This window comes from Microtetraspora sp. AC03309 (genome assembly GCF_020826795.1).
GTDB classification, from domain to species: domain Bacteria; phylum Actinomycetota; class Actinomycetes; order Streptosporangiales; family Streptosporangiaceae; genus Microtetraspora; species Microtetraspora glauca.
This window is the reverse complement of record NZ_JADDIL010000005.1, coordinates 1-54250: the sequence shown is the minus strand read 5'-3', so window position 1 is coordinate 54250 and position 54250 is coordinate 1. Positions and strand designations below refer to the sequence as shown.

61 protein-coding genes and 1 pseudogene (1 of these 62 cut by a window edge) are annotated in these 54250 nt (G+C 70.5%); 35 read left to right on the top strand and 27 right to left on the bottom strand.

The window, feature by feature from the left end:
- Positions 1 to 1213 carry the 5' portion of an APC family permease gene (locus tag IMZ11_RS04195; RefSeq protein WP_228637633.1) on the bottom strand. It extends 53 nt beyond the left edge of the window, so 1213 of the gene's 1266 nt are visible here — the first part of the coding sequence; it begins with the start codon at positions 1211 to 1213; its stop codon lies off the left edge, out of view.
- Positions 1214 to 1423: 210 nt separating this feature from the next.
- Here IMZ11_RS04195 and IMZ11_RS04190 point away from each other — a divergent pair, with 210 nt between their 5' ends.
- Positions 1424 to 2185, top strand: coding sequence for a hemerythrin domain-containing protein (locus tag IMZ11_RS04190; protein WP_228637631.1), 762 nt, complete (start codon positions 1424 to 1426; stop codon positions 2183 to 2185).
- A 208-nt stretch (positions 2186 to 2393) separates the two neighbouring features.
- On the opposite strand, the gene IMZ11_RS04185 is transcribed toward IMZ11_RS04190, so the two are convergent.
- Positions 2394 to 2768, bottom strand: coding sequence for a DoxX family protein (locus IMZ11_RS04185; protein WP_228637629.1), 375 nt, complete (start codon positions 2766 to 2768; stop codon positions 2394 to 2396).
- A 118-nt stretch (positions 2769 to 2886) separates the two neighbouring features.
- Between IMZ11_RS04185 and IMZ11_RS04180 the strand changes: the two genes are divergently transcribed.
- Entirely contained in the window at positions 2887 to 3369 is a 483-nt protein-coding gene (locus IMZ11_RS04180; protein WP_228637627.1) for a MarR family winged helix-turn-helix transcriptional regulator, read from the top strand.
- A 69-nt stretch (positions 3370 to 3438) separates the two neighbouring features.
- Positions 3439 to 4323, top strand: a complete 885-nt coding sequence (locus IMZ11_RS04175) for a dioxygenase (RefSeq protein WP_228637625.1) — start codon at positions 3439 to 3441, stop codon at positions 4321 to 4323.
- A 293-nt stretch (positions 4324 to 4616) separates the two neighbouring features.
- Here IMZ11_RS04175 and IMZ11_RS04170 read toward each other — a convergent pair whose 3' ends face one another.
- On the bottom strand, positions 4617 to 4922 hold the full coding sequence (locus IMZ11_RS04170) for a hypothetical protein (protein ID WP_228637623.1): 306 nt from the start codon (positions 4920 to 4922) through the stop codon (positions 4617 to 4619).
- A 132-nt stretch (positions 4923 to 5054) separates the two neighbouring features.
- Between IMZ11_RS04170 and IMZ11_RS04165 the strand changes: the two genes are divergently transcribed.
- The gene (locus IMZ11_RS04165; protein ID WP_228637621.1) at positions 5055 to 6179 is read left to right on the top strand and encodes an LLM class flavin-dependent oxidoreductase; all 1125 of its coding nucleotides are present in this window, start codon (positions 5055 to 5057) and stop codon (positions 6177 to 6179) included.
- A 56-nt stretch (positions 6180 to 6235) separates the two neighbouring features.
- On the opposite strand, the gene IMZ11_RS04160 is transcribed toward IMZ11_RS04165, so the two are convergent.
- The gene (locus tag IMZ11_RS04160) at positions 6236 to 6802 is read right to left on the bottom strand and encodes a dihydrofolate reductase family protein (protein WP_228637619.1); all 567 of its coding nucleotides are present in this window, start codon (positions 6800 to 6802) and stop codon (positions 6236 to 6238) included.
- Positions 6803 to 6870: 68 nt separating this feature from the next.
- Here IMZ11_RS04160 and IMZ11_RS04155 point away from each other — a divergent pair, with 68 nt between their 5' ends.
- The 5 genes from IMZ11_RS04155 (at position 6871) to IMZ11_RS04135 (ending at position 11789) form a co-directional block, all read left to right on the top strand.
- The gene (locus tag IMZ11_RS04155) at positions 6871 to 7818 is read left to right on the top strand and encodes a sigma-70 family RNA polymerase sigma factor (RefSeq protein ID WP_228637617.1); all 948 of its coding nucleotides are present in this window, start codon (positions 6871 to 6873) and stop codon (positions 7816 to 7818) included.
- Between the two features lie 186 nt (positions 7819 to 8004).
- On the top strand, positions 8005 to 8655 hold the full coding sequence (locus tag IMZ11_RS04150; RefSeq protein ID WP_228637615.1) for a hypothetical protein: 651 nt from the start codon (positions 8005 to 8007) through the stop codon (positions 8653 to 8655).
- A 104-nt stretch (positions 8656 to 8759) separates the two neighbouring features.
- The gene (locus IMZ11_RS04145) at positions 8760 to 9491 is read left to right on the top strand and encodes an HAD family hydrolase (RefSeq protein ID WP_228637613.1); all 732 of its coding nucleotides are present in this window, start codon (positions 8760 to 8762) and stop codon (positions 9489 to 9491) included.
- Between the two features lie 537 nt (positions 9492 to 10028).
- Positions 10029 to 10775: a class I SAM-dependent methyltransferase gene (locus IMZ11_RS04140; RefSeq protein ID WP_228637611.1), complete on the top strand. Its 747-nt coding sequence runs from the start codon at positions 10029 to 10031 to the stop codon at positions 10773 to 10775.
- Between the two features lie 618 nt (positions 10776 to 11393).
- Positions 11394 to 11789, top strand: coding sequence for a hypothetical protein (locus IMZ11_RS04135; protein WP_228637609.1), 396 nt, complete (start codon positions 11394 to 11396; stop codon positions 11787 to 11789).
- A gap of 150 nt (positions 11790 to 11939) precedes the next feature.
- Here the strand turns inward: IMZ11_RS04135 and IMZ11_RS04130 are convergent, their stop codons facing one another.
- Both IMZ11_RS04130 and IMZ11_RS46075 read right to left on the bottom strand, forming a co-directional pair.
- Positions 11940 to 12650: a VOC family protein gene (locus IMZ11_RS04130; RefSeq protein ID WP_228637820.1), complete on the bottom strand. Its 711-nt coding sequence runs from the start codon at positions 12648 to 12650 to the stop codon at positions 11940 to 11942.
- Positions 12651 to 12982: 332 nt separating this feature from the next.
- Positions 12983 to 13366 (bottom strand): helix-turn-helix transcriptional regulator, encoded by a 384-nt coding sequence (locus tag IMZ11_RS46075; RefSeq protein ID WP_308066751.1) that lies wholly within the window; start codon positions 13364 to 13366, stop codon positions 12983 to 12985.
- Positions 13367 to 13418: 52 nt separating this feature from the next.
- Here IMZ11_RS46075 and map point away from each other — a divergent pair, with 52 nt between their 5' ends.
- The 3 genes from map (at position 13419) to IMZ11_RS04110 (ending at position 15336) form a co-directional block, all read left to right on the top strand.
- On the top strand, positions 13419 to 14186 hold the full coding sequence (map, locus tag IMZ11_RS04120) for a type I methionyl aminopeptidase (protein WP_228637607.1): 768 nt from the start codon (positions 13419 to 13421) through the stop codon (positions 14184 to 14186).
- 145 nt (positions 14187 to 14331) lie between these two features.
- Positions 14332 to 14982 carry a CBS domain-containing protein gene (locus tag IMZ11_RS04115; protein ID WP_228637818.1) on the top strand — a complete coding sequence of 217 codons (651 nt, stop codon included), beginning with the start codon at positions 14332 to 14334 and terminating at the stop codon, positions 14980 to 14982.
- 102 nt (positions 14983 to 15084) lie between these two features.
- Positions 15085 to 15336, top strand: coding sequence for a DUF1876 domain-containing protein (locus IMZ11_RS04110; protein ID WP_228637605.1), 252 nt, complete (start codon positions 15085 to 15087; stop codon positions 15334 to 15336).
- Positions 15337 to 15460: 124 nt separating this feature from the next.
- Here IMZ11_RS04110 and polX read toward each other — a convergent pair whose 3' ends face one another.
- Entirely contained in the window at positions 15461 to 17185 is a 1725-nt protein-coding gene (gene polX, locus IMZ11_RS04105) for a DNA polymerase/3'-5' exonuclease PolX (protein WP_228637603.1), read from the bottom strand.
- Positions 17186 to 17565: 380 nt separating this feature from the next.
- On the opposite strand from polX, the gene IMZ11_RS04100 reads away from it, so the two are divergent.
- Positions 17566 to 17781 carry a DUF1918 domain-containing protein gene (locus IMZ11_RS04100; RefSeq protein WP_228637601.1) on the top strand — a complete coding sequence of 72 codons (216 nt, stop codon included), beginning with the start codon at positions 17566 to 17568 and terminating at the stop codon, positions 17779 to 17781.
- 133 nt (positions 17782 to 17914) lie between these two features.
- On the opposite strand, the gene IMZ11_RS04095 is transcribed toward IMZ11_RS04100, so the two are convergent.
- Positions 17915 to 18217, bottom strand: a complete 303-nt coding sequence (locus IMZ11_RS04095; protein WP_228637599.1) for a hypothetical protein — start codon at positions 18215 to 18217, stop codon at positions 17915 to 17917.
- 334 nt (positions 18218 to 18551) lie between these two features.
- Here IMZ11_RS04095 and IMZ11_RS04090 point away from each other — a divergent pair, with 334 nt between their 5' ends.
- Positions 18552 to 18836, top strand: a complete 285-nt coding sequence (locus IMZ11_RS04090) for a DUF1540 domain-containing protein (protein ID WP_228637597.1) — start codon at positions 18552 to 18554, stop codon at positions 18834 to 18836.
- Between the two features lie 64 nt (positions 18837 to 18900).
- On the opposite strand, the gene IMZ11_RS04085 is transcribed toward IMZ11_RS04090, so the two are convergent.
- The 10 genes from IMZ11_RS04085 to IMZ11_RS04040 all read right to left on the bottom strand — a co-directional run bounded on the left by IMZ11_RS04085 (position 18901) and on the right by IMZ11_RS04040 (position 27408).
- On the bottom strand, positions 18901 to 19536 hold the full coding sequence (locus tag IMZ11_RS04085; protein ID WP_228637596.1) for a V-type ATP synthase subunit D: 636 nt from the start codon (positions 19534 to 19536) through the stop codon (positions 18901 to 18903).
- Positions 19533 to 20906 (bottom strand): V-type ATP synthase subunit B, encoded by a 1374-nt coding sequence (locus IMZ11_RS04080; RefSeq protein ID WP_228637595.1) that lies wholly within the window; start codon positions 20904 to 20906, stop codon positions 19533 to 19535. Before IMZ11_RS04080 ends, IMZ11_RS04085 begins: the two co-directional genes overlap by 4 nt.
- On the bottom strand, positions 20903 to 22579 hold the full coding sequence (locus tag IMZ11_RS04075; RefSeq protein ID WP_228637594.1) for a V-type ATP synthase subunit A: 1677 nt from the start codon (positions 22577 to 22579) through the stop codon (positions 20903 to 20905). The genes IMZ11_RS04080 and IMZ11_RS04075 overlap by 4 nt, the downstream gene beginning before the upstream one ends.
- Entirely contained in the window at positions 22567 to 23079 is a 513-nt protein-coding gene (locus tag IMZ11_RS04070; RefSeq protein ID WP_228637593.1) for a V-type ATP synthase subunit E family protein, read from the bottom strand. Before IMZ11_RS04070 ends, IMZ11_RS04075 begins: the two co-directional genes overlap by 13 nt.
- The gene (locus IMZ11_RS04065; RefSeq protein WP_228637591.1) at positions 23076 to 23288 is read right to left on the bottom strand and encodes a hypothetical protein; all 213 of its coding nucleotides are present in this window, start codon (positions 23286 to 23288) and stop codon (positions 23076 to 23078) included. Before IMZ11_RS04065 ends, IMZ11_RS04070 begins: the two co-directional genes overlap by 4 nt.
- Before the next feature lie 6 nt (positions 23289 to 23294).
- Complete coding sequence (locus IMZ11_RS04060; RefSeq protein ID WP_228637589.1) at positions 23295 to 23639, bottom strand: ATP synthase subunit C; 345 nt, start codon at positions 23637 to 23639, stop codon at positions 23295 to 23297.
- Positions 23603 to 24889: a V-type ATPase 116kDa subunit family protein gene (locus IMZ11_RS04055; RefSeq protein WP_228637587.1), complete on the bottom strand. Its 1287-nt coding sequence runs from the start codon at positions 24887 to 24889 to the stop codon at positions 23603 to 23605. Before IMZ11_RS04055 ends, IMZ11_RS04060 begins: the two co-directional genes overlap by 37 nt.
- A gap of 39 nt (positions 24890 to 24928) precedes the next feature.
- Positions 24929 to 25840 carry a hypothetical protein gene (locus IMZ11_RS04050; RefSeq protein ID WP_228637586.1) on the bottom strand — a complete coding sequence of 304 codons (912 nt, stop codon included), beginning with the start codon at positions 25838 to 25840 and terminating at the stop codon, positions 24929 to 24931.
- Positions 25837 to 26262, bottom strand: a complete 426-nt coding sequence (locus tag IMZ11_RS04045; RefSeq protein ID WP_228637584.1) for a hypothetical protein — start codon at positions 26260 to 26262, stop codon at positions 25837 to 25839. The genes IMZ11_RS04050 and IMZ11_RS04045 overlap by 4 nt, the downstream gene beginning before the upstream one ends.
- Before the next feature lie 489 nt (positions 26263 to 26751).
- Positions 26752 to 27408 carry a heme oxygenase (biliverdin-producing) gene (locus IMZ11_RS04040; RefSeq protein WP_228637582.1) on the bottom strand — a complete coding sequence of 219 codons (657 nt, stop codon included), beginning with the start codon at positions 27406 to 27408 and terminating at the stop codon, positions 26752 to 26754.
- Between the two features lie 271 nt (positions 27409 to 27679).
- Between IMZ11_RS04040 and IMZ11_RS04035 the strand changes: the two genes are divergently transcribed.
- From IMZ11_RS04035 to IMZ11_RS04015, 5 genes are read left to right on the top strand one after another with little or no spacing between them, the layout of a single operon-like run.
- Positions 27680 to 28759: an ABC transporter permease gene (locus tag IMZ11_RS04035; protein ID WP_308066750.1), complete on the top strand. Its 1080-nt coding sequence runs from the start codon at positions 27680 to 27682 to the stop codon at positions 28757 to 28759.
- Positions 28756 to 29652 (top strand): ABC transporter permease, encoded by an 897-nt coding sequence (locus tag IMZ11_RS04030; RefSeq protein ID WP_228637577.1) that lies wholly within the window; start codon positions 28756 to 28758, stop codon positions 29650 to 29652. The genes IMZ11_RS04035 and IMZ11_RS04030 overlap by 4 nt, the downstream gene beginning before the upstream one ends.
- The gene (locus tag IMZ11_RS04025) at positions 29649 to 31184 is read left to right on the top strand and encodes an ABC transporter substrate-binding protein (protein WP_228637575.1); all 1536 of its coding nucleotides are present in this window, start codon (positions 29649 to 29651) and stop codon (positions 31182 to 31184) included. Before IMZ11_RS04030 ends, IMZ11_RS04025 begins: the two co-directional genes overlap by 4 nt.
- Positions 31177 to 32196, top strand: coding sequence for an ABC transporter ATP-binding protein (locus tag IMZ11_RS04020; RefSeq protein WP_228637573.1), 1020 nt, complete (start codon positions 31177 to 31179; stop codon positions 32194 to 32196). The genes IMZ11_RS04025 and IMZ11_RS04020 overlap by 8 nt, the downstream gene beginning before the upstream one ends.
- Entirely contained in the window at positions 32193 to 33158 is a 966-nt protein-coding gene (locus IMZ11_RS04015) for an oligopeptide/dipeptide ABC transporter ATP-binding protein (RefSeq protein WP_228637571.1), read from the top strand. The genes IMZ11_RS04020 and IMZ11_RS04015 overlap by 4 nt, the downstream gene beginning before the upstream one ends.
- 66 nt (positions 33159 to 33224) lie before the next feature.
- Here the strand turns inward: IMZ11_RS04015 and IMZ11_RS04010 are convergent, their stop codons facing one another.
- Positions 33225 to 33845, bottom strand: a complete 621-nt coding sequence (locus tag IMZ11_RS04010; protein WP_228637569.1) for a neocarzinostatin apoprotein domain-containing protein — start codon at positions 33843 to 33845, stop codon at positions 33225 to 33227.
- Between the two features lie 174 nt (positions 33846 to 34019).
- On the opposite strand from IMZ11_RS04010, the gene IMZ11_RS04005 reads away from it, so the two are divergent.
- The 9 genes from IMZ11_RS04005 to IMZ11_RS03965 all read left to right on the top strand — a co-directional run bounded on the left by IMZ11_RS04005 (position 34020) and on the right by IMZ11_RS03965 (position 40875).
- Positions 34020 to 34739 (top strand): VIT1/CCC1 transporter family protein, encoded by a 720-nt coding sequence (locus tag IMZ11_RS04005; protein ID WP_228637567.1) that lies wholly within the window; start codon positions 34020 to 34022, stop codon positions 34737 to 34739.
- 23 nt (positions 34740 to 34762) lie between these two features.
- On the top strand, positions 34763 to 35218 hold the full coding sequence (locus IMZ11_RS04000; RefSeq protein ID WP_228637564.1) for a DUF3598 family protein: 456 nt from the start codon (positions 34763 to 34765) through the stop codon (positions 35216 to 35218).
- Positions 35215 to 35448, top strand: coding sequence for an AMP-binding protein (locus IMZ11_RS03995; RefSeq protein WP_228637563.1), 234 nt, complete (start codon positions 35215 to 35217; stop codon positions 35446 to 35448). Before IMZ11_RS04000 ends, IMZ11_RS03995 begins: the two co-directional genes overlap by 4 nt.
- Positions 35449 to 35458: 10 nt before the next feature.
- Positions 35459 to 35770, top strand: coding sequence for a hypothetical protein (locus IMZ11_RS03990; protein WP_308066752.1), 312 nt, complete (start codon positions 35459 to 35461; stop codon positions 35768 to 35770).
- Complete coding sequence (locus IMZ11_RS03985) at positions 35771 to 37054, top strand: DUF4437 domain-containing protein (protein WP_228637561.1); 1284 nt, start codon at positions 35771 to 35773, stop codon at positions 37052 to 37054.
- 81 nt (positions 37055 to 37135) lie between these two features.
- On the top strand, positions 37136 to 37480 hold the full coding sequence (locus IMZ11_RS03980) for a hypothetical protein (RefSeq protein ID WP_228637558.1): 345 nt from the start codon (positions 37136 to 37138) through the stop codon (positions 37478 to 37480).
- Between the two features lie 33 nt (positions 37481 to 37513).
- The gene (locus IMZ11_RS03975) at positions 37514 to 38329 is read left to right on the top strand and encodes an IclR family transcriptional regulator (protein WP_228637556.1); all 816 of its coding nucleotides are present in this window, start codon (positions 37514 to 37516) and stop codon (positions 38327 to 38329) included.
- 192 nt (positions 38330 to 38521) lie between these two features.
- Positions 38522 to 39463, top strand: coding sequence for a nitrilase-related carbon-nitrogen hydrolase (locus IMZ11_RS03970; protein WP_228637554.1), 942 nt, complete (start codon positions 38522 to 38524; stop codon positions 39461 to 39463).
- Complete coding sequence (locus IMZ11_RS03965; protein ID WP_228637552.1) at positions 39460 to 40875, top strand: aldehyde dehydrogenase family protein; 1416 nt, start codon at positions 39460 to 39462, stop codon at positions 40873 to 40875. Before IMZ11_RS03970 ends, IMZ11_RS03965 begins: the two co-directional genes overlap by 4 nt.
- A gap of 158 nt (positions 40876 to 41033) precedes the next feature.
- Here the strand turns inward: IMZ11_RS03965 and IMZ11_RS03960 are convergent, their stop codons facing one another.
- Entirely contained in the window at positions 41034 to 41483 is a 450-nt protein-coding gene (locus tag IMZ11_RS03960) for a DUF2871 domain-containing protein (protein ID WP_228637550.1), read from the bottom strand.
- 248 nt (positions 41484 to 41731) lie between these two features.
- Between IMZ11_RS03960 and IMZ11_RS03955 the strand changes: the two genes are divergently transcribed.
- A complete protein-coding gene (locus IMZ11_RS03955; RefSeq protein WP_228637548.1) occupies positions 41732 to 43402 on the top strand; it encodes an NADH-ubiquinone oxidoreductase-F iron-sulfur binding region domain-containing protein in 1671 nt (556 codons plus the stop codon).
- The gene (fdhF, locus tag IMZ11_RS03950) at positions 43399 to 46086 is read left to right on the top strand and encodes a formate dehydrogenase subunit alpha (RefSeq protein ID WP_228637546.1); all 2688 of its coding nucleotides are present in this window, start codon (positions 43399 to 43401) and stop codon (positions 46084 to 46086) included. The genes IMZ11_RS03955 and fdhF overlap by 4 nt, the downstream gene beginning before the upstream one ends.
- A gap of 26 nt (positions 46087 to 46112) precedes the next feature.
- Here the strand turns inward: fdhF and IMZ11_RS03945 are convergent, their stop codons facing one another.
- From IMZ11_RS03945 to IMZ11_RS44985, 4 genes are all read right to left on the bottom strand, one after another.
- Positions 46113 to 47528 carry a carboxylesterase/lipase family protein gene (locus tag IMZ11_RS03945; protein WP_228637545.1) on the bottom strand — a complete coding sequence of 472 codons (1416 nt, stop codon included), beginning with the start codon at positions 47526 to 47528 and terminating at the stop codon, positions 46113 to 46115.
- A 68-nt stretch (positions 47529 to 47596) separates the two neighbouring features.
- The gene (locus IMZ11_RS03940; RefSeq protein ID WP_228637543.1) at positions 47597 to 48082 is read right to left on the bottom strand and encodes a MarR family winged helix-turn-helix transcriptional regulator; all 486 of its coding nucleotides are present in this window, start codon (positions 48080 to 48082) and stop codon (positions 47597 to 47599) included.
- 221 nt (positions 48083 to 48303) lie between these two features.
- Entirely contained in the window at positions 48304 to 48678 is a 375-nt protein-coding gene (locus tag IMZ11_RS03935) for a cyclic nucleotide-binding/CBS domain-containing protein (RefSeq protein ID WP_228637542.1), read from the bottom strand.
- 19 nt (positions 48679 to 48697) lie between these two features.
- Entirely contained in the window at positions 48698 to 48826 is a 129-nt protein-coding gene (locus tag IMZ11_RS44985; protein ID WP_255705989.1) for a hypothetical protein, read from the bottom strand.
- A gap of 570 nt (positions 48827 to 49396) precedes the next feature.
- Between IMZ11_RS44985 and IMZ11_RS03930 the strand changes: the two genes are divergently transcribed.
- The 4 genes and pseudogenes from IMZ11_RS03930 (at position 49397) to IMZ11_RS03920 (ending at position 50551) form a co-directional block, all read left to right on the top strand.
- Complete coding sequence (locus tag IMZ11_RS03930) at positions 49397 to 49678, top strand: iron-sulfur cluster assembly accessory protein (protein ID WP_228637540.1); 282 nt, start codon at positions 49397 to 49399, stop codon at positions 49676 to 49678.
- Between the two features lie 59 nt (positions 49679 to 49737).
- Positions 49738 to 49932 carry a hypothetical protein gene (locus IMZ11_RS03925; RefSeq protein WP_228637538.1) on the top strand — a complete coding sequence of 65 codons (195 nt, stop codon included), beginning with the start codon at positions 49738 to 49740 and terminating at the stop codon, positions 49930 to 49932.
- Positions 49932 to 50009, top strand: a pseudogene (locus IMZ11_RS46070) (hypothetical protein); the annotation flags it as partial. The gene IMZ11_RS03925 and the pseudogene IMZ11_RS46070, both read left to right, overlap by 1 nt.
- Before the next feature lie 74 nt (positions 50010 to 50083).
- Positions 50084 to 50551: a universal stress protein gene (locus IMZ11_RS03920; RefSeq protein ID WP_308066746.1), complete on the top strand. Its 468-nt coding sequence runs from the start codon at positions 50084 to 50086 to the stop codon at positions 50549 to 50551.
- Between the two features lie 660 nt (positions 50552 to 51211).
- Here the strand turns inward: IMZ11_RS03920 and IMZ11_RS03915 are convergent.
- The 3 genes from IMZ11_RS03915 to IMZ11_RS03905 form a co-directional block, all read right to left on the bottom strand.
- Complete coding sequence (locus IMZ11_RS03915) at positions 51212 to 51895, bottom strand: CBS domain-containing protein (RefSeq protein WP_228637536.1); 684 nt, start codon at positions 51893 to 51895, stop codon at positions 51212 to 51214.
- A gap of 297 nt (positions 51896 to 52192) precedes the next feature.
- Positions 52193 to 52747: a hypothetical protein gene (locus IMZ11_RS03910; protein WP_228637534.1), complete on the bottom strand. Its 555-nt coding sequence runs from the start codon at positions 52745 to 52747 to the stop codon at positions 52193 to 52195.
- Positions 52744 to 52977: a hypothetical protein gene (locus IMZ11_RS03905; RefSeq protein ID WP_228637532.1), complete on the bottom strand. Its 234-nt coding sequence runs from the start codon at positions 52975 to 52977 to the stop codon at positions 52744 to 52746. The genes IMZ11_RS03910 and IMZ11_RS03905 overlap by 4 nt, the downstream gene beginning before the upstream one ends.
- A 297-nt stretch (positions 52978 to 53274) precedes the next feature.
- On the opposite strand from IMZ11_RS03905, the gene IMZ11_RS03900 reads away from it, so the two are divergent.
- Positions 53275 to 54156: a universal stress protein gene (locus IMZ11_RS03900; RefSeq protein ID WP_228637530.1), complete on the top strand. Its 882-nt coding sequence runs from the start codon at positions 53275 to 53277 to the stop codon at positions 54154 to 54156.
- The last annotated feature ends 94 nt before the right edge of the window (positions 54157 to 54250 follow it).

The window sequence follows — 54250 nt, the reverse complement described above, 5'->3', positions numbered from 1 at the left end:
GGACCGCGCTGCCGGAGAGCACCGCGACCGGCGGGAGGCTGAAGGCAAGAGCGGCACAGCCGGCCAGGCCGAGGACGGGGACGATCCGGGGCGGGCGTCCTTCGCCGGGAGGCAACGTCCAGGCGGCGGCGTTGGCGATGGCGTAGTACACCAGCACGCCGAAGGATGAGAAGCTGATCGCGCCGCGCAGGTCACTGGTCAGCACCAGCACGATGACGACGGTGCCGACGGCGAGTTCGGCCCGGTGCGGCACCTTGAAGCGCGGGTGCACCGCGGCCAGAGCGGGCGGCAGGTACCGGTCCCTGGCCATCGCCAGGGTGGTACGGGACACCCCGAGGATCAACGCGAGCAACGATCCGAGGGCGGCGATCGCGGCGCCCGCCTGGATGGCCGGGGCCAGGGCGGGCAGGCCCGCGGCAGTGACCGCCTCGGCCAGCGAGGCGGTCGATCGGGCCAGTCGCTGAGGACCCAGGACGGCCAGGACGGTGACCGCCACGGCCGTGTAGACCACCAGGGTGATGCCGAGCGCGATGGGGATCGCGCGCCGGATGGTGTGGGCGGGGTCACGCACCTCCTCGCCCAGGGTGGCGATGCGGGCGTAGCCGGCGAACGCGAAGAAGAGCAGGCCCGCCGCCTGCAGCACGCCGCGCACGCCGCCCTCGGAGATGGCGGCGAGCCGGGCCGGCTGGGCGTGGCCGCTGACGGAGATCGTCGCCACCAGGGCGGCCAGTACGATCAGCACCACCGCGACGATGAGGCGGGTCAGCCACGCCGCCTTTCGTACTCCGGTGTAGTTCAGTGCGGTCAGGGCCACCACCGCGGCCACGGCCACCTCCCGGTAGTGCCCCGGCCACAGGTAGGCGCCCACGGTAAGCGCCATCGCCGCGCAGGAGGCGATCTTGCCGACCACGAAGCTCCACCCGGCCAGATATCCCCACAACGGGCCCAGACGTTCGCGGCCGTAGAGGTAGGCGCCGCCGGAGGCGGGGTAGCGCGCCGCCAGCCGTGCCGATGAGATGGCGTTGCAATAGGCGACCACCGCCGCGAGCGCCAGCCCCACCAGCAGGCCGGAGCCGGCCGCGGCCGCGGCAGGGGCCAGCGCGGAGAAGACCCCGGCGCCGATCATCGATCCGAGGCCGATGACCACGGCGTCGGTCAGGCCCAGGCGACGCTCCAGCAGCGGCTGGCGGGCTCCGGCCGAGGCGCGGGCCATAGCGACTCTCCATCGACGTAGAACGCGATCCCGATATCGGGTTCACGATACTGATTCGCGGCGTACGGAAATCGGCCGGTCCGGTCGCGGTGGCCGGGTCGCTCGGCTGGCCGGAGCATTACCCGGAAGGTCGCGTGGGGTCGTGGGACCGGGGAATGTCCCGGACGCACCCAATGCCCGAGCGCGCAGACGATGAAATGGAGAGGTGTCGTGGGGGACCTGAACTCTCCGGCGGTGCGCCGACGCGATCTGCTGGGCTTGTCCACCGTCGCGATGGCGGGGGGAGTCGCCCTCGCCGCCTGCGGCGCCCCGGCGCGTACGGCCACGGCCGGGGCCGGGGCCGGGGCGACCTCCCCGGCGCCGTCCTCGCCGGGTAGGGAGTCCGAGGTGCCGGTGACCCCGCCGGAAGACCTCATGCGCGAGCACGGCGTACTCAAACGGATCCTGTTGATCTACCGGAACGGGATCCGCCGGATCGACGGTGGCGAGCAGGTCCCGGCGCAGCCGCTCAACGCGGGGGCGCGCATCATCCGTGACTTCATCGAGGAGTACCACGAGCACCTCGAAGAGCAGTACGTCTTCCCGCGGCTGCGCAAGGCCGGAAAGCTCACCGACACGGTCTCCGTCCTCCAGCTCCAACACCGGCGAGGACGCGTTCTGACCAGCCGCATCCTGGAGGCCACCGCTCCCTCCAAGGTCCCCGACGCGCGGGGCCGCCGCGCCCTGGTCACCGACATGGCCGCGTTCATCCGCATGTACGAGCCACACGAGGCCCGGGAGGACACCGTGGTCTTCCCCGCCTTCCGCGACGTCGTCCCGCCCAAGGAGTTCCTCGAACTGGGCGAGGTCTTCGAGGACGAGGAGCACCGCCGCTTCGGCGCGAACGGGTTCGCCGGCGTGGTCGACCATGTCGCCGACATCGAGAAGACCCTCGGGATCTACGACCTGGCTCAGTTCACTCCACGGGTGTGACGCCGTGCCAGGGGGGGGCGCCTCTCGTCCCGCGGCGACGGCGTAGTCCAGCGTTGTACGGCCCGCCCGCCGCGGACGTCCGCGGTATCGGACCTGACACGCCCGCGCCAGGGCTGAAGCGCACCGGCACCGCCGGACGGCCGGCGATACGCAGCGGTACGTCCGCTCATGCGGCTCATGCGGCTCATGTCCCGCGAACCGCTGGGGGTCAGAAGGCGTACGGGCCGAAACGGCCCCAGGCCACCACGGCGGCCAGCAGCAGGAGCACCACGTTGACCACGATCGTCGGTGACTCCTTGCGGCGGGCGTGTGTGACGGCGGCACCGGCCATGACCACGGCCAGGCCGAGCGCGGCCAGCGGCGTGAGCACCGGCGCGATGTCCAGGGCGGCGGGGAGGATCAGGCCGATCGCGCCCAGGACCTCCAGAGCGCCGATGCCCTTGACCGTTCCGGCGGAGAAGTCCTCGGTCCAGGGCATGCCGGACGCGGCGAGTCTGTCCTTCGGCTGCGTCAGCTTCATCAGGCCGGCGCCGATGAAGACGAGGGCGAGCAGGCCGGCGATGATCCAGAGAACCACGTTCATCGGCAGTCCATTCCGTACGGTTGACTTGAATATTCAAACGAACAGTAGATATAAGGACTTGAAGCGTCAACTCTTGATGCGGCCTAGATTAGTTGAGGCATCAAGTAAAATCAGAGCTATGGACACACCGCGCGAACCTCGCTGGCTGACCGAGGAGGAGATGCAGACGTGGCTGGCGCTGGTCAGCGTTCTGATCAGACTGCCCGCCGCTCTGGACGGGCAGTTGCAGCGCGACGCGGGCATCAGCCACTTCGAGTACCAGGTCCTGGCGGGGCTGTCGATGAGTCCCGAGCGCACGATGCGGATGAGTGAGCTGGCGTCCTTCTCCGACGGGTCGCTGTCGCGCCTGTCGCATGTGGTCGGCCGGCTGGAGAAGCGCGGCTGGGTACGGCGCACGCCCGACCCGGCCGACGGCCGCTACACCCTGGCCGTCCTCACCGAGGACGGCTGGGACAAGGTCGTCGCGACCGCTCCGGGGCACGTGGAGGCGGTCCGCGGCTTCGTCCTCGACCCCCTCACCAAGGGGCAGACCCGGCAGCTCCGCGACATAGGGCGCCGCATCATGCGCGCCATCGACCCCGACGACACCTGTCTCGGCTGACCCTCCGGAGCGACGACCCGATCGCTCCGCCGACGGCCGACCCGCCCGCTGCGCCACCAGGAGAATTCCATGGCCTCCATCCTCAACCCGGAGATCCCCGCCGGGGCCTACGACGAGTTCCTGCCCGGAGCGCTGCCCGCCGCCCGCGCCCAGCACGACTGGACGCCCGCCGACGGGCCGCTACCCGCCTTGTACATCAGCCACGGCGCGCCCCCGTTGTTCGACGACGGCCCCTGGCTCCGTGAGCTGTTCGGCTGGGCGCAGTCGCTGCCCAAGCCCAAGAGCGTCCTGATCGTCTCCGCGCACTGGGAGGCCGCGCCGCCGGCGCTGTCCGCGTCCGCCGCGCACACTCCGCTGGTGTACGACTTCGGGGGCTTCCACCGCCGCTACTACACGATGCGGTACGACACCCCCGACGCGAGCGCTCTCGCCCGACGGGTGGCCGCGATGATGCCCGACAGGGAACCGGTTCACCAGCACCGCAGCCGTGGGCTCGACCACGGGGCCTGGGTGCCATTGATGGCCATGTACCCGCTGGCCGACATCCCGGTGCTCCAGCTCAGCCTGCCCTCGCACGACCCCGACCTGCTCCTGCGCCTGGGGGCCAGGCTGGCGCCGTTGCGCGAGGAGGGCGTGCTGGTGATCGGCTCGGGGTTCATGACGCACGGGCTGCCGTTCGTCACTCCCGAGATGATCCACAAGGGCGTCGTCCCCGCCTGGTCGTCCGAGTTCGACGCATGGGCGGCCGACGCGCTGGCCCGAGGGGACGTGGGGGAGCTGGCGGCCTACCGGACGAGGGCGCCGGGCATGCCGTACGCGCACCCGACGGTGGACCACTACATCCCGCTGTTCATCACGCTCGGCGCGGGAGGCCGCGCGGACCAGCCGGTCACGACCGTCATAGAGGGGTACATGATCGGCTTCTCCAAGCGCTCCTTCCAGACCCCGGCATGAGGGTCTCGAGCCGGAGAGCGTGCGGAGGCGATCGGCCAGGATGTGGTCCCGCAGGTCCCGCCGAAAGTTGTGGCGGCTTCGCTGCCTTCGCCGAACAAGCCTGCCACGAAGTGGGGCGCGTAATGCCGGGAACAGGAATCGGCTCGGCCCGGGAACTCGGACAGGTGTCGCCACCGTTTCCCGGCTCTTCGCCGGGATGGCATCTTCAGAGAAGAAACCGTGCTGCCCGTGAATGGCCAAGGGGTACGAGTAGCTCGCCCGCCAAAGGCGGAGCACCGCTCACCATGAATTGATCAGCGGGGTGGAGACCAGTGACCACATCTGCCGAACACCGTCAGCATCCCGATCACGACCACGTCCATGGAGCCGGTTGCGGGCATGTCGCCGTACCGCATGCTGATCACGTCGACTACGTACACGACGGGTGCTTGCATCGGGTGCACGGTGATCACGTCGATGAGTGTGAGCCCGCGGGCCACATGCCTCACGATGATCACGGTCACCGGCATGGGCCCGGCTGCGGACACGTGGCCGTACCGCATGGGGATCACGTCGACTACATCCACGACGGTCACCGCCATGCCGGCCACGACGGGCACTGGGACGAGCACTGAGCGGCGGCGCGATGTCCGGCTGAGATGCCGTTTCCTGCGGGCGCGTGGTTCACCGGTGTGTTCGACAGGCGGACTCGCTGGTGGACCTCGCCGACGGACGTGGTCTAGAACTGAAGAATGCGCCTGGGCGTTTTCCTGATTGCCCCGTGCCGTCCGGGGTGCTCGCCCGGAGAGGTCCTTTCCCAGACCATCGACGCCATCTCGGCGGCCGAGGCAGCCGGATTCGACGATGCCTGGATCGCCGAGCACCATTTCATGACGTACGGCGTATGCCCTTCGGCCACCACGCTGGCGGGCGTCGCGCTGGGTCGGACCACCAAGATCGCGGTTGGTACGGCGGTTGCCACTCTGTCCACCCGGCATCCGGTCGCCCTCGCCGAGGAGGCGGCGGTCTTGCACCATGCTTCCGGCGGCCGGTTCCTGCTCGGCGTGGGTCGGGGCGGCCCCTGGCGTGACCTGGAGGTGTTCGGCACGGGCTTGTCCCGGTTCGAACGCGGATTCGCCGAAGGCCTCGACCTGCTGTGCGCGGCCCTCTCCCGGAACGAGGTGGCCGCGGACGGCGAGTTCTTCAGGTTTCGCCGGGTGCCGATGATGCCGCCCGCCCGGCTGCGGCCGTTGGTGGCCTGTACCTCCGCGAATACGGTGCGGCTCGCCGCCGAGCGCGGACTGCCCATGCTGCTGGGCATGCACATCGACGACGCGGAGAAAGCCGCCATGATCGCGCAATACGAGCGGTACGCGGCCGCGGCCCCGACGGTGCCGGGGGCGGCCACAGCGGGAGCTGTCCCGAACGCCGCTGTTCATGGCGGGCATGGAGTGAACGGCCACGTGGCCGCCGTGGTGGGGCACGTGGCCGACTCCACGGCGGCAGCCGTGCGGGAGTTGCGTACCGAAATGCCCCGGTGGCTGGAGCCGGGGCTGGCCGGATACGTACGGGTGGACGGCCAGGGCTCCTCCCGCACGGACGCGGCCCGCTATGTCGAGCGGCTCTGCGCGATCCACCCGGTCGGTTCGCCGGAGCACTGTGTCGATGTGATCCGGGCCACGGTCGCCGCGACCGGTCTGCGGCATCTGATCCTCATGGCGGAGGGCACGGCCCGCCCTGACCGGACCCGGGAGAACATCGCCCGGTTGGGCGCCGAGGTGCTTCCCCGCCTTCGTGAACATGGCCTGCGCGGGCGCGAAGCCACGATCACCGGTACGGCGGAGCAGCAGTCGGCGGGACCTGGCCGCGGGTCATAGAAGCGGGACACGCGGCCGTCGGCCGAGCCGGTCAGGGTCCGGCCCGCCCGACCCGGTCAGGGTCCGGCCCGCCCGACCCGGTACGTCACATGGGTGGCGTCCGGGGTGTCCACGGTGTCCAGGTGTTCCAGCTCCGGGCCGGCACCGTCGAACAGGACGGTGCCGGAGCCCAGCAGTAACGGGGCGATGTGCAGCCGCAGACGATCGACCAGGCCGGTCCGCAGCGCCTGCTGGACGATCGACGCACCACCCATCACGTGGACCCGCTTGTCGCCGGCGGTGGTCGCGGCCGCTTCGATCGCGGCGGCGACCCCGCCGGTCACGAACGTGAACGTGGTGTCGCCCTTGCGCACCACCCTGTGCGGCCGGTGGGTCACGACGAATACCGGCATCCGGTAGAAGCCGTCGTCACCCCAACCGCCGGTCGCCTCGTACACCGACCGGCTCGTCACGACGGCGCCGGACGCGGCGAACGTCGCCTCGCTCAGCCGCCGCCCCTCGTCGTGCCCGAGCCACGCGTGCAACCGCTCGCCGCGCTCGCCCAGACCGGGCCATGTGTCCAGGTCGGGCCCGGTGACGAACCCGTCCACCGACATCGAGATGTCCACTTCAACAATCGCCATACCCGAGTAGACGTACTCCGGCCGGAATCTCTCCGATGATCCGGCCGTCTTCTTTCGTCGGTACGGGTATGAACGTTGCCGTGGACGCCGCGAGGTTCGCGGACCTGACCCGCCGGTACCACCGCGAACTGCAGGTCCATTGTTACCGGATGCTCGGGTCGTTCGACGCGGCCGAGGACCACGTGCAGGAGGTGTTCCTTCGGGCGTGGCGGTCCAGGGACGCGTTCGAGGAGCGTGCCAGTGCCCGAACCTGGCTGTACCGCATCGCCACGAACGCCTGCCTGGACACCCTGCGGCGCACGACACCGGCGCTGCAGCCGTACCCGGACCAGTTGCTCGACGAGCGCCCCGGCCCCGACATGATGGCCGTCGGCCGCGAGACGATCTCCCTGGCGTTCCTTGCCGCGATCCAGCTGCTGCCGCCCCGCCAGCGGGCCGTGCTCATCCTGCGCGACGTGCTGTCCTGGTCGGCGAGTGAGGCGGCCGCCCTGCTCGGCACGACCGTACCGGCGGTCAACAGCGCCCTGCAGCGCGCCAGGACGACGCTGCGCGAGCGGTGGCCGGGCGGTCGCCTGGAGTGGTCGTCCGCCGGCGAACCTGACCCCGCACAGCGCGAACTGCTGGCGCGGTACATCGCCGCGCACGAACGGGCCGATCCGGAGGCCCTCGTCGACCTGCTCCGTGAGGACATCCGGCTGACCATCGAGCCCGGCGTCGGGGAGTGGACCGGCAAGGCCGCGGTCGCGCGGGCGCTGCGCCGGGACATGAACACCCCCGGCCGGTGGTGGATGCTGCCGACGGCCGCGAACCGCCAGCCGGCGGTCGCCGCCTACGTCCGCGGCGCCGGTGACACCGCGTTCCGTTCCTTCGCGCTGATCGTGCTGCGCCCGAGGGCGGGCCTCCTCGCCGCGGTGGACGTGTTCGAGGCACCCGGCCTGTTCGCCGCGTTCGGCCTCCCGGCGAGCCTGGGCCAAAGATCGTTTGAGGACGTTGTGCCCACGCGGGCACAACGATGATCTTGTTGGATGAAGGTTCACATCAGTGGGCGTCGCTCATTCGCTTGTGCGCTCGCGTGTGTCCCCGGCCGTCGTCGTACGCTACTGATTGAGCCTGTGACACAGCGGCAGTCGCCGACCGAGCCATGGCCGAAGGCGGTTGCCGCGTGACGGGTCGGCCTCATCTCCCCGAGGAGGTGGTGGACGATGAACACCCGTCCAGCAGAAGAGATCAGCCACGCCGTTCACGTCGCCGTGGAGGCCGCGATCTGGGCGCCCTCCATACACAACACCCAGCCGTGGTCGTTCGCCGTCTCCGGTGACGAGATCAGCCTGCGGGCTGATCCCGATCGGTTGCTGCGGCTGGGCGATCCAGAGGGCCGTCAGATGCTCATCAGCTGCGGCGCGGCGCTCTTCAACGCGCGGCTCGCCCTGCACGCGCTGGGTTACGAACCGGTGGTGCGCGTCCTTCCCGAGCCCGACCGCCGGGCGCTGCTCGCGACGATCAGGCTGGGCGCGAGCGTCCAGGTCGACGAGGACACGCGGCTGCTGCACGCGCAGATCGAGCGCCGCCGAACCCACCGCGCGGGCTTCACCGATACCCCCGTCCCGGAGCGACTGGTCGAGACGCTTGTCCGGAAGGCCGCCGCCGAAGGGGCGCGGCTGACGCCCATCCGGTCCGAGGCGGCGGTGAGGGTCATCGCCGCTCTGACCAGCGCGGCCCAGGACGTCCAGTCGCAGGCCCGAGCGTTCACTCTGGAGTTGCTCCGCTGGTCCCGCCCGCCCGGCAGCGCCCGGCGGGACGGTGTTCCGGCGGAGGGGTACCCGCGCACCGCGCGGCATAACGGGTGCGCGTAGAAGCGGCGGATTGAGCACTTCAGGCGGCGTGGTCCGCCAGACCGGGCGCCACGGTGCCGCGCCCCCTCTGGCGTCAGGGACAAGCGCCACGAAATGATCACCCTGTGGCGAATGTGATTTTCTTCGATCTGGACGGCACCCTGGTCGATCATCGAAGCGCGGTCTGGGAAGCGATCGGCCAGATCGTCAAGGCCGCGCCGAACGCGACGGCTCCACCGGAGGAACTGGTGACGTTGTGGTGGACGCTGGAGGGGCGCCACATGCGGGAATATCTGGCCGGTCAGTGCTCCTTCGCTGAGCACCACCGGCGCAGGCTCCGTTCCTTCCTGCCGATGCTCGGCGAGCCGGTTCCGGAAAGTCCCGGCCTTCTGGACGCCTGGATCGCCGAGCGCTACCTCACCGTGTTCGAGGAGTCCTGGCGGTGCTATCCCGATGTCCAGCCCTGCCTGGAGTCCCTGAAACGGCTCCCCCGAGGACCGCGTCTGGCCGTTCTCACCAACGGGGACCCCGAGCAGCAGCGCGCCAAGCTCGCCCGCTTCGGCCTCCTGGAATACTTCGAAGCCGTCCTGACCCCGACCGAGCTCGGTGTGGCCAAGCCCGTCGCCTACGCCACCGCCTGCCGGTGGATGTGGACGGACCCCGCGCAGGCGGTCAACGTGGGCGACATGCTGGAGAGCGACGTGAACGCTGCCACCCTCGCCGGGCTCACCGGCATCTGGCTGGACCGTGGCGTCGACTTCGTCACCGGTGGACCGTCGCCGACGGCAGAGGAGACGGTACTTCGCATCGAACGCCTCACCGACCTCCCCGACCACCTGTCACGGACGAACGCCTGACCGGCTCTCACCGAACCTCGGCGTGGTTTGAAGGCGGGAGTTCGGTCGTCTCCTCGATGGCCTTGGCTTTGGCCTTGGAGCCCGCAAACCCCCCGAATCCGCATCAATACTGGCCGCACCCGATCAGCGGCGTCCGACTCATCGCAGACTTCTAAACGGCACCCGAATACGACGGATGTGGGCCGCTGCCTTCCCGGACGGAGGATTCCAGGACGGTGTTCGCCCAGACGAGCGTTCGGCAACTGGACGCTCAACCTCACTCCGGCCGACCACGTCCCCACCACCCGGCTCGATCTGGAGCCCCGCGTCCTGTTCGCCCCCGACCACCTGATCGAAGGGCGCAAGCGGCAAGACATGCCCGCGGCCAGGGGGTCCGGCTTGCCGTTGCAGGACATGAGCGCCACTCTGTGACAGCCCTCGTATGCCGATCAATATGGTGAAGTAGCGATCAAGCGACATCCCACGCAGCGGCACGTCACCCAGGCCACAGCTACGGTGAGGGGACGACGGGTGACAGCCGGAAAGGCAGTGTTGTCAATGTCCAGCGCGCAGTTGTACGACACCATCGGAGCCACCTACACCGTGACACGGCGCACTGAACCGCGCATCGCTGCGCGGATCTGGGCTGCGCTCGGCGACGCCCGAACCATATTGAACATAGGGGCGGGCACCGGGTCCTATGAGCCCCCCGACCGCCACGTCCTCGCGGTGGAGCCGTCGGCGCTCATGCGTTCGCAGCGCCCTCCGGACGCGGCGCCGTGCCTGGCTGGATCTGCCGAGAACCTGCCGTTCGATGACCAGTCCTTCGACGCCGCGATGAGTGTTTCCTCCATTCACCACTGGCAGGACCCGATCGCCGGCCTGCGTGAGATGCGGCGGGTTGCTCGCCGCGTGGTGGTGTTCACGCACGACACCAGTGACACCGGATGGCTTCATCGGTTCTGGCTTACTCGCGACTATCTGCCTGAGGTCGCGGACCTCCTTGTCGGCCGGCCTTCGGTGACCGAGCAGGCCCGCGCGATCGGAGCCCGGATGGAACCGGTGCTCATCCCGTGGGACTGCGCTGACGGCCTCTTCGAGGCCTACTGGCGTCGGCCGGAGGCGTACCTGGAGGAGAATGTCCGTCGCGGTATGTCGGTCTGGGCCAGAGTCGGGCCGGAGGCCGAGCAGCGCGCAGTGCACAGCCTCCGGGATGACCTCGCATCCGGTCGGTGGGCCGAACGCAACCGGGACCTCGTCGATCTCGACGCGGCAGAGCTCGGCCTTCGCCTGCTGATCGCCTGAACCCGCGCCGCCCTCGGCGTCTGGAACATCCACTACAACTATTACGGGCCCACGGTGCAGCGGGAGGCCAACCGCCGGCCTGGCGACTACGCGCAGGCGTGACCGACGTCGCGTCGTCCACGTCCTGGCCTCATGCAGCCAACCGTCCCGGGACCCCCGGTCCTCCCGCTGGGCTTCGGCCAGGGGCTTGTGGATGACGCCGGCGGCGATGGTGCGGATGGACTCCTCACGCCGGCGGCGGGCCACGATCGCGGCAGCTTGTCGTCATCGACCACGGGGGGCCGCCCGCCAACTCGGCCGCGGAGGCGGGAACACCGTGGCCGAAAATGAACGGTAAAACGAACGCCCGAACCAGACGCAGTGAGACCCCTGGTGCGGACCCGGCGCGCGTTCATCAAACGATTGTTAGACAAACGCCCGGACGCCCGGACGCCCGAGCAGGTCACGCTGCGGTTTCTCTCTGCCGTATCCCGGCCGCGCCCTTGGGTGACCCTCGCGAACTGCGGTACTAGGGTGGAATTGATGAGCACGCCGTTTCGGCGTCTTCTATGCACCGAATCGACGCTCCGTAGCCAGGCAGCGCTGGCGCACAATCGTCACAACACGGAGTGATCGCTCATGCTGAGACATTCTCTCGCGGCAGGGGTGATGGCGGCCTCCGCCCTCGTCGTCCCTGTGACACTGCCCGCGCAACCCGCCACCGCGGCGACACCGACCGCGGTCGCCACCACGTCGATCCCGCCCACGTCGATCACGACGACCTCCGCCACGAACTGGGGGCCCTGCTGGCATGGTCGTTGCCACTGGCAGCACCACTGGCGCTGGGACGGGGGCTGGCGCCACTTCCACCATTGGGATGGGGGCTGGCGCCACGTCCACCACTGGGATGGGGGCTGGCACCACGCCCACCACTGGGATGGGGGCTGGCACCACGCCCGTCACTGGGACGGGGGTTGGCACCACGCCCGTCACTGGGACGGGAGCTGGCACCACTTCCGCCACTGGAAGTGGTAATCGCGCATGACACCGGACGGTGACGCGTGACATCCGTCGCCGTCTCGTCCGGATGCCGGGCCGTCGTCCCCGTGGAAATGTCCGCGGAGCGGCGGCCCCACCTCGTTGGCGGGGAGTCGTTGTACCGCGCGCGGACGAAGAGGTTCCGTGTCAGCGCGGGGTGAGGACGCAGAACTCGTTGCCCTCCGGGTCGGCGAGGACCGTCCACGGAACGTCGCCCTGGCCGAGGTCGACATCGGTGGCGCCGATAGCCCGCAGCCGGGCCACCTCCGCCGCTTGATCGTCGCCGGGGTACGGCCGGAGGTCGAGATGGATGCGGTTCTTCACGGTCTTCACGCCGGGTGTACGGAGGAACTCCAGATACGGCCCTACCCCCTTGGAGGAGCGCAGCACCGCATGATCGTCGCTTACCTCGTGCAGGGTCCAGTCCATCGCCTCGCTCCAGAACTCGGCCATGGCCCGCGGATCCGCGCAGTCGACCACCACCGCGGCGATCGGCCCGGTGTCCTGGTAGTTCGATCGAGGCTCCAGCACGCAGAACTCGTTGCCCTCCGGGTCGGCGAGGACCGTCCACGGGACGTCGCCCTGGCCCACGTCGGCGGGCGTCGCGCCGAGATCCTCAAGGCGCGCGACCAGGTCCGCCTGATGGGCCGCGGAAGTGGTCGCGAGATCGATGTGCACGCGGTTCTTCACCGTTTTAGGTTCCGGAACGGCAATGACGTCGATGCAGACAGCGACGGGATCCGGATAGGCGAAGTCCTCCGGTTCGACGTTGGTCACGCCGGGCCCCTCGCTGGAAATACCCCATCCGAGCGCCTCCGCCCAGAACCGACCCACTGCGGAGTCGTCCCGAGCATTCATCGCAATCTGAACAAGTCGCGTCGCCATGCCGCCAACCCTATGCCCGCGTGGCCGGCCCTCGCCGGTGCTGAGTCCCTCGGCCTGAAGATCGGCGAGATGGCGTTCCACCAACCGCCGATCGAATTGAGCCAGCCCCCAATCGGCTGGATCGGGCCGTCGCAGTCGCCCGGCACGGTCCATGACTCCGGTCCTGTGACGGGCGGCAAGACTCGCCGCACCTGCATGCTTCCTCCGGTGATCTGCGTGATGGGCGGCGGCGGATGACCACATCCAGCAGGCGGATCACCGGGCGACGTCGTTTGTCATGGACGTCGTGGACGACACCTCACGCGCTACAGGTAACGAGGACCTGCGAAACGCGGGTGCGGGAGGTTCTGGCGGCCGGGCCGCTGGTCATCCTGCCGGACCATCATCCTGCGGCTCTGCGCGCGCCGTCGGCCGGAGTGTTCGCCCGTGGCTTCGGCGGCCGTTTCGGACAGGTTGATCTGAGCCAGCAGTCCGTCGAGTGACAGTTCCAGAGCCCCGGCGACGGCGACGACCGTGAAGAAGGCCGGTGTGGGGATACGGCCCCTCTCGATCTTCCGCAGCGTCTCGGGGGAGATCCCGGCCCGGAGTGCCACGTCGGTGATGCTGCGTGAACCCCTGGCCTCGCGCAGCAGGTCACCCAGCCGTTCCCCGCGCAGGCGGTCGGCGATCGACAACGGTTCGCGTACCATGGGCCCAATACTAATACCGGTATAGTTATCGGAATCCAGAAGGAGGCAGGAGTTGATCGAGCTCAAGACCGCCGGCGAGATCGAGGTGATGCGTGCGGCCGGCCGGGTCGTCGCGGCGGTACACACGCAGGTCCGCTCGCACGCGACCGCCGGGGTGTCTCTGCGCGAGCTCGACGAGCTGGCCCGCCAGATCATGCACGAGGCCGGGGCCGGATCGTCCTTTCTCGGCTACCACCCGGCGTTCGGTGCCACTCCCTACCCTGGCGTGATCTGCACCTCGGTGAACGAGGTGATGCTGCACGGTCTGCCCACCGGCTACCGGCTCCGTGACGGCGACCTGCTGAGCATCGACTGCGGCGCCCACATCGACGGCTGGCATGCCGACGCCGCTGTCAGCTTCTGCGTCGGCCGGGCCCGCCAGGGCGACGGCGACCTGATCGCGACGGCCGAGCGCATGCTGGCCGCCGGAATCACGCAGGCCGTGCCGGGCGCGCGGCTGGGCGATATCGGCCAGGCCATGTCCCGCATCGGCCGCGCGGCCGGTTACGGCATGCAGAACGACTTCGCCGGCCACGGCATCGGGCGGGCCATGCACGAGGACCCGTGGGTACCCAACGAGGGCCGTCAGGGGCGCGGCCTGAGGCTCCGCCCCGGCATGGTCATCGCCATCGAGCCCAGCCTGATGGCCGGAGGCGGGGACGACTACGCGATGGCCGAGGACGGCTGGTCCCTGTGCAGCGGAGACGGCAGCCGCACGGTCCACGTCGAGCACTCAGTGGCCGTCACCGACGACGGACCGGTCATCCTGACCCTTCCCTGACGCCCGATGAGAGAGGGCCGGAGTTACCGGTCGAGAGCGGGTTCGAGGTCAGGGCCGGGCCGGGCCGGGCCGCGTGCTGAAGGGACCTTCGCCTCTGGGGAGTGGCGTCGCCGGGGCATGGGATGGAGACGTGGGGGTGATCTCGATGTTGGTCCGGGAGATGATGACGGCGCCGGTGGTGACCGTGCCGCGGACGTGGAGCGTCAAACAGGCCATCCACCTGCTCTACGAGCAGGACATCACGGCCGCCCCGGTGGTCGACGAGAAGGGCCGGATGGTCGGGATCGTCAGCGAGATGGACCTTCTGCGCGGCGAGTTCGAAACGGACCCCGGCTCCTACCTGCGTCCCGAAGCACTGCCCGGCTCGCAGCCGTCCGTGGGGGTCGAGGAGGTCATGACGTCCAACGTGAGGACCGTTCAGGAACAGGCCGATGTGCTGGACGTCGTGGATCTGATGATCACGATGGGAGTGAAGAGCGTTCCGGTCCTACGCGACGGAGACGTCGTCGGAATGGCCAGCCGACGTGACCTGATGGGGATCCTGGCTCACGGAGACGAGAGGATCCGTGATGACGTTCTGGCGGCGCTGCGTGATTCCCTCGAGACGACGTCGTGGCAGGTGACCGTACGCGACGGGCTGGTCGAGCTGCACGGCGCTGACGTGGATGACAGGTCGGCCCGGATCGCCGAGATCATCGCACGTACGGTGCCGGGCGTGGCCGGTGTCGTGCTCGCTTCGTCAGGCGCGTCCGGGGACATCGGGGCTTCCCTGAAAGGTGGTTCACCGAGGCCGTGAAGCCTCGGATCCTTCCGGCACCGGACGTCCGTCCCTGTCGGGCGGTCACGGCATCGCAGACAAGGAAAGGGACACCACATCCACGTGACGGGAGGTTCAGCCATGGAGGCCACGCAATGGAGCATCCACATCTATGTCACCGAGGAAGATGACGAAACGTCTGCTCGCGCGGTCCTCACTACCAGGGACGACACTCACGTGGCCGGGGTCGGCCGCGCACGTCGTAACCCGACCGATCCTTCTGTGCCCGAGGTCGGCAACGAGCTGGCGGTCGCCCGAGCGCTGGCCGATCTGACGGGCAAGTTGTTCGCCGTCGGTTCGGACGACATCGCCCGATGCGCCAGGCAGAGCTGAGCACGGCAGACCCCGAAACGGCTCTCGTTCCCGCGCGGGGGCTCCGCGTCGCCCGGCCGGCCCGATGCGGCCAACCGGTTACGGCGATGCGGATGTCCGCTTCTCGCGAGGCCCGTCGTTCATGTCATGGCCGGCCCGCCCGCAGGAAGGACAGCAGGCGGTCGAGCGGCCACGTGTTGATCACCTGGTCGGCGGTGAGCCAGCCGCGCTGCGCGGTGCCCACGCCGTACCGCATGGTGGCCAGGTGCGGCACGGCGTGCGCGTCGCTGTCGACGGAGAAGAGGACGCCCTTTCCCGAAGCCCGCCTGACCAGGTCGGCGGGGAGATCGAGCCGCTCGGGGAAGGCATTGATCTCCAGCGCGGTGCCGGTGCGGGCGCAGGCGGTGAACACCGCGTCCCAGTCGGCGTCCACCGGCTCCCGCCTGCCGATCACGCGGGCCGTCGGATGGCCGATGATCTTGACGTGGGAGTTCTCGCAGGCCCGCAGCAACCGCCGGGTCGTCTCCTCGCGCGACTGCGTGAAATACGAGTGCAAGGAGGCCACGCACAGGTCGAATCCGGCCAGGAACTCCGGCGGCCAGTCGACCTTCCCTTCCGGGTCGATGTTGAGCTCGGTGCCGTGCAGCAGCCGCATCCCGCCGAAGGCGCCGTCCAGCCCTCGCACCTGTTCGCGCTGGGCCAGGGCCTTCTCGTCGGTCATCCGTTGCATGTACAGCGCGGGGGCGTGATCGGTGATCGCGAGATAGGAGTAGCCCCGCTCCGCCGCGGCGGCGGCCATCTCCTCCAGCGACGCCAGCCCGTCGGTCAGGTTCGTGTGCGTGTGCAGGTCGCCGCGGAGATCCGTCTCCGTCACGATCCGCGGGAGCTCACCGCGCAGCGCCGCCTCGATCTCGCCGCTGTCCTCGCGCAGCGTCGGCGGGATCCACGGCAGCCCGAGCATGCCGTAAACCTCCGCCTCGCCGGTGGACGCGATCTTCTCCCCGGTCGTCACGTCGAACAGGCCGTACTCGGACAGCTTGAGCTTCTTGTGGACGGCGATCTCCCGCGTCCGGATGTTGTGTGCCCGCGAGCCGGTGAAGTACTGCAGGGCCGCGCCCCAGGAGTCGGCCGGCACGACCCGCAGGTCCACCTGGAGGCCGGCGACGGTGCGGACCGAGGTCTTGGTGTCTCCGTGCGCGATCACCTCGCCGGTCGTGGGGAGCAGGGTGAACGCCTCCATGAGCGCCGCCGGCTCGCATGATGTGGCGAGAACGTCGATGTCACCGATGGTGTCCTTCATCCGGCGCAGCGACCCCGCGTACACGCATCGCTCGCATCCCGGAACCTGGCGCAGTGACGCGATGATCTCCTCCGCGACGCTCATCCCGATGCCGAGATCCACCCGCTCGCCTGCTTTGTGCATCACTTCGATGCCGTGCAGGAGGTTCTCCTCGGTCTTGGGGCCGAATCCGTGCAGTCCGTGCAGCAGGCCCGCTCCGATCGCCGCCTCCAGGGACTCGATCGAGTCGATGCCCAGTTCGTGGTAGAGCGTCACGGCCTTCTTCGGACCGAGCGAGGGGATCAGCGTGAGCATGCGGACGCCCGCCGGGATCTTGGTGCGCAGCTCCTCGAGCTGGTGGATCGCGCCGGTGTGCAGGAACTCGTCGATCTTCGCCGCGATCGAGGTGCCCACGTTGGGGATCCGGCGCAGCTCACCGGCGTCCATGTTCGAGATGTCGCGGGCGTAGCCGCCGACCGATCGCGCCGCCTTCTCGTACACCCTCACCCTGAAGGCGTCGCCGCCCGTGATCGCGATCAGATCCGCGTACTCCTGCAGCAGATCCGCGACCTGGTCATTCGAGCGCTCCACGGCTGCCACTCCCGCCGGGGTTCGGCTGACTTTCCTCCAGCATCGACTGCCCGGATTATCGGCAGATAGGGCTGAAGGTCCTGTATGGGATGCGACCCGGAGCTGTCAGGAGGTCGAAATATCGGGAAATATCCGGAACACACAAGAGCTTTACCGGCGCGATACGCCAGAAGGCCACGGGGTGTGCTGGCCTTTCGGTGAGAAGCTGCCTCACTCACGAACCGGGCAGTCAGCGTGGAAAGGCGTTCGAACGGCCCGGCGGGGAACGCGGTGCTGCGGCGGTCCACGCCAGAGCGAGAGTGCGCCCCGGGGCAGGCGTGCGACCGGCCCATCCGGCGGCGAGCCTGATTCCGCCGCGCTGGGACGGAAGGGACGGAGCCATGAAAGCGATGGTCGGGGATCGACTGGTGCTTGAGAGCACCAGATCGGACAGACCGAATCACGTCGGCGTCATCGTCGCTCTGCGTCACCCCGACGGCTCGCCCCCGTATGTCGTTCGCTGGCTCGACGAGGAGCGTGAGGTCCTGGTGTTTCCGGGGCGGGACGCCCGTATCGAGCATCGGCGAACCGACTCGACCGACTCGGCGCCGGGCTGAGGGGCGCGGCCGGACCCTGCGTCTTCCGTGAGTCGTCCGACACGATCTGTGGCGGTCCATTCTGTGGCGGTCCATGAGGTGCCCCGGTCATGACGTCCCGCACCTTCTCGCGTGCGATCGACTCCTTCCCGTTTCAGCCGAGCCGCCGCCGTATGGCCTCGGCCGTCTCATGGATCGCCGCCCGGACGGACGGGGTGACAGGGGCGTCGAGGCCGAAGTCGCCGCCCTCGATCCCGAAGACGAGCAACTCGTCCGGGAGCCGGTCGAGAGCCTCTCCGAACGCGATCGCGTCCGCCAGGCCGAGGGCATGGGAGCTGCGCCGCCGGGCGGGGGCCCGGGGCCGGACGCTTCGGTGAACGGTTCCCGGTGCCGCGGTCGCGGGCTCCGCCGCCTCCGCGGCACGCTGGGCGAGCGCCTGGCCGATCCGGCCGATCATCCCGCTACAGGGTCATGGTGATCTCGTCCGCGTGCTGAGCGATCTTGTGCCTGGTGCGAGACCGGTTCGGCGGGTACGGCGAGCCAAGCCTGGGCCGGAGGGGAGAGGGCTCCTGACAACAGATGCCGACCTGCCTCGGCCTACGCGCCGCCGATCTTGGCGAAGAGTTGGGATCGGCATGAGCGTGACGGCCGATCCGAGGCGGTACGAGAGGGGTGCCGAGTGTGCCGGTCTATGTCACGCGGCGAATCGAGCGGACAGACGAGCGGGCGAAAGGCCCTGGCGACGGCACGTCGCACACGGACCGGGCCCGGAGCCTTGGGAGGCCTCAGCGATGGAGATGCCCGTAGTCAACGAGTGTCAGGTCGAGTCCTGCGCGTACAACAGGAATGGCGCGTGCCACGCGCTCGCCATCACCGTCGGTGATGTTCACCACGCACACTGCGACACATTCCTCAGCGGTCCCTCCAAGGGAGGCGATCCATCCGTCACCGCCCGCGTCGGCGCGTGCAAGATGTCTGACTGCCGGCACAACGTCCAGTTCGAATGCCAGGCCCCCGGCATCGTCGTCGGATATTCGCACGACGACGCCGAATGCCTCACGTACGCGCCCGCGTAGCCGGAACCGGACGGCGGGAACTCGACCGGCCCGTGAATCGGCGGTCCGGTGGGAGCGATCGCCGTTACCGCTGAGCGGAACCCGGGTGATCACGAGGCTCGGCGGCCAGGGCGCGGCGGACCCGTGCGCCGTCGGATCGCTCCATCTCGTCGAGGGCCAGTTCCACAACGGCCAGCGCCTCCTCGAGGCGGGGCAGGAGGAGGTCGCGCAGCGCCCGGATCCGCCGGCCGGTCATCGCCTCCTCCTCCGTGACGATCCGCGCGGCCTCCGCGGCCACCGCGTGCTCGACCCCGGCGCGCAGGGCGGCGAGGCAGGCCGCCCCGGCCGGGACGAGCGCCGCCGTGACCATGGGCGGCGGTGACGCGACCGGCGAGGGCGGGAGGAAGGCGGACCTCCCCGGATAGCTGGTCCCCATGGCGTCGATCCACTCCACCCGCACCTCGGCGAGGGGGCCCCCACCGGCGAGCCGGATCGCTCGACGGCCGCCCAGCAGCGAGACGCGCAGCAGCCAGGTGTCGGCCTCCCGGCACGCCGCTTCCCATTCCTCGCCGGTACGCGCCGCGAGTCGCGTGAGGCGGTCCCGCTCGCGCCGCAGGATGCGCCGCTTGCGGTCGAGGACGGCCAGCCCGCGCCGTAGGGCGGCGAGGCGGTGCCGGAGCCACAGACGGCCGGCCCGTCCGGGCGGAACCTTGAGCGTCACGTCTCCTCCCGGTATCCCGCGTCGAGCGCCGCCGGTGACAACATGGAGAGCTCCCGCCGGGGCAGCACGGAGACGACCTGCCAGGCCCGCGCGAAGGTCTCGTCGAGGGAACGCGCCTCGTCCCGCCGCTGGGCCAGGAGCCGCCGCGTGAACGCGTCCGCCATGGCGAGATAGCGGCGGTCGGCGTCGCCGAGCGCGCCCTCCCCGACGATCTCGGCGAGCTCCGCCGCCTGGCGGGCACGGGCCAGCGCGGCGAGAATCTGGGCGGCGAGATCCATGTGCTCGGGCCGGGTCCTACCGGGCCCCACCCCCGCCCGCATCATGCGCGACAGCGAGGAGAGCGGGTCGATGTGCGGATAGACGGGGACGTCCCGGGTCAGCAGGATCTGGCCCTCCGTGATGTATCCGGTGAGGTCGGGCACCGGATGCGTGATGTCCCCCGCGGGCATGGTGAGCACCGGCAGTACGGTCACCGAGCCGGGCAGGCCCGGCACCCGCCCGCACCGCTCGTACAGGGAGGCGAGGTCGCTGTACAGATAGCCCGGGTACGCGCGCCGCGCCGGGATCTCACCGCGCGCGGAGGACACCTCCCGCAGGGCCTCGCAGTAGCTCGTCATGTCGGCCAGCACCACGAGGACGTGCCGTCCCAGAACGAAGGCGAGGTGCTCGGCGACGGTCAGGGCGAGCCGCGGGGTGAGCACCCGCTCGATCACCGGGTCGTCGGCGAGGTTGAGGAACAGTGTCAGCTCCCCGGCCGCCGAACGCTCCTCCAGAGTGTCCCGTACGGTCGCCGCGTCGGCGTGGGTCAGCCCGATGGCGGCGAAGACCACGCTGAACGGCGTTCCGCCGGTGTTGGCCTGGGCGGCGATCTGCGCGGCGAGCTCCAGATGGGGGAGGCCGCCGGAGGAGAACACGGCGATCTTCTGCCCGCGGACCAGTGTGGTGAGGGCGTCTATGGCGGACATACCGGTGAGCACGGGCTCGGACGGGGGTTCGCGCCGGGTCGGATTGAGCGGGAAGCCGGTCACCGCGGCGTCGGCCGTGCCGAAGACGGGAGGCCCGCCGTCCAGCGGCCGGCCGCGCCCGTCGCACACCCTGCCCTGCCAGCCCGCGCCGACCGGGATCCGGAGCGGGCACCCGGCGAAGGTCACGCGGGTGCCCTCGGCCCGCAGCCCCGCGGTCCCTTCGAAGACCTGGACGACGGCCAGGTCGCGGTCGGTCTCCAGGACCAGGCCGTGCCTGCGCTGCCCCGTCTCCAGCTCGATCGACGCGTACTCGTCCCAGCCGACGCCGCGCACGCCCCGGACCACGATCAGCGGGCCGCGCAGCTCCGCCACGTCGGTGTACTCCACCGGAGCCCAGGACGTCACCGCGCCTCCTCCAGCTCGCCCAGTACGGCGTCACGCCGCGTGGGGATCTCCTCCTCGGGCGCGTCCTTCGCGCGCAGCACGGGGGAGAAGTCGCGGTCCTCGATCGAGGCCACCGGCACCCCGCGCTCGGCCAGGGCCCGGCAACGGTCGACGACCGCGAGAAGTGCGTCGGCGAGCGCGGCGGTGCGCTCGGGCCGGCAGTAGGCGTCGGCGGGACTGAGCGCGCTCTGCTGCAGGAAGCCCTCGCGGACCAGTCGCCCGCCGAGCAGGGCGACGCGTTCGTGCGGTGGGAGTGTCCCGGTCCCGACCAGCTCGGCCAGCGTGGTCAGCCGGTCCGCCTCGGCCAGCAGCGCCGCCATCCGCGCCCGTCGCGCCGCGCCCTCCGGGGTCCCGGTCATCAGGGCGTCGGCGTCACGGGCGAAGGAGCCGCTCCAGGACACCGCGGGATAGTGGCGCGCGTAGGCGAGGTCGCGGTCGAGCGTCCACTGGGACCGTACGAACCGCTGGGTGAGCGTGGTGACCGGTTCCGTCATGTCGCCTCCGGGCGGCGAGACGGCACCGATGATCGTCACCGAGCCGGTGTCGCCGCCGAGCGTGGTGACGCGGCCCGCCCTCTCGTAGAAGGCCGCCAGCGCGGAGGCGAGATCGGCGGGGTACCCCTCCTCGGCGGGCAGCGCTCCGCCACGGGAGCCGAGCTCGCGCCGGGCCTCCGCCCACCGGGACGTCGAGTCCGCGATGACCACCGCGTCGTAGCCCATGTCCCGGAAGTGCTCGGCGACCGTGACCCCGGTGTAGACGCTGGACTCCCGGGCCATCATCGGCATGTTGGAGGTGTTGGCGATCACCACGGTCCGGTCCGCGAGCCGCCCTCCGGTCCGCGGGTCGGACAGCCGGCCCAGCTCGGCGACGACGTCGGCCATCTCGTTGCCGCGTTCCCCGCAGCCGATGTACACCACCACGTCCGCGTCGCACCATTTCGCGATCTGCTGGAGGAGCACGGTCTTGCCGGTGCCGAACCCCCCGGGAACGGCCACCGTTCCCCCGAGGGAGACGGGCAGGAGCAGGTCGATCACCCGCTGGCCGGTCGTGAGGGGGACCACCTCGTCGAGACGCGCGGAGTACGGCAGCGGCTGCCGTACCGGCCGCTCACTTTTCAGGGTGACCTCGACGCCGCCGACGACCGCGACCGATGTCCGGGCCGGGCAGGGGCCCGCCCGCCGGATCGCGGAGACTTCGCCGCCCGGTGACAGCACCAGGTAGGGGGGTGACTCGCCGCTCTCGACGCTGCCGATGGCCGTGCCTCTCCCCGTCATGGCGCGCTGCTCGACCAGCGGGGTGAACCGCCAGGAACGGTCGGCGCCCGCCGGCCGCGGCGCGGCCGGGTCCAGCCACAGGCCCGCGCCGCTGAGGGGGCGGAGCAGGCCGTCGAACACCCCGCCGAGCAGGTGCGGTCCGAGCAGGGCCGACAGGGGAGCCCCCCGGCGCTCGGCGGGATGGCCGGGAGCCAGCCCGCCGGTGTACTCGTAGGCTTGGACGGTGGCCCGGTCGCCGCGCAGGGAGACGACCTCGCCGGGCAGCCGGTGGGGCCCCAGATCGACCAGCTCGAACATCGCCGCTCCGGCGAGACCGTCGACCTCGACCAGCGGCCCGTTGACCCTCGTCACCGTGCCCACAGCCGTTCCGCCTCCGCTCCGAGCGCGTCGACGGCTCGACTCGCGAGCGCGCCGAGCGAGCAGTCCACGCGGCGGCCCCGCCCCACGCCCACGACGCCCCCGTCGGGATGCTCGCGCACGATCAGGTCGTCACCGCCCGACTCGCGAGCCAGCTCGCGAAGGCGCTCGACCAGGCGGGGATAGCAGGGGTCGTCCCGGAGCGCCAGGACCGCCGCCACCACACGCCTGCGCAACTCCAGCACGACCTCCCGCCGGGCGGCCAACTCGAGGTCGCGGGCGTGCCGCCTGGCCCGGACCCGTACGGTGTCCGCCCGAGCCCGGGCCTCCGACGTCCCGGCCTCCCGGGCCTCGTCGATCATGTCCTGCGCCGCCCTCCGGGCGGCGGCCAACGTCTGCGCGGCGTCGTGCTCGGCCGCTGCGAGTATCGCGTCCGCGTCGAGCCGTGCCCGCCGTAGCAGGGCCCCGGACACGGGCGCCAGCGCGTCCCGGACCCCGGTCACGCCGGCATCACCACCCGCAGCGGCCCCCCGCTCGTGTCGCCGAGCGAGGTGGCCGCCGCGGGTGTGAGGATCACCACGGCCACCTCGGGCCCCAGGTCCCGCCACACCGTACGGACCTCGTCGGCGTTCTCGGCGGGCAGGACGAGCGCCCCGGCCAGGCCGTATCCGGCCACGCGGACGGCCTCTCCGATGATCGCGATGGTCGCCATGGCCGGTCACGCCCGCCCGATGAGAATGATGCCGATGACCAGCCCGTAGATCGCGATGCCCTCGGCCAGGCCGACGATGACGATGGCCCGGCCGAACAGCTCCGGCCGTTCGCTCATCGCGGCCAGGGCCGCGGCTCCCGTGTAGGCCACGGCGATGCCGGCGCCGATCGCCGAGCCGGCGACCGCGATCGCCGCGCCGAGCAGCGCTGTTCCGCTGGATGCCGTCGCCGGGGCGGTGGCCGCGGCACCCTGCGCGCCGCCGGTGGTGAGCGCCCAGACGAGAAGCGTGAGCGCGGCGAGCGCGATGGCGGCGTTCACGGCGTGCAGGCCTCGTCTGATCCAGACGGACATGGCATCGCCTCCCTGGATGTCGGCGGAGGACGCCAGGGGCGGAACGGGCGCCCCTCGACCTGGAAGAGCCGGGAGAACAGCTCGTAGTACTCCAGGCGCAGGGCCTGGATGGCGACCACGAGCCCCTCGATCGTGAGGGCGAGCGTGTTGCCCACGACGAAGACCGCCGCGGCCCCGACGGGGTGGCCGGGCCACAGAGCGGTGGTTCCGGTCCAGACGATCGACCCGATGGCCGCGTGGGTGAGCCCGAAGGCGGCGAGCCGGGCGAACGACGCCAGGTTCGCGCCCAGCCGTACGACCACGTCGAAGATCCGCATGGCGGCCTGGGCGGTCCCGCCGGCGCCGCCGCCCGCCTCGGCCAGGAAACCGGCGAACGCCAGCGTGAGACCCACGGCGGCGAGCAGTCCGCCGGCCACCACGAGATCGTCCAGCCCGGAGTACCAACCGGCGAACGCCAGCCCGAACCCGATGAAAACCGCCGCTCCCGCGATCCCGGCGGAGGAATAGAGCGCGACCCGCACACCGCCTTCGCGCCACCGGTTCACGATGCCGAGCAGGTACGCGGCGCCGAGCAGCAGCGTGCCCGCGCCGATGGCGGCGAGCAGCAGCGGGACCGGATGGGAGAGCGGTTCCAGCCAGAGCACCGGGACGACACCCGTCGGCCCGAAGAACTCGCCGTAGAGCAGGCCGAAGAGCATGCTCGTCAGGCCCGCTCCGGCGGCGAACGGCCAGGCCCGGCGGAACCGGCCCAGCCATCGTGGACGGCCGAAGTACAGCCCCGCCGCGGCGCAGAGCACCAGCATCCCGTGCCCGACGTCGCCGAACATCATGCCGAACATCAGGACGTACGCGCTCGCCGCGAGCGGTGTGGGATCGATGTCGGAGTACGGCACCGTCCCGTACGTGGCGACGAGCGGGGACAGGGAGCCACGCACTCCCCGCGACCGGAGCAGCGACGGCGCTTCGACCCCCTTCGGCCGGGTGATCGGGACGGCGGCACCGCCCGCGGGGGCCAGCCGCTTCGCCAGTTCGGGGACCGCATCGGCAGGCATCCAGCCGGCGAGCGCCGCGACACCGTCGCGGACGACGGCCGCCTTCGCCACGGTCCGCGGCGACGCGTCCGGCGGTGTGGCGAGTTCCACCGCTCCCGCGTCCGCCACCTCGGCGAGCACCTCGCTCAAGGAGTCCACGGGGGCCGCGATCGCGACCCGCTCCATGCGTACCGGACGCAGGGCGTCGCGCCAGCTCATGATCGCCGCCCCGCTCGCGAACCCCGCCGCGCGGACAGGTCAGACGAGGGCATCGCGATCACCACCTCGTGCGGCGAGTTCGAGCGCGGCGCGGACCCTCCGGGCGTCCGCGGCGAGCACGGCGACCGCTCCCAGGACGGGCGTCATGGAGAATCCCGCACCGGCCAGGAGATCGCGGCCGTCCTCCGCCAACCTCGTCCACCAGCGCTCCTCGCCCTCCCACAGCCGCCCGGGATCGTCGATGTCGCGCAGCGCCCAGCGGGCGGGGGGAGCGAGCCGCTCGGCCATCTCCGGGAGCGATGCCGCCTCGACGGCCCTGGCGCCGAGCAGGGCCTGGCAGCGCTCCCGGACCCCGACCGGCAGGTCACGGGCCTCGGCATGCCGCTCGCGGGCGGCCAGCAGCGCCGTCGCACCCAGGACCCACGCGCCGGCGGCGGGTACCGTGTCGGCGACACGCCCGGCCCAGGCGACGCGCATGCCGAGCTGGATATCCCGGCGTCCCGCGCCGCCCGGGTCCCCCCACGCGGAGGCGGCCAGCGTCGCCCGGAGCTCGGCGAGCGAGGCGCACCGCCGCAGGCGCGGCCATGCCGTACCCGCCGAGCCGAGGGCGAACTCGGGATCGGCGGGCACACCGGACAGGCGGCACATGAGCTCGTCCACGTTGGCGATCTCGAACCACCGGACCACGACGCGGATCGCCTGCCCGCCCTCGCGGGGAAGCCAGCCGGCGAGCACGCGCAGATGCCACAGGAGCGTGGCGAGCACCGCCCACTGTGCCTCGGGCAGGCTCTGGCCACGCCGTACGTCGTGCCCGTAGGAGGTGCCGGTCAGCAGGGCGACCGCCTCGTCGGCGGAGCCGCAGGCGGCGATCCGGCGGGCGGCGGCGCGGCCGGCTCTCCTACGTGCCAGGGCTCTGGCCCGTGTCGAACCGGCGACCCAGGCGGCGGTCATGACGGATCACCGGCCAGCCCCCTGACCTGGGCGACGATCCGCGCCACCTCGCCCGGCATCCGGACCTCGGCCCGCGCGCGAACATCGTCGGCGGCGCGCTCGGCGGCGCGGAGGACCGCCCGCTCCTCCTCGTCGGCCTCCCGCCGCGCGGTGGCGGCGGCCTGCGCCCTCTCGGCCTCCGCGGTGTGCCGCGCCGCCGAGGCGACGGCGATGGCCTGGACCCGGGCCCGCTCCCGTATTTCCCCGGCGCGGTGCTCGGCCGTGGCGCGCATGTCCGCGCAGGCGGCCCGTACGTCGGCGAGGGCGGAGAAGACCACGTCGAGCTCGGTGCTCTGGTCCGCGGCGTAGTCGGCGGGCACCCCGGCCGCCGCCGCGGCACCCGGCACGCCGGCGGGGCGGAACCGCTGGAGGAAATCGCTCAACCGGGCCATGGTCACCTCCGCCGACGCCGGGCGCTTGTATGAGCTGTCAGTTGAGGTGATGCCCCTGTACACGCTGATATCGCCGACGCGGGGGCTTAAATATGTCCGAAATCCGGATATACCCCCAGAACGGGCGGGGGCGACAGGGCGGCGTCTGCGGGGGTGGTGCGTCGCCGACGAAAGCGATCACGCTCGCTTGCGCCGCCGCGAGCGTCGCCGTTCCCTCGATGAGGGGGATACCCTCCGCTCCGATGACGGCCAGGATGCTCCGGGCGGCGGCGTTCGGGTCGAGCCGGCGGAATTCCCCCGACTCCATGCCCCGGGTGAGGATGCGGACGACCGCCGTCCGCGCACGCCCGCCGCCTCGGCGACCTCGATGATCTCGGGCCCGGAGAGAGCGGTGGTGGACGAGCCCCTCGGTTCTCCGATTGGCTCCGGAGCGAGCAGGCGCACGCGCCGGAGCGGACGGGCAGGCAGGCAGGGGAAAGCTCATGCCACGAGGTACTCGGGCAGCCGCTTGCCGATCTCCACGAGAACCTCGGTGTTGAGCTGGTAGGCGAGCGCGGTCTCGGCGATGACCCTCTTCGCCTGCACCTCGTCCAGGTTCAATGAGTTGAGCCGGTTCCGGTAGTCGACCTTGAACTCCTTCAGGTCGGGGATGTCGGGGAAGAGGTAGAACGCGACGCCCGCTGATGTCTCGAAGTTGTACGCGCGCTCCACGAGCTTGCGGATCACCTGGCCCCCGGAGAGGTCGCCGAGGTAACGCGTGTAGTGGTGGGCGATGAAGCCGCCGGGCCAGTCGGCGATCTGGTTGATTCGGGCGACATAGGTCAACGTGGGCTTGGACGGGGTGATCGCGTCACGCCAGTTCGTCCCGTACAGCTCCTCCAGGTCGACTTCCAGCGAGGGGACACGCTCGAGTTCCCTGCTGACGAACGGGCCGGCGACCGGGTCGTCGGCGAGGGCGCGTCCCGCCTCCTCAAGGGCCACGTAGGCGTAGTAGTGCTGGGCGACCATGTCGGCGTAGCCCTCCCGGGACACGCGTCCACCCATGAGCGCGTCGAGGTAGGCGGTGCGTTCCGCCTCCTCGTGGTCGTTCCAGGTCGCGTTCTTGAGTTGGTCGGCGAACGTCTCGGTCACGGTCATGCCCGAACTCCTCTTGCACCGGAATGTCGTTTCGCGACACAGTGTCAGAAAGAGTGCGGTCGGTCAACGTTTATACGACATATCGTCGTAAACGGCCGATGGCCGCTCCGTTCCTGTTCGGGAAGGGGCGGCGACGGGGGGTCGGCCGGGCGCGATCCCGGCGCGAGCGGGCCGTGGGGCAGGGGGCGGCGGGAAAGGCCGGACGGGCGGCGGGAAAGGCCGGACGGGCGGCGGGAAAGGCCGGACGGGCGGCGGGAAATCCATCCTTCGGATGATGACGATGTGTCGTCAAACCCCTTCCCATGCGAAAAGGTCCCATCTATCATTCCGTCCACATATACGAGATTCCGCACAGCGGAACATTGAGAGGTGGTTCGCCATCGTCTCCTATCTCCTCCGCCGTCTGTTCGCACTGGTGACCACCGTCCTCGCGGTGATCTCGCTGGTCTTCGTCCTCCTGCGTCTGTCACCAGGCAGTCCGCTCTACACCCTGCTCGGATTCAGCTACAGCGAGGAAGGCAGGGCCGCCGTAGCCGAGCGGCTCGGCTTGAACGCCTCCATCCCCGAGCAGTACGTCCGCTACCTCCGGCAACTCGTCGGCGGGGACCTCGGCGCCTCGGTCTTCTCCGGCCAGCCGGTCGGGGAACTCCTCGCCCAGCGGCTGCCCGTCTCCCTGGAGCTGGGCCTGGTCGCCGGAGCCGTCTGGATGGCGCTGGGCATCCTCGCCGGAGCGCTCGCCGCGCTCTGGCACGGCTCACCGTTCGACGGTCTCGTACGCGTCACGAGCGTGGTCGCGCTCTCGGTGCCGAGCTTCTGGCTGGGCCTCGTGTGCGTGCTGGTCTTCGGCGTCTACATCACCGGGGTGCTGCCGGTCAGCGGCTACGTCCCGATCTCCGAAGGTCTGCCCGAACACCTGCGCGGTCTGGTCCTGCCCGCGTTCGTCCTCGGCCTGCCCGCGTTCGCCGTCGTGGCCCGCACGTTCCGCGGGTCCGTCCTGGAGGTGCTCGACCGCGACTACGTCTCGTTCGCCACATCGATGGGCATGTCCCGTCGCGCGTTGCTGGCGAGGGTGGCGCTGCGCAACGCCGCGATCCCCCTGGTGACCGTCATGGGACTGATGCTCGGCATGCTGGTCAGCGGCGCGATCCTGGTGGAGAACGTGTTCGGCGTACCAGGCCTCGGCCAGCTCATGGTCGACTCCTTTCGCCGGCAGGACTATCCGGTGGCCGCCGGCTGCTGCCTGGCCGTGGCCGTCCTCTACCTCCTCACCAACCTGCTGGTGGACCTCGCCCAGCTGGCGATCGACCCGCGCATCCGCGAGGGCGTGCTGAACGGCGGGCGGGTCCGGTGAGCGCCGTCGTCTCCGCACCGCGGGGCGCCCGGCTCCTTCCACGCGATGGCCTCACCTGGTTCGGCGCCGTCTGCGCCGCGCTGTTCTGCCTGCTCGCGGTGCTCGGGCCGTCGCTGGCGGGAGACCCGAACGCCACCGGCCCCGACGTGCTCGCCGCGCCGTCCCTCACACACCCGTTCGGCACCGACCAGCTCGGCCGGGACCTGCTCGCCCGTACGGCGGCGGGCACCCGGGTGTCGCTGACGGTGAGCCTGGCCGCCGTGGCGCTGGGCCTGTTGGTCGCCCTGCCGCTCGGCATCCTCGCCGGATATCACGGCGGACGGCTGTTCGACGACCTGATCATGAGGGTGCTGGAGATCATCCAGGCGCTGCCGATGTTCGTGCTGGCGATGTTCGTCATCGGGCTCAGCGGCACGGCCACGGCGCACCTGGGGCCGATCCCGATCACCATGACGACCAAGGTCGTGCTCCTGCTCGGCGTCGCGTTCGTCCCCTACTTCGCGCGGGTGGCACGCGCGGCGACGATGGCGGAGACCGGCCAGGAGTACGTGGCCGCGCTGCGGGTGGTGGGCGTGCCGCGGCTGCGGATCCTCTTCGGCGAACTGCTGCCCAACGTCGCGCCCGCCATGGTGGTCCAGGCGTTCCTCGCGATGGCGCTGGCCGTCTTCGCCGAGGGCGGGCTGGGCTTCCTCGGTCTCGGCGTCCAGCTGCCGCAGGCCACGCTCGGCAACCTGACCGGCGGCGGCACCGGCTACCTGCCCGCGGGCGTCTGGTGGTACTCGGTCCTGCCCGGCGCGGTCATGCTCGCCGGGATCCTCGGCTTCAACCTCATCGGCGACGCCCTGTCCGACTCCCTCGGCGGACGCGGCACGACCCACGTGGAGACACGATGACCATTCCCCCCTCCTGGTCCCGGCGGCGGTTCCTCGGGCTGGTTCCCGCCGTGTCGTTGCTCGCCGCCTGCTCGACCGCTTCACCGACGGGCGGTGGCAGGACGCTCAGGATCGGCGTCGCCGCCGGCCCGAGCAACCTCAACCCGCTGGACTCCGGCAGCGAGGTCACCCGCTGGATCGCCGAACCGGTGATGGAGACGCTCTACGACTACGACGAGCGAGTCCGATCGGTCCCGCTGCTCGCCGCCGCCGAGCCGGCCGTCTCCGCCGACGGACTCACCTGGACCATCCCCCTCAAACGGGGAGTGACGTTCCACAACGGCGACGCCTTCACCGCCGAGCACGTGGTCGCCTCGCTCGACCACGTCGCCGCCTTCGCCAGCGGCAGTGAGTGGGTCGTCTACTTCCTCGGTTACTACTCCGGGGCTCGCGCCGTCGACCCGAACACGGTCGAGATCCGGCTCAAGCGCCCCTACGGGCTGCTCCGATCGCACCTGACCAACCTGCCGATCACGCACCGGGCCTTCGTCGACCGCAAGGACACCATGATGGGCACCGGGCCGTACCGGCTGGAGCGGGTCTCCGCCGGGCTGGGCTACTCGATGACCGCCCACAGGGGATATCACGGACCGTCCCCCGCGTACGCCCGGCTGGAGTTTCAGATCATCCCGGACGGCTCGACGCGGGCGGTGAACCTGCGCGCGGGCAGCGTGGACATCGCCACCGAACTGCCCGTGGCGGCTCTGCCGCTCCTCGCAGGACAGCAGGGGGTGACCGTCCACCGGGTGGACGCGCCGATCGACATCCTCACCTACGTCAAGGCGGGGGATCCGCCCTTCGACGATCCGGACTTCCGGCGCGCGGTCGCCTACGCGGTGGACCGGCAGGGGGTGAACGACAAGGTATTCGGCGGCGCCGCGGTCCTCGGCCAGGGCCCCATCGGCCCGGCCGAGCGGGGGTACGACCCGGACCTGCGGGTCTTTCCCGCCCGGCCCGACACGGCGCGGGCGCGCGAGCTGCTGCGCGGCGTCACCGCCCCCTCCTTCACCCTCACGATCAGCGCCGGCCAGGTCATGGAGGACATCGCGCAGATCCTCGTCCAGAGCTGGGCGCGCGCGGGCATCACCGTGAAACTGGAGGTCCTGCAGGGCGGCCCCTGGGCACAGCGCTGGATCTCCGGCGCCTACCAGATGATCATGAACCGCTTCTCCAGCGGCTTCACCAGCGGCGACGCGAACTATCTCACCCTGTCTCCCGCCCAGTCCACGAGCGTCCTGGCCTGCGGATACGAGAACCCGTCGGTGGACACCGCGCTCGAGAGAGTATGGGCGATCGACGACCAGGACGAGCGCGACCGGCTGCTCCGCGAGGTGAACGCGACGCTGACCGAGGACGCGGTGATGTTCCCTCCCGTCTATCCGAAGATGATCGTCGCGCAGCGCGCGAGCGTGAGCCCGTTGGATCCCGCGCGGATGAAGATCAGCAGACTGGGCACGCCCCGGCTGCGGCCGGAAGGGAACGCCGGTGAATGACCGTCAGGCGACCGGCTCGCCGGTGACGGATCCGCCACCCGCCGATCTGCTGACCGTCTCGGACCTGCACGTGGACTATGCGGGGCGGCCGGCCGTGCGGGGTGTCTCCCTCAGCCTGCGCCGTGGAGAGATCCTCGGCCTGGTCGGGGAGTCCGGCAGCGGCAAGAGCACCCTATGCTCGGCGATCACGGGTGTGCTCCCGGCCGGTGCGCGCGTCCGCGCCGCCGGGCTGCGCTTCGACGGGCGGGAGCTGACCGAGCTACCCCCCGAGGACATGCGGCGGATCCGGGCCTCCCGCATCGGTGTGGTGCCGCAGCGGCCCATGACCTCGCTCAGCCCGTCCACCCCCGTGCTGCGGCAGCTGCGCTGGTACCACGACGGACACGACCTCGCCGACCTGCTCGCCCAGGTGGGCCTGCGCGCGGTGCTCGACCGGCCGCGCGACCACCCGCACCGATTCTCCGGCGGGCAGCTCCAGCGCCTGCTCATCGTGCTCGCCGCGCTGGCCAGGCAGCCCGACCTGCTCATCGCCGACGAGCCGACCACCACGCTGGACGCGACCGTTCAGGCGCAGGTGCTCCGCCTGCTGCTCGATCTGCGCGACCGGCTCGGGCCGGCGATCCTCTACGTCACCCATGACCTCGCCGTCGTGGCGCAGATCTGCGATCGCGTCGGGGTGATGTACGCCGGCCGGCTGGTCGAGTCGGGGCCCGTGAGCCAGATCTTCACCGCACCCCGCCACCCGTACACGCGCGCCCTCCTGGCCGCGCTTCCGGCCCGCACGGAACGCGGGCGGCGCCTCGGCGCCATGCCGGGGCACACCGCGGCGGAGGTCACGCTCTCGCGAGAGAGGGGCGCGCGAGCGGGCTCGGCGGGATGCGCGTTCGCCTCGCGCTGCCCGGCCGTGCTCGCCCGCTGCCACGAGGAGGAACCGACGCCGATCACCATGGGGGCGGACGTGGTCCGTTGCCACCGTGCGGGGGAGACCCCGGAAGCCGAGGAGGACGCGTGACCCCGGTGCTCGAACTCGACCACGTCACCCGCCGCTTCCCGGCGGGGCGGCGGCAGACGGTCCACGCGGTGGAGGACGTGTCGTTCCGGATCGATCCCGGCGAGACGCTCGCCATCGTGGGCGAGTCCGGCTGTGGCAAGTCGACCGTCGCCCGGCTCGCCGTCGGTCTGCTCCCTCCCACGAGGGGCGCCGTACGCATCGGGGGCGTCCCCGCCGGCACGCGGATGGACCGGGAGACCCGCCGTCAGGTGCAGTTCGTCTCGCAGAACCCGTGGTCGGCGCTCAATCCGCGCAAGACCATCGGCCACAGCGTGGGCCAGCCCCTGGCCGTCCACGGCCTGTGCCGGTCGGCGGCCGAGCGGGCCGAGCGCGTCGCCGAGCTGCTGGAGCAGGTCGGCCTCCCCGCGCACTACGCGGCCCGCCGCCCCGGCGGAGTGAGCGGCGGGGAACTGCAGCGGGTCACCGTCGCCCGGGCGCTCGCCGCCCGCCCCCGTGCGATCGTCCTGGACGAACCGACGGCGAGTCTGGACGTGGGCGTCAAGGCCACCGTGGTCAACCTGCTGCTCGACCTTCGCTCCGCACTCGGCCTGGCGTACGTGCTGATCACCCACGAGCTGGACATCGCCCGGCACCTCGCCACCAGGGTCGCCGTGATGTACCTGGGCAGGATCGTCGAGCAGGGCCCGGCCGACGAGGTCTTCTCCGCGCCGCGACATCCCTACACGCGCATGCTGCTGGCCGCCGTACCGGTGCCCGACCCCGCGCGCCGCAATCTGGTCGCGCTCTCCGGCGAGGTGCCCTCGGCCGTCCATCCCCCTCCTGGATGCGCCTTCCACCCCCGCTGCCCGTACGTCGAGGACGCGTGCAGGGCGGCGGTCCCGCGGCTGATCGCCGTCGGCGACCGGCACAGCGCCTGCCTGCGCGACGGCGAGATCCCCGCCGACGCCGCAGGGGGTGCCTGACCGATGCTCCGCCAGGCACCCCCTCGGGGCGGGCCGGGGTGCCGGCCCGCCCGATCTGATCGTGACTTACCGGCGTCGCAGGAAGGCGATCGCACCGCCGATCCCGGCGAGAACCACGACGGCGATGACCACGATGAGGGCGATGGGGGTCCCCCCGTCGTCATCCGCCGCGGCCGACGGCGCCGCGTCGGACGTCGCGGCGGGACTCGTGGGCGGTGAATCGACGGCGGGACTCTCGGTGGCGCCCGACGCGGCGGCGAACGTGAGGGGGAGCTGGGTGAAGTTCGCGGTGTCCCGGGGGTTGGCCGGGTCGTTGGTCATGAGAGCGCAGGTCGTCGCGGCGCAATCGGTCGAACCGAACACGGCGGCCGGTGTCATCGTGGTCTCCAGTCCGCCGTCGGCGTCGGTGGTGACCCGCGCGAAGTTCCCCGTGTCACACGCCTTCCCGGGCGGCTGTTTGGTGTCGCAGAGGGCGACGAACAGCGTCGTCTTCGGTGTGAACCCCGTTCCGGTGACCGTGATCTCGGTTCCCGGGGCCAGATCGGTGCTCTGGCTCGCGGTCAGCTCCGGCTTGGCCGGCGCGGCGGCGGCCTCTCCGGCGAGAGGTGGGGCGATGACGAAGGTGATGGCGAGGGTGATGGCCAGCGCGGTGACGAGCCGTGCGCGCGCTGAACGACTGCAGGGCATTGGTGCCTCCCTTGTGTTCCAAGACGAGCCGATTGACGTCCCCGATCACTTGCGGAACACAGTTTCACGACATAGTGTCATAAAACAAGAGCCTTGAAGCCCTCTGATTCCCCTGAGCCCCCTCCGACGATTCCCCGGCCTTCCGGGCGCGGTCGGCAGGCGGAAAGGACGCATATGAGCGTGGACGTAGCGCTTCCACCGGCCGAAAGACACCAGCACCATCGAGACGTCACCGGAGGCTGGCTGCGGCCGGCCGTGTTCGGCGCGATGGATGGGCTGATCTCCAACTTCGCTCTCATCAGCGGTGTGGTGGGGGGCGGTGCCTCCAACACGATCGTGGTCGTGACCGGGCTGGCCGGGCTGGCGGCCGGCGCCTTCTCCATGGCCGCGGGCGAGTACACCTCGGTCGCCTCGCAGGCCGAGCTGATGCGGGCCGAGATCGACATCGAGAAGGCCGAGTTGGAACGCAACCCCGAGGGCGAGCTGGCGGAACTCGTCGCGCTCTACGAGGCCCGCGGCCTGGACGCGGAGACGGCCGAGGGAGTCGCCAGGCAGCTCACCGCACAGCCCGAACTCGCCTGGCGCGTGCACGTCCGCGAGGAGCTGGGGGTGGATCCCGACGACCTTCCCTCTCCTTATGTCGCCGCGTTCTCCTCGTTCACCGCGTTCGCCCTGGGAGCGATCGTCCCCTTGGTGCCGTTCATGCTCGGCGCGACCGGGCTCGCCGTGGCCGCGGTGATCAGCGTGCTCGGCCTGCTGGGCGCCGGCGCGGTCGTCGCCCGGCTCACGGCACGCCCCTGGTGGAAGGGCGCGTTGCGCCAGCTGGCGCTGGGCGTGGCCGCCGCCGCGGCCACCTTCGGCATCGGCAGCCTCGTCGGAACCAGCCTCTCCTGACAACAGAAAGGGTCCGTTGAACCATGGGCATCAGAGAAGAAATGCCGTTGCTGGCCCGGCACGAAGGGGAGTGGGAGGGCACCTACGTCTATGTCGACGCCGACGGGAAGATCGTCGACTCACATCGTTCCCACCTCACCTGCACCCTCGGCGACGGAACGGACGGGTGGGACTACCACCAGGTGAACGTCTACACCTGGGAGGACGGAAGGACCGAGGAGCACAGCTTCCCCGGCACCTACCTGGGCGGCGGCCACTGCGGCTTCGACACGGACCGGCTCACGGGCGAGTTCTGGGGGCTCGATGACAACACGATCTACCTCTCGTGGATCTACAAGGAGAAGGGCGCCGACCTGCGCCTGTTCGAGCTGATCGTGCTGAGCGAGGACGGCAACCACCGGAACCGGGTCTGGCAGTGGATCCGGTCGGGCACCTGCGTCCAGCGGACCCTGATCAACGAGACACGCGTCGTGGCATGAGAGCGCAGCTGTCGATCGCCGGTGGCGTACGCGAGTTCGCCGCCGCCACCCCCTCGGCCGTCGCGGTCATCGACGGCGACAGGCGGCTCAGCTACGCGGCGCTTCACGACCGGTCGAGTCGGCTGGCCAACGCCCTGCTCTCCCGCGGCCTGACCTCCGGGGACACGGTGGCCCTCCTGCTGGCCAACCAGCTGGAGTACCCGGAGGCGGCGGCCGGCCGTCAGCGATGAGGAGGGATTCATCAGGATCGTCGACCGCAAGAAGGATCTGATCATCACCGGCGGCGTCAACGTCTACCCCCGGGATGTCGAGATCGCGATCGACGAGTGCCCGGGAGTCATGGAGTCCGCCGTCATCGGAGAGCACGACGAGACCTGGGGCGAACGCGTCGTCGCCTATGTGGTCGGTGAGACCACCGCGGATGAGATCGAGGCCCGTCTCCGGCCCCGTCTCACCGGTTACAAGATCCCCAAGACCATCCGCTTCGTGCCGAGACTGCCGCGCAACAGTGCCGGGAAGGTCCTCAAGCGCGAGCTCAGGAAGGACGTCTGAATGCGCCCGCACGTTGAACTGATCCACGACGACGACTACATCTGGCATGCGGCGGAGCTCGTCAACGGTGAGGGGCGGGCCGGCGAGCGCCGCCTGTCCGTCGACGAGGAGGACGGCTCCTCGTCGCTCCGGATCGACTTCCACACCGATTGGGGCCGCGGGCCGGGCATCCACCACGCCAACACCGAGTACTACGTGCTCGAAGGCTCGATGACGTACGGCGGCCGCGAGATCGGCAAGGGCGGCTACGTCTACGCGCCGCAGGGTGTCCCCACCGACGCGATCACCTTCGCCGAGGGCACCCGGATCCTGCACTACCGCGAGTACGGCGACGCCGGCTTCGACCCGGTGGACAGCCTGAACGCCCCGCGCTGGGCGGACGCGCGCGAGGACGTCATCGTCATCGACAGCGAGGCCATGAACTGGGACGCGGTGCCGAACCCCGGCCCCATGCCCGGCCTGTTCATCAAGTACCTGCACGTCGACCCGGTCACCGGCTTCTACACCCGCCTGGTGTTCTGCCAGGAGGGCTGGACCGACCACCGGCTCGCCCACCACCCCTGCTACGAGGAGGCGTACACCACCCAGGGCCGCATGGAGTACAACTTCGGCACGCTCGACCAGGGCAGCTACTTCTTCCGGCCGGCCCGGGTCAAGCACGGCCACTTCACCACCATGGAGGGCGGCATGACCATGCTGCTGCGCTCCGACGGCGAGTTATTCAACTGGTACACCCAGAACGAGTGGATCCGCTGGGGCGGTGAGGCCGTCAACTACGGCCCCGACGGCGGTCGTATGCGCTGGTCGCAGTCCTCGCACGACCTCGGGAAGGGCTCGGCCCGGCGTAGCGACCGCGACCTGGCGGATCTCGCCGCCTCGGTGCGGTTCCAGCGGGAGCAGGGTGCCAAGGACGTCGACTACGTCCCCAACGGCGTGGGCTCCGACAAGAGCATGCTCGCGATGGCCAAGGCCCTCGACGCGGCCAACCTGCAGGGCGGCCACGATCACCAGCACGGCCACGATCACCAGCACGGCCACGATCACCAGCACGGCCACGATCACCAGCACGGCCACGAGCACGGTGACCACGAGCCTGTTCTGCGGGCGGACTGGGGCGCCGACCCGGGCTCGCTCGAACACCGCGAGGAGCGCACGGACGCCGGCGCGCACAACCGGGGGCAGGGCCGCCCCTGGAAGCCCGGCGAGCCCATCCCCGCGCCCATCATCTCCACCCTTCCGGTCCGGAGCCGTTCCCGCGGCCGCTGGGACGCCGACGGGATGTAGCGGGAGCGGAAGCACATCGCAGAATCCGGCTGTGGCGGTCCTGACACCCGCCGCGGCCGGCAGGAGACCGAGGAGAGAAAGATGATCTATCTCGTCTACCGGATGCGGCTGACGGAGCACGCTCGACGCGACATGAAGGCATTCTGGGCCTGGCTGGAACAGCGGGAGAGCTGGTTCTACCGGGACCTGCCGATGGTCAGGGAGCTCCGCTGGTACTACAGCGTCGTCGGTGACGTCTATGTCCTGGAGAACTGGGCCGCGTTCGAGAACGAGGCGGCCTGGGGAGCCTACCGGGCGGCCCTCGCCGGTCTCAAAGCCGATCCCTCATGGGAGTCGGAGCGGGTGTCACAGGAATCGTGGTGGGACTTCCTCGGTACGAGGATCGTCTCCGACACGCCCGTGCCCGTCGGGTTCTCACGCGGCTAGGGTGCCGTCGTCGCGAGTTGAGGGGCCTCGTCAATGGAGACCGCCAAGCCGTTGCGCCGCCGTACGCCGGATGCCTCCAGCCAGACGGTCGCGACCGTCGAACGCGCAGCCGATGTACTCGTCCTGTTCGCGGAGCCGGGCTCCGTCACGCTCGGGGTCACCGAGATCGCCGGAAAGCTCGGCATGTCGAAGGCGGCCGTGCACCGGATCCTGGCGTCCCTGCGACTACGCGGGCTGATCGACCTCGACCCGGAAACCCGCCGCTACTCCCTGGGCTCGACGACCATGCGGCTCGGGCTGGCCTACCTCGACAGGCTGAACGTGCGCGGACTCGCGGCCCCCGCGCTGGGCACCCTGTCGAGGACGTTGGCGGAAACGGCGACGCTGTCGATTCGCACCCGCTCGACCCGGGTGTACGTCGACCAGGCCACGCCCAACCGAGAGGTGATCATGTCCGTCTCTCTCGGCGTCCCCTACCCCCTCCATGCCGGAGCCTCCTCCAAGGCGTTCCTCGCCTTCCTGTCCGACGAGGAGATCGACGCCTATCTCAGGACCGTCCCGCTGACCCGGCTCACCGAGCGCACGCTGGTGCATCCGGACATCCTGCTCAAGGACATCATCGCGATCCGGCGTCGCGGATATGCCCGATCCACTGCCGAGCGTCAGCACGGCTCGGCCTCGGTCGCCGCGCCCATCTTCGATCACCATGGCCGGCCGGCCGGTGTCGTGAGCGTATGCGGCCCGATGGAGCGGTTCCGGGGCGAAGCGCGGCATTGCGCGGAGGTCCTGCTCGAAGTGACTCGCCGGCTCTCGGCGCGGATGGGTCACGCCTCGACGGAGAAGCGGTAGCGGTCCGGCGTTCGTGAACACGCCTGCGCCGCCGTCCTCGTCGTACCGCCCCGGCCCTGCCCCGCACGTCCACCCCCCGGAAATCGATCTCATTTGGGAAGCCCCGTGACGAACCTTTCGTACCGCGCCCTCGCTCTTCAGACCAGCACGCATTCGGTGAGCGGGATGTCCGTCAGTGACGCCAGAACCTCGATGAGAAACGCCGTTACGCGCATCGCCGCCCATGTCGGAGCGTCAAAGCGGTGGATCGGGCCGGATCTGCGCCTCATCGTGCTCCCCGAGTACGCGCTGACTGGATTCCCGCTCGGCGAGCCGGTCCCGGTGTGGCGGGAGAAGGCGGCACTGGATCCCGGCGGCCCGGAGTACGAGGCACTGGCCGCCATCGCGCAGGAGCAGGACGTCTACCTGGCGGGCAACGCCTACGAGTGCGACGAGCACTTTCCCGAGTTGTACTTCCAGACGTCGTTCGTCCTCTCCCCGGCCGGTGACGTCGTCCTGCGCTGCCGTCGGCTGTACTCGATGTACTCGCCTACTCCGTACGACGTATGGGACCGCTATCTCGACGTCTACGGCGCCGACGGGCTGCTTCCCGTCGCGCGCACCCCGATCGGCAACCTCGCCGCCATCTCGTCCGAGGAGATCCTCTACCCCGAGCTGGCCCGCTCCCTGGCCTTGCGCGGAGCAGAGGTGCTGTGCCATCCCACCTCCGAGTCCTCGAGTCCGCTCCTCACGCCGAAGGCCATCGCCCGCAGGGCGCGCGCGATCGAGAACCTCTCCTATGTGGTCTCGGCGAACACGGGCGGTCTCACCGGCACCGGCATCCCCGCCGACTCCACTTCCGGAGGCTCGGAGTTGATCGACTTCGAGGGACGGGTGCTGGCCCAGGCGGGAGCGGGGGAGAGCCTCGTCGCCTCCGCCGAACTCGATCTCGGCGCGTTGCGTCGCTACCGGGGCCGCCCGGGAATGGGCAACCTGCTCTCCCGCGCCAAACCGGCACTGTGGGCCGTCGAGTACGGCCGCCACGAAGGGGAACGGCCCAACGAACTGGAAGGGAAGGTGCCGGATCGCGTGTGGTTCAAGGAACGCCAGATGGAGACGATCACCCGCCTGCGGGACGCGGGGGTGATCGCGTGAGCGGCGGGACCTACCAGGTCAGGGATCCGCGCACCGGAGAGATCGAGCGCCCGCTGTGCCCTCCCACGCCGACGGAGCTGGCCGATCTCGCGGCGCGGCTGCGTACCGCCCAGCCACCCTGGGCCGCGCTGTCTCCCACGCGACGCGCGGCGGTGCTCTCCGCGTGGCGCGAGGAGATCGCCTCCGCGCGAGACGATCTCGTGGCGGCGCTCACTGCCGACACCGGGAGGCTCACCGAGTCCGTGATCGAGGTGGACGGTGTCCTGGGCATGCTGGACCGGTGGGCCGCTCAGGCGCCGGCGCTGCTGACGCCACCGGCGCCGCGGCAGGCGAACATACCCGGTGTCGAGATCCGCGGCGGCGGCGTGCCGTACCCGCTCGTCGGGGTGATCGCCCCATGGAACTTCCCGCTGCTTCTGGGGTTGATCGACGCGATCCCCGCCCTGGCCGCGGGCTGTGCCGTACTGGTCAAGCCGAGCGAGGTCACACCCCGGTTCATCGCCCCCGTGATGAAGACCATCGCCCGGGTTCCGGATCTCCGCGGGGTCATCGCGGTCGTCGAGGGGGACGGCTCCACCGGCGCCGCCGTCGTGAACCTCGTGGACGCCGTGGCCTTCACCGGCAGCGTCGCGACCGGCCGCGTCGTGGCCGTGGCCGCGGCACAGGTGTTCATCCCGGCCTTCCTCGAACTGGGCGGCAAGGATCCCGCGATCGTCTTGGCGGGCGCCGACCTTGACAGAGCCAGTTCGTCGATCCTGTGGGGCGCGACCACCAACGCCGGTCAGTCATGCCTGTCGATCGAGCGGGTCTACGTCGAGGAGGCCGTCTTCGACGAGTTCGTGAGTCGGCTGGTGGAGAAGGCGGAGCGGCTCACGCTCGCCTGTCCTCGGCCGGGCGACGGTCAGATCGGCCCTCTGATCGATCCCGCGCAAGCGACGGTGATCGAGCGGCACCTCGCGGATGCCCGGGAGAAGGGGGCCACCGTCCGATGCGGTGGGCGGATCGAACACATCGGAGGCGGCACGTGGTGCCGGCCGACCGTCCTGACCGACGTCGACCACGGCATGTCCGTCATGACGGAGGAGACGTTCGGACCTGTCATCCCGGTCATGGCCGTCCGTGACGCGGACCACGCGGTCGAGCTGGCGAACGACTCGGTCTACGGACTGTCGGGTGCGGTCTTCGCCGCCGACACCTCAGCCGCCCTGGCCGTGGCCGACCGCCTCCATGTCGGAGCGATCAGCATCAACGACTGCGCGCTCACGGCGTTCGTCCACGACGGGGAGAAGAACTCCTTCAACAGCTCGGGGCTCGGCGGCTCACGCATGGGACCCGCGTCCCTGAACCGCTTCCAGCGCCGGCGCTCATACTTGATCAACGATTCCTCTCGGCCCGATCCCTGGTGGCACTGACACCGGCAGGATCGGTGCCGGCAGCGACGGGCGCCGAAGAGCCCCAGACCGTACACGCGATGGAAATCCTCAGGTGGACGGCATGGGTGGACGGCCGCGCAGTGACGCCGTCACGCGAGCCGGTGGAGGTCCACGCGGTCACGTCCACGCGGTCACGTCTACGCGGTCACCGAGTCCTTCCGCGCGGCCGTCCCACCCGCCGGATCCTTCGCGAAGAGGCGGCCGCGGAGGCAGACGAAGAAGAGGACCAGGGCGACGGTGAGCAGAATGTGCCCCATCCCGGCGATGCCGGAGATCGCGGCACCGGTCGTCTTGCCCAGCACGGTCATGGTGCCGTGCACGGTCATCATCGTGACCGTCATCACGAGCCCGACGTTGTAAATCCAGAAGAACCAGCGGAACGCCTTGCTCTCGGAGAGGGTGAAGGCCCGTTCAAACAAGATCATGGTGAGGAAGAACGCCATACCCAGCACCAGGAGATGGGTGTGGACGACGCCGAGTTGTGTCTGACCGGTGAAGTCGTTCAGCTTGGTCAGTTCACGGTAGTAGAGCCCGCCCGCGAGCCCGAGGACCATGTAGACGGCTGCGGCATAGTAGAGCCTTTTCATGGATTCTCTCCTTTGAGGGGAAATGTCAGCTGACACCGCAGGATGCCTGGGAGAGTGCCACGCCCACGCGCGAGAAGTGGGGCCAGCACAGGGACGATGCCACGCGCGGGGCCAGTGACACGCGAGGTGCGACGTCCAGGCCCAAGGCTTTCGCGTACGGCGTCACGAGGGCATCCGCCGCAGGTGGTGTCGCGGCGTACAACCACCGGGGTACATGCGATGGAACCGGGTGGGGGCATCATGGGTACATGGCTGAACGTTTCGACGCGTTCAGGTCACTGGCGGACCGGCGGGGACGTCCCGGCGTCCGTCTGCTGGAGGCCCTCGCCGATGCCTCGGGCCGTACGAAGGACGACCCGCGGTCATGGGCGCCCGACGTCGCGCGGCGCTTCGGCCTGCCGGCCGCGGCGGGGCTCGGGCCCGCCACCTACTACGCCGACCTCGGCACCCCGCACGCCCCGCGCCACGTGCGGGTCTGCGCCGCCGCCGCATGCTTCGCCGCCCGCGCGGGACACCATGTCGCCGAGGTCGAGAACGCGATCGGCGTCGCCGCCGGCTGTGCCGATCCCCGGAGTGGGGTCTCCCTGCAGTGCGTCCGGTGCCTCGGCTACTGCTACGCGGGCCCGGCGGCACTGGACGGAGACACGCCCTGCGCCGGCCCTGATCTGGCCGGGCAGCTCTCCGGGCGGACGCCGCCGCACGCGCCGCCGATCCCTACGGCCGACGCCACCGGAGACCCGGTGGTGCTCGCCGGGGTCGTGGCGGGGGAAGCCGCCTGGCAGGTGTGGCCGGACGTCGTGCGCGGCGCCGGTGGAGATCGGGTCCGGGCCGAGGTGGCCGCCTCCGGGCTGCGGGGCCGCGGTGGGGCGGGGTTCCCGGTCACCGCCAAGTGGGCCGCTGCGGGCGGCTCACCCGGCACGGTCGTGGTGGCCAACGGCGACGAGGGTGATCCGGGCTCGTACGCGGACCGGTTGCTCATGGAGGAGGACCCCGGGCGGGTCCTGGAGGGCCTTGCCCTCGCCTGTCTCGCGTGCGGGGCGCGGCGCGGCGTCGTGCTGGTGCGCTCGGAGTACCCCCGGGCGCTGGCCCGGATGCGGACCGCGCTCGGCGAGGCGTACGCCGCGGGGCATCTCGGGCGCCGGATCTGCGGCCGGGACGTGGACATGGACGTCGAGGTGGTGGAGGGCGCCGGGTCGTATGTGGGGGGCGAGGAGACGGCGCTCATCGCCGGGTTGGAGGGCGGCCGCGGCTGCGCCCGGCCCCGCCCGCCGTACCCGACGGACCAGGGGGTGTGGGACGCCCCGACCGTGGTCAACAACGTGGAGACGCTGGCCGCCATCCCGTGGATCATGCGGTTGGGCGGTGACGCGTACGCCCGGCGCGGCACGGCCGCCGAGACCGGCACGAAGCTGGTCTGCCTGTCCGAGCGGTTCTCCCGCCCCGGCTGCTACGAGGTCGAGCTCGGGACGCCGGTGCTGCGGATCGTCTCCGAGTTGGGCGGCGGGCTGCGCGACGGCGCGGAGCTGGACGTTCTGCAGGTGGGCGGGCCGCTGGGCGGGTTCCTCGCCGCCGGCGAGCTGGACGTGCCGCTGACCGAGGCCGGGCTGAGCGGGCGCGGCGCCGCGCTCGGACACGCCGGGCTGGTCGCCTTCGACCGGAGCCTGGCGCCGGAGCGGGTGCTGCGCCACATCTGGGAGTTCGCCGCCGCGGAGAGCTGCGGCGCCTGCTCGCCGTGCCGCGTCGGGTCCCGCCGCGGCCTGGAGCTCGCCTCGTCCGGCGGGCCGCCCGGCGACGAGTACGCCCGGCTGCTCCGGGTGATGGGCGAGGCCAGCCTGTGCGCCTTCGGCAAGCGCGTGCCCGCCGCGGTGCGCAGCCTCGCCCGCGCGTACGGGGACCGGCTCAGGGGGTGGGACGGATGAGGATGCGCGTCGACGGTGTCACCGTCCGGCCCGCCGAGGGCGCCTCGGTGCTCGACGCGGTACGCGCGGCGGGCGTCGAGCTGCCCACACTGTGCCACGACGACCGACTGAGCCCGGCCGGCTCCTGCCGTACCTGCCTGGTGCGGGCCTCCGGGCGCGTCGTCGCGGCGTGCGTGACCCCGGCGGCCGACGGCGCGGAGATCGAGGTCGCCACCGAGGAGTTGTGGGCGCTGCGCCGCGACGCCGTGGAACTGATCGTGTCGGCCCTGCCGCCGCGAGCCCTGGACGGTGGGCCGGACGGCTGGGCGGGCGGCGAGCTGGCGCGAGTCTGCGCCGAGTTGGGGATCACATCCGAGGCCGCCCGAGGGGCCGGAGGACGTGGGCGGGACGACTCACATCCCTACGTTCACCTTGATCGTGATCTGTGCATCGCGTGCGGCCGGTGCGTGCGCATGTGCGCCGAGGTGCAGGGCACGTTCGCGCTCACGCTGACCGGCCGGGGCGCGGATACGGTCGTCGCGCCGGGTACGGGCGGTTCCTGGGCGGATTCCGACTGTGTCGCCTGCGGTGGCTGCCTCACCACCTGTCCCACCGGGGCGTTGACAGAGCCCGGGCTGGCAGGCGGCGTCCCGATCCCCGTCCGCACGCGGACCCGTACCACCTGCGGCTACTGCGGCGTCGGCTGCTCCCTGGAGGTGCTCACCCGTGACGGCGCGATCAGCGCGATCCTCCCGGATCCCGACGGCCCGGTCAACCTCGGCCACGCGTGCGTCAAGGGCCGGTTCGCGCACGGCTTCGTGCGCTCCCCCGACCGGCTCACCCGCCCGCTGCTGCGCCGTTCCGGACTCCTGGAACCGGTGAGCTGGCCGGAGGCCCTCGACCACGTGGCTCGCGGGCTGCGGACCGCCGTCGCGGAAGGAGGGCCAGACGCGGTGGCGGCGATCTCCTCGGCGCGGGCGACCAACGAGGAGAACTATCTGGTGCAGAAGTTCATGCGGGTCGTGATCGGCACCAACAACGTCGACAACTGCTCCCGGCTGTGCCACGCTCCCTCGGCCGCCGGGCTGATCGCCTCGTTCGGGCTGGCCGGGGGAACGGACGGCTTCGACGACGTCGAGAAGGCCGACTGCCTGCTCGTCGTGGGCGCGAACCCGGTCGAGGCCCATCCCGTGGTGGGCGCGCGCCTGCTCCAGCGTGTCCTGCGGGGGACCCGGCTGATCGCCGCCGACCCGCGCGCCGTGGGGCTGGCCCGGTACGCCGACGTCCACCTCCGGCCCCGCCCGGGCACCAACGTCGCCCTCTTCCACGGCCTCGCGCACGTCCTCCTTGCCGAAGGGCTGGTCGATGAGGAGTTCCTGCGCCTGCGCGCGGCCGGGCTGCCCGAGCTGACCGGGCTGCTCGCGGAATATCCGCCGGACAGGGTGGCCGCCCTCACCGGCGTCCCCGCCGCGGACCTGATCACCGCGGCCCGGCTCTACGGGCGGGCCGAGCGCCCGGCGATCGTCTACGGCCTCGGCGTGACCGAGCACCTCCACGGCACGGACGGCGTGCGCGCCCTGGCCAACCTGGCGATCCTGCGCGGCGCCGTCGGCACCGACCGCGGCTACGGAGTGAACCCGCTGCGCGGGCAGAACAACGTCCAGGGCGCCTCCGACATGGGCGCACTCCCCGACAGCCTGCCGGGATACGGCAAGGTGACCGATCCCGCCGCCTCGGCCAGGGCGGCCGAGGTGTGGGGCGCGCCTGTCCCACCACGCGCCGGGCTGCGCATTCCGGAGATGTTCGCGGCGGCGCGGGACGGCCGGCTCGGCGCGCTGTGGATCATCGGGGAGGACGTGTGCGCGACCGATCCCGACGCCACCAGGGTCGCCGAGGCGCTGGAGGCCTGCCCGCTCGTCGTCTGCCAGGAACTCTTCCTCTCCGAGACCGCCCGCAGGGCCGACGTCGTTCTTCCCGCCGCCTCCTGGCTGGAGAAGGACGGCACCTTCGTCAACTTCGACCGCAGGTTCCAGCGCGTACGGCCCGCGCTGATCCCGCCCGGGGAGGCCAGGACCGACTTCGCCGCGGTCCACGCGGTCGCCGAGGCGCTCGGGGCCGATCTCGGCTGCCCTACGCCCGCGGACGCACTGGCCGAGTGCGCGCGGGTGGCGCCCATGTTCGCCGGGCTCTCGCACGCGCGTCTTGACCGGGAGGGCGCCGTCCCGTGGCCGTGCCCGGACCCGGACGGCCCGGGGGAGGCCACGCTGTACCGCGAACGTTTCGCCACCCCCGACGGACGTGCCCGTCTCGCCGCATGCCCCTACCTCCCGCCGGGGGAGACGCCGGACGACGACTACCCGCTCATCCTGGTCACCGGCCGCCGCTGGGCGCACTACAACTCCGGCAGCATGACCCGCAGGACGGCCAACCTCCGGCTCGACGCCGAGGACCGGCTCGACCTGCACCCGTCCGACGCCGCCCGGTACGCGGTGCGGGACGGAGATCCTGTCGTCGTGGAGAGCCGGCACGGCCGCGCCAGGCTCACCGCCCGCCTCACCGACGAGGCGGCGCCGGGTCAGGTCTTCTGCGCGTTCCACTTCCCGTCCAGTGGGGTGAACACCCTCACGTCCAGCCACGCGGACACCGCGACGTCATGCCCGGAGTACAAGGTCACCGCAGTCCAGCTGAAACCACTCCCCGAATAACCCGGGGAACCTCGCCGTCGCTTCCCTCACGGCTCGTGGCTCCAGACGCGGCGGGAGTCGGGCAAGGGATAGGCGGCGTCGACGGGGGTGGCGTTCCAGATCCGGGTGCGGCCCAGCTCGGTGTCGAAGGGCGGCCATCCCGGGTCGCCGGTGGCCGCGAACGACACCCAGGCGGTGCGAATCTGCTCGGAAAGGGTGGTGAAGTCGGCCGGAGGCGGGCTGCCGAGGAAACGGGCGGCGTAGGGGGTGTCGGGCAGGCCGAAGACAAAGGGGATGTCGACGCCGTGGGCGGCGCCGATGGGTCCTCGCCAGGCGAAGTCGTACAACCAGGTGCGGCCACCCGCCCGCGCGTGTGCCTCGGCGGTCCAGGTGGTGGGCATGCGCACCAGGGCGTCGGACATCAGCGTCGTGAACACCTCGGCCGTGGAGGAGCCGGGATCGGCGGCGTGATACGCGAGGGCAGCGTCAGGGGAAAGGCCGAATTCCGCGGCCGCAAGGTCGATCCGTGCCGGTGGGGCCGAGAGAGGGAAGCCGCGGGATTCCTCGTGGGTGAAGCCGCAGAGCAGGTCGATGTGGCGGGCCTGCCCGTCGGCGAGAGCCTGCCAGGGTGCCGCGGTGACCAGGTCGCCGTCGACGATCGGGGCGAACGCGCCGCCGGGGCGCCCGCCGGTCAGCTGCCTGTCCGGCACGTCCAGCAAGGCTTCCGGAGGCAGTGCGGCCAGGCCGTCTCTGGTGGGAGTGGCGCCGGTGGCGGCTGCGAGCCGTTCGGTGACCCGCCGGGCTTCGAGCACGGTCAGGTAGCCGGCGGGCAGGCTCTGCAGGATGCACCGCCGGAACAGCCCGGAGGCGGCCGGCATCGCGGCGAGTAGGGCAGCGGATGCGGCGCCGGCGGAGTGGCCGAAGACGGTGATGTTGTCGGGTTCCCCACCGAAGGCGGCGATGTTGTCCTGGGCCCAGGCGAGCGCGGCGAGTTGGTCCAGCAGGCCGCGGTTGTCAGGAGCGCCGGGTAGGTGGCCGAAGCCTTCGAAGCCGGTGCGGTAGTTGAAGCTGACCACGACCACGCCAGATCGGGCGAGGACGGAGCCGTCGTAGTGAGGCATCGACGAGGCGCCGTGGCTCCAGTGGCCCCCGTAGATCCACACCAACACGGGCAGGCTCGCGCCCACATCCTGGGACGGAGTCCACACGTTCACCGTCAGGCAGTCCAGGCCGTCGCCGGGCTGCCATACCGCCGGCACTCCCGGCGACGGCGGGCGTTGCGGCGGCGCGCTGCCGAAGGCGTCTGCCTCGCGTACCCCGTCCCAGGACGTGGGCGGCCGCGGCGGCAGGAAACGCCGCGCGCCGTGAGGCGCTGCGGCGTACGGGATGCCCTTGAACGCGACGACGCCGTCGCGGGCGCGGCCGCGGACCAGCCCGTGCCGGGTCTTCACGATGGCGTGCATGTGTTCCTCCTGGCAGGAGCTCTCGGCCTCTGCGGGCTGGTGGGCGCTCGATCGCGAGGTGTTCCGGGTCATCGCGGGCTCTGCCGGCGGCCGTTCGGGCCGTCCTTGGCGAGCTTGGCGAGCAGGCTGTGCAGGGTTTTGCGCTCCTCGGGGGTGAGCGGGCCGAAGAACTCGCCGGAGGCATCTTCGCTGAGCCGGTCGACCTCCCGGACCTTCTCCAGGCCGGCCGGGAGGATGTGCACCTCGACGGCGCGACGGTCGCTCGGATGAGGCCGCCGCTGCGCCAGTCCCATCGCCTCCAGTTCGTTGACCAGGGTGACCATGACGGGCTTGAAGACCCGCAGCCGGTCGCTGAGCCGTGACTGGATCATCGGGCCGTGCTGGATCTGGGTGAGCACCCCCAGGTGCTGTGGTTTCAACCCGACCTGCGCCACGACGTGCTCGTATGCCTCACGGGCGTGGGCGGCGACCCAGCTCAGCAGGAAGCCGGTCCACCGGCTCAGCTCCTCCGGGGGCCCACTCTCATCATCGAACAGGTATTCGTTACTCTCCATAACGTTATAAACGTTAACGGTTCTATGGGTGGAGTCAAAACGATCGCCGAACGCTTGTACCGCGTGCCGCACCGCAGGGTCGACCGGCACCCGGCATCGAGCTCCTCGTCGGCGTCACTGGGCCGGCGGCGCGATGAACGTCCGTTCCCAGGCGCGGTCGCGGGCTCAGGTAGGGCTGACGTGCCCGGGGAGGACGTCACTCGGGCACGCATGGTGGGGCTTTACGATGCCCACGTCTCCAGCGCGAGCAGATCGCGCATCGACACCATGCCGACCATGCGTCCGTCCTGCTCTACCGGCAGATGGCGAATGCCCGCGTCCAGCATCCGGCGGGCGACTTCACGCGAGTCCTCCTCCAGACTCGCGGTCTTCACCTCGGTCGGGGCGCACGCAGCGGCGTTCACGGAGGCCGGATCGGTGAACAGGGCCATCGCCGCCACCAGATCCCGCTCCGTGATTATTCCGGTGACCTGGTCGCCTTCGAGCACAGCCAGAGCACCGACCTTCTTCTCCACCATCCGCCGCGCTACCTCGGACAGCCGTTCGTCCGCCCGACAGCCGAAGACCACTGGACGATAGACGTTGCCGATACGCATATCTCCCCCGTCCGTAGCGTCACTCGATCGCCTTGTGACTGGCGGCCTCGCTGGCCTGGGCGAGCGTCGCCATTGCTGAACCTGGTCTGATCGGCCGCTTGGCGCCGGCGAGATCGCCGATCCACTTACCGCAGGCCGGCCGGGTCATCGACGAGAAGGTGCATGCGGGTTCGGCTTCGAGTCTACGACTCCAAGAAGGAGCGCATCGTCCCGGACTGCCCGGCAGACCTCCACCACATGCTGGTTCGCGACACACCTCCCTGACCTGGCCCTGGTTGAGGACGTGCCCTGGCAGGCCGCGACTCGCCGACGATCAAGGAATCGCATGGAAGATGCCGGCACGCTCTTCTGGCCTGGCCGCCTTGTAGTCGTGGGTGCGGCAGCGGACCAGTTTGATCGGGATGGCTCCGGGAAGGGGCTCTTAAACCTTTTTCTGGTTCGACGAGATCGCGGGACCGGCAAGGCGTCCTTTCAGTCGATCACCACCTCAGTCGACCACCACCGACATGGCCTGGAGGCGAAGGAAGACCGATATGCAGCGGTCGGAATGGGGGACTGGAACGTCGGCAACCGCACATCCTTGCCGCCTGATCTATTCGACTGGCTGGGGTCGCCGTTCAGCGCAGGAGTGCGGCCTCCAGGGGCGACGGCGCGGTTCCGCCGGGTGGGCGGACATCGGAGGAGACGGACAGGTGCAATCAGAATCAAGGAGTCTGCCATGCTGACGATGACCCACGAGGCCGTGGAGGCGATTCGCGATCTAATGGTCGGCGAGTACCTGCCGCACAACCGGGCCGGCCTGCGGATCGCTGTGAAGCCAGATGAAGAAGGTGCACTTGAGTTCTCACTGGTGAGCGACGCCTGGTCCGGAGATCAAGTGATCGAAAAGGAGGACGCACGCGTCTTCATCGACCCGGACGCCATCACGTTCCTGGAGGACAAGACTCTGGATGCCGAGAGCGATGCTCGCGGTCGGCCGGTCTTCCGGCTGACGCCCTGACGTCAGCGCCTGGTCTCATATTCCGTTCTGATGCGTTGGCCTCGGGGAGGTGTTGGACGGTGAACACCCGTTCCGCAGAAGAGATCAGCCACGCCGTTCACCTCGCCGCGGAGGCCGAGGCCTGGCCGCCCCCCATAAACACCACCCAGACATGGTCGTTCGTGTACCCGCAGACGATCCTGAGGTTCGGGGTCACGCATGACATTGATCGAGGAGTACGCCGTCCGGTTCCCGAGGTGCTGGAGGGCGACTGATGGCCGCCCCGATCGTCGTCGGCTCCGACGGCTCGCCATCCGCCTCCGTGGCTCTGGAATGGGCCGCCGACGACGCCGCGCGTAAGGGGCTGCCGCTGAGAGTGGTCCACGTCGTTCATCACCTGCCGTACGTCGGCGCGACGCTGTCGTGGTGCGGCCGGACTCCACGCCGGCCCGCGTTGAGGTGGTCGTCGGCGTCGACGAATCGGCCGAGTGCGAGTCCGCGCTCGGCTACGCCTTCGAGCAGGCGCGGCTGTTGGATTGCCCGCTAAGCGCGGTGCACGGATGGCAGCTGCCTTCGGAGATCTCCAGCGGCTGGTTCGTCTGCGACCTCGATGATGTGAAGCGGATGCGGGAGCGGCTCGCCAGGGGCGCGCTCGCCGCCTGGCGGGCGACGTACCCGGGCGTGCCCGTGGAGGTCGAGGTTGTCCACGAACATCCCGTCACGGCGCTGGTCCGGGCGTCCACGGACACGGTCATGCTCGTCGTCGGCTCCCACGGGCGCGGCCCGCTCGGCTCGGCGGTTCTCGGCTCGGTGAGCCGCGGCGTGCTGCACCACGCCCGGTGCCCCGTAGCGGTGGTGCGTCCGCCCGCTGCGGGCCCCACAGCTCCTGCATGATCCACGACTGGGCAGGCCCGAAGGCACCGTCACCGAGCCGCACAGTGATACCGAGCCGCACAGTGATACCGAGCCGCACAGTGATATCGCGAAACCGTCAAGTCGTGCGAGGAGGGCAAGCGCGCCCGAAACTACGTTGGATCCACGCATGCGCGTCACCCGGTAGGGCGAGAGGACCTGGACTTTGCTCCTCCAGGACACCGACGTTCGGCATGCTGCCGCTGCCGGTGACTGAGTACAGAGGAACCGATTGTGAGCAGGGGCGTGGGGGAGTCACCAGCCAGCGTTTGGTTTCAGCCATCGCGCGAGGTGCTTCGAAGTTCTCCGGCGCGGCGGCGTCCGAGGGCCTCTCCAGCGGAGGAGGACGGGGTGTTCGTTGACCGTCATGATGCGGGCCTGCGTCTGGCCGAGCGGTTGCGCGGTGGCCGCGCTGTGAGCGGCGGCGGAGCCGGGCAACGACGTCGCCGCCATCGTTTCGCGGGGAGGGCGGCCCGACCTGGCCGGCCCGCTACGCGGTCGCCGCTTCGCCTTCCGTGAGTCGTCCGACACGATCCGTGGTGGTCCATGAGGGCCGGTCCATGAGGTGCGGCCGATGTCGTCTCGCAGTCGGTGGGGGGTCCCGGTGCGGCGGGAAGGTCCTCTGGGCGGAACATCGTCGGCTCAGCCGGGAAGGTCGTCTTCTGTCCATCTCAGTTTGTCGATGACCTCCGTGACCCCGTTGACTCGCTCGGCCATTCGCACCAGGATTCGTGCGTCGCTGTGACGTTCCATCTGGCCGCCCAGGGTCACGACGCCGTTGGCCACCAGGACGTGGACGCCGGACGTGTCCGTCCACAGGGCGCCGTCGACGATCTCGTCGCGCACTTCGCGGGCGATGTCGTCGTCGGCGCGTACGAACACCTTGAGGAGATCGTGCCGGCTGACGATTCCCTCAAGTCGTCCGTCGTCGTCGACGACGGGCAGCCGCTTCACGCCCTTCCGGCTCATCACCCGGGCGGCGCCCACGACGCTGGTGTACGGCCGGACCGTGACGGCGGGAGCGGTCATGAGTTCGGCCGCGGTGTGCCCGCGGGCCTTCTCCTCCGCGTCCGGCCCGCCGAGGCGTTCGCGGAGTCGCACGCGGAGCGGTGGTTGATAGCCCTCCTGGTAGAACTGCTCCTTGAACTCCTCCTTGCGTAGCAGGTCGGCCTCCGAGATCACGCCGATGACGTGGCCTTCGCCGTCCACGACCGGGACCGCGCTCACACCGTGTGCCATCAGCACCTCGGCGACATCCCTGAACGGGGTGCTGCCGTTGACGGACGCGACCTCGCTGGTCATGACGTCCCGCACCTTCTTGTGCACGATCGACTCCTTCCAGTTTCAGCAGAGCCGCCGCCGTATGGCCTAAGGCCCGTAGTGAGGACAAGGAGGCAGGCTGATCCGGTCTCCTTTACGACGATTGGTTATGGCGAACCCATGATTCGTAACGATGCGGCGAGCCGGTCTCCAGCCGCGGGACGCAGCTCGTTCAGCTCCAGAACCGCAACTGTCGGCCGGGTCGGCCCGGCATCGATGTCGAATGTGCGTGAATAGCCAGGAACACGTCCGCCTCCTCGATGCCCGTCTTGTCGATCTCGATCTGCTCTTGCGGCAACTTGATCAGCGTTTGCCCTCCAGAACCCGCAGGAACGGCACGACGGCGGTATTGATCTCCTCGATCAGCGCCTCCAGGGCCGCTTGGGCGTCGGCGAGATTCGGCAATCCGTCGGCCTCCGGTCGGGTGGGGGTTGGCAGCCGATCTGCGGAGATGGGAATCCGAAGCTCAAGGGTGCACAGTGCGGCCCTCTCGTTGTACGGCGGGGCCATGCAGGGGAACCCTGATTCGCCCTGCTGCCAGCCGAGCCAGCCATCGGGGACCCGCACCGGTGGTGGAGCGGCCAGTTCGACGACCGCCAAGGCGATGTGTGTGCCCTCCGGGCGATGGCAGGTCGCATCCAGCACCCGTGGATTGAATCGGACATACGGCGGTTCGGACACTGGGCGGGTGGCCACATCCCAGGCCGCGACGGCGTAGTGCAACGGGTCCAGGGTGATGCCGCCCGCCTGAGGTTCGCTGTTCGCGGCGGCGAAGGCGTGTCTCCATGCGCGGAGCCGCTGACCGTACCTCTCCTGCGGGTTGTCCCCTGTGGCGTCGATCCAGACCCCCACCATCACTGGGGTGATCCCTCGACAGTGAGCCGTCGGTGCGCGACGCGCGCCTTCATCGGTCCCCTGACGCCGACGGTGATCTGGCGGTCCGGCCGCACTTGGGGGCGGCGGCCGAAGGCGCCCCGTATGTCCGCCCGGTGACGGGAGAACAGCCGATGTGCAGGCCCGATGATCTCGTAGTTCGCCGTGGCGGGAGGCGACATCGACAGCGGCACACGGCCAACGGTCAACGTCATGGCCTTCCTTTCATCGGGTGGGACCTTGCCCGACGCCTACCCAGGCCCTCGACTCGAAACATGCGCGCGGCGGTGTAGCCACCCTGGCGAGCGGACCGCAGAGCCCGCATGGGTGTGCCGGCGTCGGGAACAGGGCTTCTTCCTCATGTTCTCCATGACGGACGTCTTGTGGGGAACAACCTCTGATCTCGGATGCCCGTCGAACCGGACCGGGCCCGGGCGAGGACAGAACGTCGGCAGCGGGCTCCGAGGCCGGGCCTCGATCACGTCGGGTAGCCGAGACGGGAGGACAGACCTATGAGCAAGCCCATCGTGGTCGGCGTGGACGGATCGGCACAAGCTCTACGCGCTGTGGACTGGGCCGCCGCCGAAGCCGGGCGGCGACGCCTGCCGTTGCGCATCGTGCACATCGCGGTCCGCTGGGAGTACAGCATCGCGATCCAGGAACCAGGCTTGGAGGCCCCACGGCCGGAGGCAGCGGGACTGGAGGTCCTCGAGATCGCCGAGGAACGCGCCCGGACCTTCGCATCCGTGGATGTCAGTTGCCGGCTCGGCATCGGCCCCATCCCCGCCACGCTCCTCCAGGAGGCGGCCGATGCCGCCCTGCTGGTGCTGGGCCCGCATGGAACCGGGGCCTTTCCCCGCCTACTGCTCGGTTCGGTGAGCCGCCAAGCGACGGAACACGCCTCGTGTCCCGTCGTCATCGTGCCCCAGGAATCCGACACCCGACCCGGCCGATCGGGGATCGTCGTCGGAGTTGACGGCTCTGAGGCCTCCGTCGATGCCGTGGGCTTCGCGTTCGAGGAGTCGTCCCTGCGTTCGGTCGGCCTGCGCGCCATCCACGCCTGGGCTCACCCGGCTTACCCACCGGAGATACGCGCCGCCCACTACGACACGGCGACGGTCGAACAGGAAGGCGCCAGGCTCCTCTCGGAGTCCCTGGCGGGATGGAAGGCCGAGTACCCCGACGTCCCGGTCATCGAACAGGTGCTCGAAGGCGCTCCTGTGTCGATTCTGGCCGATGCTTCCGGTGACGCGGAACTTCTCGTCGTCGGTGCCCGAGGGCGCGGCGGTTTCCCCGGGCTCCGCCTCGGCTCGATCAGCCACGCCGTCCTCCACCATGCGAAAGGGCCTGTGGCCGTCGCACGCGGCCACCAGGCGACGTCGTCCGTGAGCTAGAAGACCGCTGAAGATCTTGGTCTAAGTCTGTCGTGCATGGGTGGGTGCCCTGCGGTTAGGCGGTGGTCGACTCAAGGGTCCAGACGCCGCCGGT

Excerpts from the sequence above, each read along its gene's own strand:
- IMZ11_RS04185 (WP_228637629.1), bottom strand. The coding sequence starts at position 2,768 with ATGAACGTGGTTCTCTGGATCATCGCCGGCCTGCTCGCCCTCGTCTTC.
- IMZ11_RS04180 (WP_228637627.1), top strand. The coding sequence starts at position 2,887 with ATGGACACACCGCGCGAACCTCGCTGGCTGACCGAGGAGGAGATGCAG.
- IMZ11_RS04175 (WP_228637625.1), top strand. The coding sequence starts at position 3,439 with ATGGCCTCCATCCTCAACCCGGAGATCCCCGCCGGGGCCTACGACGAG.
- IMZ11_RS04165 (WP_228637621.1), top strand. The coding sequence starts at position 5,055 with ATGCGCCTGGGCGTTTTCCTGATTGCCCCGTGCCGTCCGGGGTGCTCG.
- IMZ11_RS04160 (WP_228637619.1), bottom strand. The coding sequence starts at position 6,802 with ATGGCGATTGTTGAAGTGGACATCTCGATGTCGGTGGACGGGTTCGTC.
- IMZ11_RS04155 (WP_228637617.1), top strand. The coding sequence starts at position 6,871 with ATGAACGTTGCCGTGGACGCCGCGAGGTTCGCGGACCTGACCCGCCGG.
- IMZ11_RS04150 (WP_228637615.1), top strand. The coding sequence starts at position 8,005 with ATGAACACCCGTCCAGCAGAAGAGATCAGCCACGCCGTTCACGTCGCC.
- IMZ11_RS04140 (WP_228637611.1), top strand. The coding sequence starts at position 10,029 with ATGTCCAGCGCGCAGTTGTACGACACCATCGGAGCCACCTACACCGTG.
- IMZ11_RS04135 (WP_228637609.1), top strand. The coding sequence starts at position 11,394 with ATGCTGAGACATTCTCTCGCGGCAGGGGTGATGGCGGCCTCCGCCCTC.
- IMZ11_RS04130 (WP_228637820.1), bottom strand. The coding sequence starts at position 12,650 with ATGAATGCTCGGGACGACTCCGCAGTGGGTCGGTTCTGGGCGGAGGCG.
- IMZ11_RS46075 (WP_308066751.1), bottom strand. The coding sequence starts at position 13,366 with ATGGTACGCGAACCGTTGTCGATCGCCGACCGCCTGCGCGGGGAACGG.
- IMZ11_RS04115 (WP_228637818.1), top strand. The coding sequence starts at position 14,332 with ATGTTGGTCCGGGAGATGATGACGGCGCCGGTGGTGACCGTGCCGCGG.
- IMZ11_RS04110 (WP_228637605.1), top strand. The coding sequence starts at position 15,085 with ATGGAGGCCACGCAATGGAGCATCCACATCTATGTCACCGAGGAAGAT.
- IMZ11_RS04100 (WP_228637601.1), top strand. The coding sequence starts at position 17,566 with ATGAAAGCGATGGTCGGGGATCGACTGGTGCTTGAGAGCACCAGATCG.
- IMZ11_RS04095 (WP_228637599.1), bottom strand. The coding sequence starts at position 18,217 with ATGATCGGCCGGATCGGCCAGGCGCTCGCCCAGCGTGCCGCGGAGGCG.
- IMZ11_RS04090 (WP_228637597.1), top strand. The coding sequence starts at position 18,552 with ATGGAGATGCCCGTAGTCAACGAGTGTCAGGTCGAGTCCTGCGCGTAC.
- IMZ11_RS04065 (WP_228637591.1), bottom strand. The coding sequence starts at position 23,288 with ATGGCGACCATCGCGATCATCGGAGAGGCCGTCCGCGTGGCCGGATAC.
- IMZ11_RS04060 (WP_228637589.1), bottom strand. The coding sequence starts at position 23,639 with ATGTCCGTCTGGATCAGACGAGGCCTGCACGCCGTGAACGCCGCCATC.
- IMZ11_RS04055 (WP_228637587.1), bottom strand. The coding sequence starts at position 24,889 with ATGAGCTGGCGCGACGCCCTGCGTCCGGTACGCATGGAGCGGGTCGCG.
- IMZ11_RS04050 (WP_228637586.1), bottom strand. The coding sequence starts at position 25,840 with ATGACCGCCGCCTGGGTCGCCGGTTCGACACGGGCCAGAGCCCTGGCA.
- IMZ11_RS04040 (WP_228637582.1), bottom strand. The coding sequence starts at position 27,408 with ATGACCGTGACCGAGACGTTCGCCGACCAACTCAAGAACGCGACCTGG.
- IMZ11_RS04035 (WP_308066750.1), top strand. The coding sequence starts at position 27,680 with ATGATGACGATGTGTCGTCAAACCCCTTCCCATGCGAAAAGGTCCCAT.
- IMZ11_RS04025 (WP_228637575.1), top strand. The coding sequence starts at position 29,649 with ATGACCATTCCCCCCTCCTGGTCCCGGCGGCGGTTCCTCGGGCTGGTT.
- IMZ11_RS04010 (WP_228637569.1), bottom strand. The coding sequence starts at position 33,845 with ATGCCCTGCAGTCGTTCAGCGCGCGCACGGCTCGTCACCGCGCTGGCC.
- IMZ11_RS04005 (WP_228637567.1), top strand. The coding sequence starts at position 34,020 with ATGAGCGTGGACGTAGCGCTTCCACCGGCCGAAAGACACCAGCACCAT.
- IMZ11_RS04000 (WP_228637564.1), top strand. The coding sequence starts at position 34,763 with ATGGGCATCAGAGAAGAAATGCCGTTGCTGGCCCGGCACGAAGGGGAG.
- IMZ11_RS03995 (WP_228637563.1), top strand. The coding sequence starts at position 35,215 with ATGAGAGCGCAGCTGTCGATCGCCGGTGGCGTACGCGAGTTCGCCGCC.
- IMZ11_RS03985 (WP_228637561.1), top strand. The coding sequence starts at position 35,771 with ATGCGCCCGCACGTTGAACTGATCCACGACGACGACTACATCTGGCAT.
- IMZ11_RS03980 (WP_228637558.1), top strand. The coding sequence starts at position 37,136 with ATGATCTATCTCGTCTACCGGATGCGGCTGACGGAGCACGCTCGACGC.
- IMZ11_RS03975 (WP_228637556.1), top strand. The coding sequence starts at position 37,514 with ATGGAGACCGCCAAGCCGTTGCGCCGCCGTACGCCGGATGCCTCCAGC.
- IMZ11_RS03970 (WP_228637554.1), top strand. The coding sequence starts at position 38,522 with ATGAGAAACGCCGTTACGCGCATCGCCGCCCATGTCGGAGCGTCAAAG.
- IMZ11_RS03960 (WP_228637550.1), bottom strand. The coding sequence starts at position 41,483 with ATGAAAAGGCTCTACTATGCCGCAGCCGTCTACATGGTCCTCGGGCTC.
- IMZ11_RS03955 (WP_228637548.1), top strand. The coding sequence starts at position 41,732 with ATGGCTGAACGTTTCGACGCGTTCAGGTCACTGGCGGACCGGCGGGGA.
- fdhF (WP_228637546.1), top strand. The coding sequence starts at position 43,399 with ATGAGGATGCGCGTCGACGGTGTCACCGTCCGGCCCGCCGAGGGCGCC.
- IMZ11_RS03945 (WP_228637545.1), bottom strand. The coding sequence starts at position 47,528 with ATGCACGCCATCGTGAAGACCCGGCACGGGCTGGTCCGCGGCCGCGCC.
- IMZ11_RS03940 (WP_228637543.1), bottom strand. The coding sequence starts at position 48,082 with ATGGAGAGTAACGAATACCTGTTCGATGATGAGAGTGGGCCCCCGGAG.
- IMZ11_RS03935 (WP_228637542.1), bottom strand. The coding sequence starts at position 48,678 with ATGCGTATCGGCAACGTCTATCGTCCAGTGGTCTTCGGCTGTCGGGCG.
- IMZ11_RS44985 (WP_255705989.1), bottom strand. The coding sequence starts at position 48,826 with ATGACCCGGCCGGCCTGCGGTAAGTGGATCGGCGATCTCGCCGGCGCC.
- IMZ11_RS03930 (WP_228637540.1), top strand. The coding sequence starts at position 49,397 with ATGCTGACGATGACCCACGAGGCCGTGGAGGCGATTCGCGATCTAATG.
- IMZ11_RS03905 (WP_228637532.1), bottom strand. The coding sequence starts at position 52,977 with ATGACGTTGACCGTTGGCCGTGTGCCGCTGTCGATGTCGCCTCCCGCC.
- IMZ11_RS03900 (WP_228637530.1), top strand. The coding sequence starts at position 53,275 with ATGAGCAAGCCCATCGTGGTCGGCGTGGACGGATCGGCACAAGCTCTA.